The organism is Bradyrhizobium sp. USDA 4461 (assembly GCF_054055655.1).
In genome coordinates this window covers 4,388,751-4,446,421 of the sequence record NZ_JBSRXM010000001.1, presented here as the reverse complement: position 1 = coordinate 4,446,421, position 57,671 = coordinate 4,388,751, and the positions used below count along the sequence as shown (strand labels likewise).

Sequence of the window (57,671 nt, the reverse complement as noted above, 5' to 3'; positions counted from 1 at the left end):
AGATCCTCGATCGAGATGCCGGCCTTGAGGCGCCGTACATTGTTCTGACTCAAGACGAGTTTGCTGAAGGGAATGTCGCGCGACGGCGACAGCTTGATCTTCTGAACGGCCTTTGCCATGTCAGTTTCTCCGGAACGGGCGGCCGGGAGCCTCTCTCTCGGCCTCCAACCCGTTCGCGAACAGGCCTGCCCTCCTCTCGCTCTCGCTTTTCCAACGAACGATGGCGATGATTGGCGGCCGCCGCGCTGTCGGAAAACCGGGTCGCGCCCTCGGATCTTCGTGGGTCTCGATCCCGGATGCCATCGCCGACCGGCGGGACCATCACCCAGTTTGGGCTGAGACGTGCTCGACCGCGCTACCGCCCAAGCTCCGCCGCGGATCGTCGCCCGCGACGGACATGACCGTTTCCGCGAGAGGGCAGCGCGCGAACTCGCGAACCGACAAAGCGCAGACGGGCCGAGCCGGAAAGCGCAATCTCCGGCTCGGCCGAAGTTACGCCACGCGGTCAAGCAACTTCTTGGCCTTGGCCTCCATGTCCAGGCGGACATCCTGATGCGGCTTGTCGCGCGCGAGCGCGGTGATGCCCTGCACGAAATCGAAGATGCTTTCAGGTGGGCGGCCTTCCTCGACCAGCACCGCGTCGATCACCTTGCCTGCCTCGGCCTTGGAGAAGCCGCGGCGGCGCAGAAACTCGGTGCGATCCTCGTCGTTGCGTGCCACGATCCGCTCGCGGGCGGCCTTGATGCCGTTGACGAACGGCATGGGTGAGGAGTTGACGAAGCTTAGCAGTGCGGGGGCTGCCTCGTGAGCAAAACGGGAGGCTGCGTATTTGGAATGACGAATGGTCATCTCCTCGAAATCTTCCACGCCCCACAGATTGCGATTTTGACAAACCGCACGAAGATAGAAGCTCGCCATGCCGAGCGTCTTCGCGCCGACTTCCGAGTTCCAGCAATAGAAGCCCCGGAAATAGAGGTCGGGCGAGCCGTCCTTGAGACGACCGGCTTCGATCGGGTTCAGATCATCGACCAGAAACAGGAAAACGTCCCTGTCGGATGCATAGAGGGTCGTCGTGTCCTTGGAAATGTCGACGCGGGGATTGTAGATGCCACTTGACCAGTCGAGCACACCAGGGACCTTCCACCGCGTATCGCCTGTGCCATTGCCAGCGATGCGCTGTACGGCCTCAACCAGCTCGTGGTCGTAGATCCGGCCATAGTCGGGACCGGTGACGGCACGAAGCTCAATCCGGTTATCCTCGGTCTCGAGCGTTTTGATCTGCTCGACCCGATTGGCGGTCAGGCCATATTGCAGGTTGATGGCTGCGAGGGCCGCGGGGAGCTGGCGCAGGTAGGCGGCCGGAGCGCCAACCTGGCTTGCAAGCTGGCCGAAGCTCCAGTGGGTCGGCGCGACTGGCCTGTCCGAGCCGGGCAGCATCAGGGCCAGGCGCTCGGGATCGGCCGGACTTGCCTCGACATGGATGAGCGCGCTATCGACCACGCGCGTGCGGCTGCGGTCCGCGCGATCGCGCACCGTACGGGCCAGGTCGTCGAGCGACAGATAACGTTCATCGGCCGGACGACAGAACCACTCCGAGGACACCCGGCCAACCCGCTCGCCGCGGCTAACATCCACTCTGTAACCGCAGCTGGCGTTGCGGCTGGCATCAACTATCTGCGTATTCATGGGAGCAATCTCCATGACGGGCGCCGGAAGACTCTCCTCCGACCCTCAACCCGTCATGGCCAAGGCCGCTCCACTCTGCCTCTCCTGTATCGTCAGTCGCCAACGCCCGCGGCCAAGACCTCCAACCAAGACCCACGGCATCCAGCCCCGCCGCAGCTTCCCGTCAGGGATGGAAGCCCGAAGGGTGAAAACCCGGCGCACGGCGGGGTTTCAGCGCCAGCCGACAGCCCGGTCCCGCAGGGAGACGGCAATAAACTCAGCAAACGCTTGCAAAGACATCTAACCGGAATCGAAGGCAGCTTGATAAAGCTGCTCGATCTTCGTGACTTCGTCTGGTGTCAACTCGGAGAATTCGTTGTCACGGGCGCGCTTTGACAGTCGCCCGTCATTCTGTTGCAAGAATCCAAGGAGGCTGTTGAGGGTCCGCTCCGGCATGTCGATCATGTTTTCGATGCCCGAGCGGAATCTATCGAAGCTCCGCAAGAAGCGGGTTTCGTTGGGAAGATCCTGTTCGATGGTCCTCTGGACGCATGCGTAGAGAAATTCCGCGTGCAGCGTTGCGTCGAAGAAGCGATAGAAGTCGGCCGTATCGTTCAAGACCTTGACGTTGCCCTGTGGGGTCTGCTCCCATTCGATGCATGGAAGCAATCTACTCGAATAGCTTTCCAGCACCTCCTTGTATTCGCCGATCTTGTCGAGAATGGCTGCTGAAACAGGAAAGTGGATCCCGGCAGGATTGAATCCGCGCCGTGCCAGAACATGGTGCATCAGGTATCGGTGCATGCGGCCATTGCCGTCCTCGAACGGGTGGATATACACGAACCCGAAAGCCAGCACGGCGGCAGCGACGACGGGATCAAGCTCGTTTTCCGCCGCCTGATCGAACGCGATCAATCCGCGCGTGAGGGAGGCGATATCCTCGTGACGCGCGCTGATATGGTCCGGAATAGGTCTTTGGGTGTCGCGGTCATACTCGCCGACGAAGCCGCCTTCGCTACGGAAACCGAGCCTTACGAAGCGCTCGTCACCGATGACGATCCGCTGCAGGCGCAGCAACTCCGCCTCATCGAGCGGTGCCCGTCCTGCTTCGCCGATGACCTTGCCCCAGCGCTGGATGCGATCCTGCGGCGGTCTCTCGCCTTCGATGACGTAGCTCGACTTCGAATCCTTGAAGAGAAGCAAGGCGGCGGCTCGCGCGAGCAGATCTTTCGGGACCTGGCTCACCACGACGCGGGCGCGCTCCTTGAGGTCCTGTGCAACAAATTCCGTCAGCGCTCTCGTCTTGAACACGAGCGGACAGAAGTCGGGTGTGCCCGGCAGATTGTTGCGGACGCGATGCCGTATCGAATTCTGCCCGGAGTTCGCAAACTGCAGTTCGGTATCGACGGCATCGACATAGGAGACCTTGTGCGCCGCGGGCAGATTGAGCTCGCGTCCCAACAGCCATTCATAGAGAAACCAGATGCGGCGCGTGTAGAGGCCGGTCGGCGTCTGCTTCACAAGCTCCGCAATCTCGTCGTCGGTCACGGCGAGAAAAAGCCGCTTCAAGATGGCGAGGTCGAGCCCTTCGTACTTGAGCGCGAAAGTCAGATGTCCCTCAAACGTCGCGGCAGGCGCATGACGCGGCGTGTAGATGCGCCATCCCCCCTGCTCAAGGATGCGGTGCTTTGTTCCGATGGCGGAGAGCACGCGCGGGACTGGGACGGACAGCTGGTAGGCGTCAATCAGCGCTGCGTAGCCGGCGGGGATTGCGGCCTCTGGCAGCCTCCGATCATGAAAAATGCTCACGGGACCTGAAAAACTTGGTTGCATTGGCTCGATCCGTGAAAAACGTTCTCGATCGTGAATTTCGTTCATAACCTTTGGGCCGAATCAAGATCCCACCCCGCGAAAAATCTTCTCATAAGGTATATCTCGTGAAAAATCTTCACAATCCACATTCACTGCGCCGGGAGCAGGGACAGGGAGCTGGGAGGCGCCATGTAGGGGCGCGAGCAAAATGTAATCTTCGTGCTAACCCCTCACAGTCCCCCCGCCGCCGTTCGACGGGCCATGTGCAAGCTCGGCGCCGACATCCATGACGCCCGCCGGCGTCGGCGGCTGCCGATGGCAGTCGTGGCCGAGCGCGCCTTCACATCCCGCTCGACCCTGCAAAGAGTCGAAGCCGGCGTTACCAGCGTCAGCATTGGCATCTATGCCGGCGTCCTTCAGGCGCTCGGTCTGCTCGACGGTCTGAGCCAGATCGCAGACATCAGCAATGATCGCGTCGGACAGGCACTGGCCAGCGCCGAACTGCCCAAGCATGTCCATCTCAAACGCAAGCCCGGAGCTTCACGTGATGGCTGATTTCGAGGTGCATATCGATCTGAGCGGCCGCACGCGTCCTATCGGACTGGCGAGGAGCAATCGCGTTCGCGGCGCGAAGATCATTCTCTTCGAATATGGCGTCATCATACGCGCCCTGTTCCTTCATCGCCGGCCTCCGCCGCCGACGAGCCTTATCGGATGCACGGCACTCATACGCGCCCGAAACCTGCGCTCGCCCGGACGCGAATGCGTCGCGCCAGATCGCGCCGTGCATGCGAGTGGCCCATTCAGGGCCGAACGGATTCGTGCTGGCTCGTGCATAAAAAAGAACCCCGCCCGAGACCGGGCGGGGCTCTGAAGGGATCCGCTTCTCACTCGCCGTTCTTGCGCGGCCGCGACCAGAGCAGGGTGTAGCCTTCACCGCCTTCGTCGTCGAACAGGTTCGCGTAGATCGGTGCGTTGAAGGAGGGATCGTCGAGCTTGAGCGAGAGGTAATCGCGGCCCTCTTCGGAGCGCTTCGACCAGGCGGCCCCGATCTCGGCCCGGCCCACGTAGATGCGGTGGCTCGGGGCGTTGTCGTTGGAGCGGTTGGTCTCGGCGACGATCCGGACGCCCTTGGCTTGCAGGCTCAGGGTGACGATCTCGCCCTGGAAATCGTTGCCGACCTTCTTGAAGGAACCGATGTTAGCCATGTCACTTCTCCTGTTGTGTTTCGAGCCCGCGACCACCGCGGCCTCGATGGCGATCTGAAGGCCGAGGACGATCGGCGACGCACCCGCTCGGGCCGGAGCGCAGCGGAGGACGCCGTTGTGGCGACTTTCTTGTCTCGCGAGGAATGGGCTTTAGCCCAGGGGAAGAAAGTCGCATCAACGGCGTTGCGGCTCAGACGATCGAGGCGAAGCCGGTCTTCGGCCAGATCAAGCCATCAAGGAGGCCACGTGCGTCCGCGTGCCGAACCGCAATCGCAAGGAGAAGACTGGCGAATCTCGGTTGAGCTGCACAAGATGTCGCAACGATACAGCGAAGAGAAAGAAACAATCCGCCGCAAAGGGCGGAATCGTCCATCAAAGAACGATCGAGAGCGCGCCACACGCTATCGCTACTGGTGGGCCGGGCCGAGATCGACGCCGCCTGGTCGAAACACACCGAGGAGGGCCGCGATTACCTCTCGCTCCAGTCGCCTTGACCCGCGTTCAATATCGCGATCTACGCGAACCTGTTCGACGAGGAAGCTGACGAAGGATCGTCTCTCGTGCGCCGCGGCCGCAAGAACGGTTGAGGCGGTTGTTTCACCAGCCTAGCCTACTCTAATAGGCGGGCCTCCGCGAGCAAGAACAGTCGAGCGCACTTTCATTGACGTCCCTTACTCGATGGTGGGGATCGTAAAAGGAACGCAGGGATGCGCGTGCGGATACGCGAACGCCGGCGACCTCGACTTCGAACCTGGCGTTCTCGCGAAAGGAGGCGTCAACCGTACCGTCTGGATTATTTATATACCCAAGCCCCGAGCAGGTTCCGATTGTGTGTCCGAACATGCCGGACGTGACGCGGCCGAATAGCTGACCATCACACCAAATCGGCTCGTTGTGATACATCAACATGGCAGGGTGCTCAGCGCGACATGGACCATTCTCCGCTTTGGTCCCGCCTTCTTCTGACGCTCCAACGCATCTCGCCCAATGAATTCGTCTGGTTTTGACCACGCCACGGCAAAGCCGAGTCCGCACTCCAATGGAGTATCATCGTCCGTGATGTCATTGCCCCAATGACGATAACCCTTCTCCATTCGTAGAGAGTTCAACGCATGGTACCCGGCCGCGCGCATGTCGAAAGCCGCGCCCTCCTTCACCAGCAAATCGTACGCGCCTTGAACGAATTCGGTCGGAATATAGAGCTCCCAGCCCAACTCGCCGACATAGCTAATACGACTTGCTCTGACCTTTGCATAGCCGAGGTCAACGACCCGGGATGTTGCGACTGGAAATGCTGAATTGGAAAGATCCGCATCTGGCAGTTCGGCTGGCTGAGCTCTCGTATCGTCGGGGACGTCACGTCCCTACGAGCAAATGAATAATTCAAGGCGCGGCTGCGGACGGAATCCTCTGCCGGGACGAGACGGCGGAATGACCTTGGAAAGCGCCGCCGACCGCGGATTCGGTCCGATAGCTCATACTGCAAAAACCGCTTGAACCTCACGCCACGTCAGGGTGTAGCCTGGAATCTGCTGGCGGGCCTTTCGGTAAGCTTGAGAGACGCGACGCATGGGGACCGGATGCGGCAGCAGCCAAATGACAAAGCCGGCGTCATCGAACACTGGCGGAGCATGAATGTTTCTCAATGGATGCACGAAAGAGCATGAAACGCGGTTTCAGCCGCCGCCCTTTCCTGGATCTGCATCAAGCCAGCGCGAAGAACAAGCCCAAGACTTCCCTCGAATCTCGGAGGTAAAGCGATTGCGGGATCACACGTCTTGCTGCTGTCTCATGCGAAACACTTAGTGTCGAGATGGCAGCGTGGACTTCTACGGATGATTGGGCTGGTCGCAATTTATCAGCCGTGCAACGCTTCCGCTACAATCCTTCAATAGCGCAAGATCGACGTCGGCAGGATGTGTGCCGCCACACTTCACTTCCCGAATTCACCCCAAATCTCCTAAACGATGACCACATAGGAGAGGGATTACGTGAAGTCGCACCGTTCGTACTTGAACGCGACCCGAACGGCGCCGGCGGGTGACGGCATTAAGCCAAGACCGTTCTGTCGCAAGCGAGTCGAACAAGGAGACATGGATGAAACTGGTGAAGACCATCGTAATCGCGGGCGGCATCTCGGCTTTCCTTGCGTACCCTATCATTGCGCAAAGCCTCGCCGCCGACGCCAAGGCTCGCAAAGGCGTGCAAGGTACGAGCCTACAGAGCGACATGAGCGATGATGAGGACCCGTCTCCAAAGCTCAGGGCCTCGGGCCTAAGGATGGGCAGGAAGTCGACCAAGGGCGCAAAGAGCGCAGCCGGCGGCAATCCGCAGGACGAGGACACGCCCAATGACTCCTCGACCAGCAACACGCCAACAAGCGGCAAGCGACACTGACGCGAGGGCCTCTCCGGATAAACCTTCGGTCGCGCTCTGCGGCCGGCGGTTCAGCTCGCATAGCGTCATTTTCCGACTGCAAACGACGAGCACGCTCGTCGATCGCAACTCCCTGATCTTGTCACGGGCTTGTCGGGTAACGAGATGCGTCTTACGCTTGGATCTCGTACGACCGCGTCGGGTTACTGACATACATGTCTGGAAGCTGTCCAAGCGGTCGCTGACCTCGCTGAAAGAGGGCACGTTTTTCTCATCGACCTATCCTTGTCTGGCACGCTGATTGCCCGCCGCACATGGCTTGCCTGCTCAATGACGCCCCAAGCCGCTTCGTCGCGCACCTCCGGCGGGCGGCATCTTCCCGCTGCCTGCACGCTTTGTTGGTCCCGTTCCTGGACCCGCGCTTCACGAGCTCATGCTTTACCCCTGAAAACGCTACGCACGTGACTGCGTGGCACGCATGTTGCTGGGAGGAGTCTGGACTTGGCTACTCATACGTTCGAGCCCCCGGAGACGGCCAAGCCTCCTCCCAGACTAGCGCGGGTGGTCCCCCAAGCCGCCCGCGCGCATTTTCCTTAGCCGCCGCCAAGGACGGACTTGCCGAGGGTGCAGCTCGGATGTGACGGAGTGAGATGAGCCTCATAGGCCACCAATACGATCCAGGTATCAGCTGATCCGTATCCCGCATGCGGTTACCACTTGCCGTAGATCATTCCATCCTGGCAATCACAGCTCACGCAGGTACGGCGCGATGCTCGACAGGCCTGCATCGCGACAAGTGGCGGCGGCAATCTTTATACTGTCACAGGGCTACTACACGATCTCGAAGTACCGTCGACGTTCGAATTCGGTAACCCGATGTTGAACCGCTTCCCATTCCCACCTGCGAGAGCAGGAGAACGCTTCAACGAACCTTTCTCCGAAGACATCATTGGCTGCCGGGGACTGCGCAAACCGATAGGTTGCCTCTGACAGGCTTTGAGGCAGTCTATCAGACGGGCAGACCTCCGCGCTCGCGTCACCGACGATCGAAGCCTGGAGCGCCGCATTCGTCTCGATACCCAATATGCCGGAACCGACGGCAGATGCGAGGGCAAGATATGGGTTCAGGTCCGCGCCGGGCAGCCTGTATTCGAGGCGATGCGCAGACGGCTCTCCCGGAATAACGCGTACCGCGCAGGAGCGGTTGTCAATTCCCCAACTCGAACAGATTGGCGCCCAGCTGCCAGGTACCAATCTCTTGTAGCTATTGAAGTTCGGCGCAGCCAGCACGCAGAAGTCATTCATGTATTTCAGTTGTCCCGCGATGAATTGCGCCATGAGCTTCGAGACGTTGTGAAGCGCCTCACGGTCGTAAAACGCATTCTGACCATCTGCGGACATCGAGATGTGAATATGGCCGGACTGGCCTGGCCAGTTCTCGGAGACTTTTGCCATGAATGTAGCTATCATGCCTCGGGTTTGCGCCCAGGCCTTTATCATCGACTTGAACATGATTGCTCGATCGGCAGCTTCCAGGGCATCACAATGATGAAGTGATGCTTCGATCACGCCAGGTCCCGTCTCGAAGTGCAGCCCGCTGAGAGGTATTCTTGATTTCTCGCAAAGTGCCAAGATCTCGCCGAACAGATCCTGGTGCGCGAGGGAACGCGCAATCGAGTAGCCGAACGGGCCCCGCGTGAACGGAGCCCATTCGCCAAACGGCTTGTCTTCGATCGTGTCGGCGTTCTCCTTGAACAGCATGAACTCAAACTCGAATCCGGCAGTGCAGTCGTACCCGTGGTCAGCAGCCCTTCGCAGGACCCTACGCAGAACACCGCGCGGACAGACGGTCTCATGCGTGCCCATAAACTCGGCGAGGTAGAGGTAGTGATCGCCGACATAGGATACTGAACGGCCGGTACTTGAGAGAATACGCAGATCGGCGTCTCCGAATGCCGACAGCGGCTTTTGCGTGAAATGCGCCGGAATGACCCGGTCGGAACAATCCCAGGCAAGCACCGCTTCGGAGAACTTGATGACCTTGTCCCCACCCGAGAGATTTTCTCGGAGAACGTGTTTGCCTCGAAGAATGCCATCGAAGTCACTCACGCCGACCATCGCCGCGGCGGCTGAATTCGCGCAACCTACCCGGCTGTCGGTCATTGGTTTGTTTCCTGCGCCACCAAATCGAACACCTGGTTCATCCGCATCGCGCGCAATTGCCGATAGTCATCCTCGAGTTGCATCAGGTCGTTATTCACGAGGTACACAATGCCTGGTGTCGATACCAGGTCGATCGTCGGAACCAATTCTTGACCGATCGGAACGAATGCGATGGCATCCGCGAAGCTCGGGAGCTTGCGGATTTCATCGAGTCCGGAATAACCGGTCACGACTCCGCCCATGTCGGAAATCAGCGAGACACACAGTGCATGAGCCTGCCGCTTGTAGACCCCGCGCCGCCTCATATACTCGGCGAAGCCTTTGGGATCCGCGTAGCGCCAAGCCGTGAGCGTCAAATGATTATGGCCCAAAGCCATCGTCCGGGCTTTCGCCGACATGGTTCCTTGCAGCCTCGCTCCGAAATCGACCAGAACCGGTCCCCGACCATCGACGATGATCTCGGCATGAGCGGGCCCGTCGGCGATCCGAAGCGCCCGCAATGCACGTACAAGGTAGTCGGATAACTCCTGAACGATTGGCTCCTTGCCACCCAACAACCGCTCGAGTGAGCAGATCGATGACGCGCCCTCGACGGGGACGGTGTCATAGGTCCAGGCCTCCGTGACGAAGGCATCTCCGTCGATCGAGACGGCATTTACGGTATATTGCTGGCCGTTTATCTTTTCCTGTGCGAGCGCCAGTTTATTGAACGCTCCGACCCGGTTCGTCTTCCCGACGATCGCAGTCACGGCGCGCTGAACATCCGCGTCCGTCGAGCAAAAGAACACGTCTTCCGTGCCTGTGCTGTTCAGCGGTTTGATCACGATCTCTTCGAAACTCTCCTCACGCTTCCAGCTTGTGATCTCTCCAGCATTGTCGGACACGATCTGCCTGATCGATCGCACGCCAGCTGAGGCCAACGCTTCGGACAAACGCGACTTGTCGCGCCGGGCGGCCGAAAGGGCGGTCCCATTTGAGGGTAGGCCCAGCCGCTCCGAGATCGCATCGGCGAGCTCAACTCCGGTCTCGCATCCCGCTATGACGAACTCCAGCTCCCTGCCATGGAGAGCCTTAAGGTGATATTCGACGATCTCCTCGAACCCCATGTGCTCGGGCGGACGAATGAACTCATCATACAGATCCGCATCGAAATGCGATTGGAAGATGGCTGGAATCCGTGCAGCCGACATCACATGCACTGTTCCAATCCCGTACCGCTTGAACTCTTCCGGCAGAAATCGGCCAGTCGAATATGCGTCGACGATTACACACTTCCGTTCGTTCATGCGGACCTCCGGTATTGCAAGCAGACGTTGCCGACGGCGACAGTCGTAATGAGAACATTTCCAACGAACGTATGTGGCGAGGGCACGATGCGAGAATCGAAATATTGAAACAGGAACGTGACGACAGGGGCGGTGGAGAGGACCATGTTGACCGTGAAGGGCTCCACGCGGCGAATGCCCTCCTGGATCAAGAGCAAAGGAACGATGATCGTGGATAGCCCAATCGTTGCGATCGCAAGCCAATGCCGTGAGATCTCGAGCGCGATGGAGGAATGGTCGACCAGTCCCAGCAGCACAAGGATCGTTCCGTAAAACCGATGCGCCAGCACTTGTCGACCGGAAAATCCGCGGTCAAACAGCAATTTGACGAGTATATTCGTCAGGGCGAGCGACAGGCCGGCCACCACTGCCAGGACGAGACCGAAGGACGACCGAGCTCCCCACGCCACCCCGGCGTTGCCGGTTACCGAGATCCAGATCATGTAACCACCGATCGCCGCGATCGTGACGCTCACGACGATATCGGATGCTGGAGGGACGCCCTGCCGCCTGATCAGCGCGTTTAACCACACCGTCGCGGCGGGCCCTAACGCCACCATGAACGCGACGACGATCGCTGGCTCGGCGTATTTCAGCCCGATAAACAACCCGATCCAGCTGATCGCGGTCACGATATTGAGCGATACAAAAACCAGGAGCGCCGACTTGGCGCCCCGTGCCGTTGCCCCCTCGTGACATGCCAGGAGATTGAATGTCAGGCACACCGCGGCAAAGGACACAAGGAGAGCGACGAACACATCTGCCTGCTGAAAATACGATGCCGCATAAACCTCGCCTGCCGCGCTCAGGACGACATAAAGCGCCACGAAGAGAACTCCCAGCGCGAAGCGCCCCGTCAATCGCCCGCCCTTCCCCTGCCGGCGGCGCGGCGCAGCGCGCCCCCCGAACCATGCTTGTGCATCGGTTCCCAGAGAGTCGTCCTTCGACCTGGGCGGACCGCGCTTGGTTTGAAACGTCACAATCAGCCTCTAGTGTTTCTTGGCGTGGCAATACGCAACGCACGCTTCTCCAAATGCCGCGAACAGCCGCCCGCTCAGGGGATCGGTTGAGACGTGCCATTCGGGGTGCCATTGCACGCCGATTTGCAGCGTCGGCGCGCCAACGACGGAAGCGGCTTCGACCAGGCCGTCAGGCGCCCACGCCTCCGGCCTCAGCGCGCTGGCAAGCGCCTCTATGCCTTGATTGTGCAGGGAGTTCACTTGCACTTCGGAGGCGCGCGCGATCGGAAAAAGCGCACCGTCGGAGCATACCCTCACGCTGTGCGCGGCATCGTACTGGCGGTCTCTTGGACGATCCGGCTTCTCGGCATGCATCAGAGCACTTCCCAGCCTCCATTCCGCCAGCGATGGATGGAGTGTGCCGCCGAAATAGACGTTAAGCTCCTGCAGCCCGCGGCAGATGCCCAAGATCGGCATTCCGAGCGCGATGGCCCTATCGATGGCTATCGCAGACAGCCTGTCCCGTGGGCGGTCGCGGATACCATCCTCAACATCCTGCTGATCGGCTGCTGGATGGGATGCAGGCGCTTTCAAGACGGCCGGATCAAGATTCGATTCATCTCCTGTCAAGACCAGGCCGTCGAGCGCGTTCATGATCGCCCGGGCAGCATCGCCCCGCGCATCTTCAGCGTCGATCGTCGGCAGTATGACGCACGCCACACCCGCGTGTTGAAGGAGAGCCTTGACGTATTTGCGCCGCAACCAGTCGCGATGCACGCCATCGACCAAAAGACGGTTCGAGGTGACGCCGACCACGGCGCGGGCCTTGTCTGACCGCTGCGATGTCACGCCATCTGCCCCTTTGCACGGCCATCGGCCACCGACTGCTCGTACAAGCGTCGATTTCGCTCCTTCAACTGGGTCATGACACTGGGTTGACCTTGCGGCCCCTTGACGAAGAGCCCTCCCCAGCTCGCGGCAACCTTTGCGTAACCCGGATCCTGCATCCGGATCTTCTGGGCTTTGTGCAAAAGCCAGAACGGGATGCCCGGCGACAAGTGGTGCTCGAGATGGTACTCGTCCAGGTTCTGTCCAAGGATGGCGCGCTCGAGGAAATTCCCTTTCCTGTTCCGGGTCAGATAGACGTTCTTCGTTTCGGTCTCGCACATCGGTGAGTGCTCGGCGAGTTCGACAAACCACCCGAGAACCTGAAACGTGGTGAGATAGGGCACGACCCAAAACAGGATCACGATATGGAGCAGCCCAAGAGTATATGATCCGGCCAGGATGCTGATCCAGAAGAGGTAGAAACCATACCTGTCGACAAGTATGCTCGAGCGGCTCTGGTCTTCGGGATCCGCGATCGAAAACCGATTGGTCCAGAGATACTTCAGATAGGCCAGCGTCGCGCCACCAAATATCGGCTTCCAGATGATGTTGAAGGCGTACCGCTCAGGGGGCTGGACGTCGTAGACACCATTGGCCATGAAGAACTTCAGGTCGGGATCCTTCTCCGGGTCGCCGAGATAGGGATGATGCAGATAGACGTGCGAGATTCGGTAGGCCCAGTGGCGCTGGAACAAGGGATAGGCAGCGAAAAGAATGCCGAGGACGTAGTTCCAGGTCGTGTTCTTCGCCAGCGTACGGTGAGCCGCATCATGAGCGATCGTCGTCAGACCTCGCTGGTAGGCGCCGATCAGAAGAACGGCGACCGGGTAGAGCCACCAGGAGACGCAGACCGTCGCGAGCGTGCAAGCGGCAATTACAGCGTAATCCTTGGCGATATAGGCGAGCCCGGTTATATTGTCGGGCCTCAGGTCGGAGAGTTGCTTATTGATCTCGCGGCTGAACTGAACAGCCTCATAACGGGACGACCTCAGTTTCCAAGCGTCTGCCTGATTCATGAGAACCTCTTCGTGATGGCCTTACAAGTTGTCAGATTGCGGAAAGCGCCCTGTCCAGATCGCGCACGATGTCGTCGACATCTTCAATGCCGACGCAAAGTCGGATTGAGCCGCCAAATATCCCGGCGGCCTCGCGCTTCTCCCGTGGAACGGTGGTGTGGGTCGTCGACACAGGATGCGTCACGAGCGTCCGGGCATCGCCGACATTCGAAACGTGATACATCAGGTCGACGTTCTGGATGAACTTGCGCCCGGCCTGCTCGTCCTCGACCTCGAACATGACCATCGCACCGTGCCCGTATGCGGGATTGAGCGTCTGGTCGACGGTTTCCTGATCGGCGCCTTCGAACAGCCCCGGGTAGACGACACGGCGTACTTTCGGATGCGCCTTAAGAACATCGGCCACGATCCTGGCATTCGCGCAGTGCTGCTTCATGCGAAGGGGCAGCGTTTCAAGACCCTGGATCAGCTGAAAGCTCGCAAAGGGGGCAATCGCCGCACCGGTATCGCGCAACCAGGTCATGCGAGCTTTCAGGAGAACCTCGCTTTTTCCGAGATCCTCGACATCTTGCAGCGCGTTGCGCCAGATGATTCCGCCATGCGCCTCGTCAGGACTGTTGAACAAGGGAAAGCGAGACGCTCCCCGGTAGCTGAACTTGCCGTTGTCAACGATCAGGCCGCCCAGCGTCGTGCCATGGCCGCATATGTATTTCGTTGCGGAGTACGTCGTAATCGCAGCACCGAGATCTGACGGCCGGCATACCAACGGCGTCGTAGTATTATCCACGACCAAAGGAACGCCGTGCTTTCGACCGATCTCGGCCAGCTGTTTGACCGGGAGCGGTATCAGACAGGGGTTTGAAATCACCTCTCCGAACAGGCAGATCGTACGATCATCGATGGCACGCTCGAAAGTCTCGGGCCGTCGAGGGTCTGCTGTCCTGACGCTGATACCAAGACGCTTCAGGGTGTTGTGGAGCAGGTTCCACGTATTGCCATAGAGATACGGCGAGGCGACGACATTGTCCCCCACTTCGCCGCTCGACAGATTGACGATGGCAAGGAAAGTCGCTGCTTGACCAGATGCGACGGCGAGCGAGTCGCGTCCCATATCGACCGCCGCATACCTTCTTTCCAGCGCGCGGGTCGTCGGATTGATGATCCTCGTATAGGTGAACCCATCAGCCTTGACGTTGTAGACGTCGGCAATGTGATTTAGATCGCCATCGAGTTCATAAGCCGTGTTTTGATAGATCGGCACCGCGACAGCTTTCGTCACCGGATCACGTCGGTAGCCCGCGTGCAGCACGGCGGTCTCGGTGGAATATGGAAGCTGCGCGGTCCTTGCGAACTGCGGTGATATCTCGACGCGGCGGCCGCACTCCTTCGCTTGTGCCGACCCGGCCGATGGAGCTGGGCCGGAGCGAAAGTATGTACGAAAGGCACAGCCCAATTGTTCGATCCAACTGGGGTGGATTTCGCCAATGCAACCGACCCGAAAACTCCGCGTCGCAACGTGCAGCTTCGAGTAGACGTAAAGGTTGTGGGCCGCAAGATGACGATATAGCCCATCAAATCCTGCCTGATCCACGATTCCGGATGGCGCACTGAAGGCGACGCAGACCGGAGACTGCAAGTCGGCGGACAGCAGCGGAGACACTATGCCTTCGAGTTCCTGGACGAGATCGTCTCTGACCTTCTCGTACCTGCGGCGCCTGGCATCAATGCCCTCGTCCTGCAGAATCTCCAAGGCCTTCGTTGTTGCCTGAACAATGTGGGTGGGCGGCGTCGATCGCCATTCACCTGTACGCTCGAGCGAGAGCCATTGATCTCTCACGTCGAGCACAAATGACCTTGGTTTTTGAACCGCATTTTCCAGCAGCCCGCGAGTCGCGATGACAAACGCCACTCCTGGCGGACCTTCGATGCACTTGTTGCTCGACGTCACCAGGACGTCCGGCCCACCCCTGCTCAGGTCAACGTCAATCGCGCCAACCGAACTCATGCCGTCGACGATCGTCCTGACACCACGCCGCCTCGCCTCCTCTATGATGGCGTCAAGCGGGTTGACTATACCGGTCGTCGTCTCGCAATGAACAAGACACAGGTGGGTAACACCGGGATTTCGGCTCAGATGCTCGGCAACCACCTGGGGGTCCAGGGGCTCGGTCGCTCGGTTGACAAGCTTGAGCGCCTCGACGCCCCACAGCTGCAGAATCTTGAAAATGCGCTCGCCATAGATGCCGTTTATGCAAACGAGCGGCTTGTCGTCCCTGGACACGAATGACGACAAAGCGGCTTCCATGGCAAAGGAGCCACCTCCCTGAATAGGGACCACCGAATAGCCCTCGGCATTTCCCAGCAGATTGAGCATCAGCCGCCTCATCCGGGCGGTCACCTCCTTGAACTCGCAATCGCGCGATGCGAGATCGAACTGCATCTGGCTCCTGACCGCTGGCGACAGCGACAGTGGACCAGGCGTCAGCAGTGAGCGCTGTCTTATCACACCATTCCCCCTAAACCGTGTTTCGTCGAAGATTCTGATAGCCCGATGACGCGACCTGACTCCGTTAGGCGCGAGATCCGTCGGCTCATCTGCCACAGCCGTCATGCACGCAACAATTCGAGCGCCCTCGCCAGCTTTCGCTGCAAACCAGGCATGTTGATCGATCGGCTTGCGCACGACCCATGTCCTTCAGACGAATGTTGACGCTCGAACAAAGGTGCACGTCGGAACCATCGCGCACGGACATAGATCCACGCATGACGCACCCTGTGTGTTCGTTTGCTGACGCGCCTGATCCTGCGTGAGCCTGATACTTTGGACAATCGCATACTGTCACCCGCTGTCGAATTCCGGACGCTGACGACCTTGGCCATCATTTTCAGATCGTACAACTTGACGTTAGGTGCGTTTCAACCCTCTTCCAAACTCTTCTCGTGTGAATTTTTCCTGACGTGCTCGCAAGCGTCCATTGGGAACGGCGACCGAAGGCTGGCCCCCGGTTGCAGAAATCAGCAGCAAGCCAGTTGAGAGGATCGTTTCCGATGTTGGGTCGCGTTGGACCGGCGCGGCACGAGAAGAGGAGCCCTCAGACTGAACTCTTGATCGTGATGGCAAGATCGATAGTTGGCCCGTTTCACCGGCAAGACTTCGTCCGGACCAACATCACCAACCCAATGACGCTGGAGCCGCGCCAGCACTCGAAACCGGAAGTAAGCCCTGCTGGCTGGAAGCTGACGCGCCATCGAAAGCATGTGTAAAAGGACTATGATCGGAAGCCGGCAGGCTGTGCGGCGCGATGCCAGACGAGCCGCCTGACCGGACAAACGCCGCTCAACGAACGCAATCCGCCTGCTGAACCTCCATGATCTCACCGGTGTCATCGAGGTTCTGGCCGCGGCCAACGTGGTTCGCACTCATCAGCGTGCGCTATTTGGCGGCCTATCCTGGTCACGACCAATTCGTCATCCAGCGACAAGAAGACGGCTTTCCGGAACCCACATGACGCTCGCCATCATCGATCGTCTCATCGGGCACGTCACCATTGTCGAGATGAACGTCGAGCGCTGTTGGTGACGGACCGCCCTCCAATGATCGCGCTCCCGGACGGCCGACAATGGGCGCGACATCGAAATTGTCGCTGATTGCCCAACATGGAGCGCGACAAGCATTGCGGGAATCACCGCCGCGCCGAGAGGCGGCCGGCTTCTCCGCTTGATGTAGCGGCGGATCGCGCAGACCCGCAAGGCCGCCTCCGCAATGCCGTCAATATGGTCCATAGCTGCGGCCTTCTACGGCTTCCGCCGCCTCATCTGGTTGCTGGCGCTCTTGTTGTGCCAGCTGCCCGCCCTATTCACCGCGCGAACCAGTTCATGCCAGGCTGAACCCACGTTTTTTTCAGGGACGATCGATTGGTGTACCAGTTGCGAGAGGTAGCCCTGTCGTCATAGTCCCTGTGCGACCAGCTCAAGCTGAAGCGCGGCCAGAACGCTGATGTCATTGCGGTGTTCGACGGCGTCCCCCGCCGCTCGCGCGGCCTGTACGAGGGCGACTTCTTTGCGTTCGGTTATTAATTTGTCGGATTCGATTTGGGCCAGCTGCTTTTCACGCTCATTCGCCGGGAGCGCGGCGGCATCGTCGCTGTTCGCATCGATCAGTTCGCTCACCTTTTCGACCAAAGTGTCACGAAGGAGCCAACAGAGCAGCCCAATCACGTCGGGAACTTGGCCAGACGCCCTGCCTACAACCCGTGTGCCCGCGCCGAGGACGACAGCCATCAGATCGTGCTCCTGCAGGGTGAACGGCCATTTGATATCACTCGCGTTGTCGTCAATCATAGCCGAGACAGATGGCGCCCCACGTTCCGCCAGTCGCGCGATGAACGCAGCAGCATCTCGCTTCTTCGCCTCACTGGGAAACGGCGCATTGCGAATCCGCTCGGCATCGGCTTCGAGCTCGCCAATTCGCAGTCGCAGGCGCCCGAGAGCCTGACTGATCGATTCGCCTCGCTCTAGAATATCCGCCAGCGCGATTGGTGAGACTGAGGCAAGACGCATGCCGGACGGCAGGCCGCTGCGCACCAGAAAGGCCCGGCAGCGGGATGCCAGGCTTTCGCAGTTCCGCATGCGTGCGGCGGCGGCCGCCTCCTGGGTGATAAGGCGACGTAATTTTTCAGCGAGGCTGGCGGCCCGCATGTCGAGGTCACGGATTTGCGCCGCCTCCTTGTCCGCACCGAGGCCTCCCGCAGTACGGGCCAATATCAGCTGTTGGCGGCGGGTCTCGACGCGATGAAGATCGGCACGAGCTGCACGCATCTCCTCCTCAAGCGGCAACCACGATGAGCGCGCATCCGCTGCGCGATGAATAATTGCCTCGAACCGTTGCCGTGCGCCCTCGTCGGGAAGCAGGTCGGCAAGGTTGATTTGAAAGTCACTCTTGAAGCCTATGTGGTCATTCACGTGTCGTCTCGCAGCGGTTGTGTCTCAGACACCCGGATTTTGCCGGCAATTCAACCGAACCGGTCCATGACCCGGATTGAGAACAAAGCAGAATGGAGCATGGGGGCCGTCGTTTTGACGCAAGGAGCTGCCCATCGAACGCCCTACTCGCTCCCGGGAGGCGATGCCGCGTGCCGGCTTAAATTCACCCACCTACCTTAACCTCAATTCTCGCTACATCAGTATTTCCCAAAAGGTGATATACCGCTGTGGCAACGAACCTCACTGTTTCACCAAGAGCGGAGTTATCAAGTGGAAATGCGCCGGCGGAGCAATTCCCGAGTCGTTACCGTGAGTGAACACGGTCGCAGCCCCGATGACCGCATCCGCTCGCTTTTGACCTCGATCAATGTGTTTAGATTGGCTTCGGACACTGAGGCCGTCGAAACCATAACAGGCTAGGTGAGCTAGCTGACGAGAAGCTGACACGCGGGGCATCGGTGCCGCCGCTCAGGAGAGCCATGCTATCGCGCTCGCGCCCGTCCGACTTTTTCGCGTGACAACAGGATCGCGGCCGCGACACCGAGAGTTCGATTGGCGCGTTGCGTGACATCTGATATCCAACCGTCCGCCTCGTCTTTGGCTCAAACGCACGAAGGATCCAAACCTCGTGGCGGAGGAGCGCGATCTTCTCACTTTATGTCTCGGCAATGGAGCACGTCATGGACGAGAGGTTGCAAATCGAAACGTTGGACTGCAGCCTGGCGGCGCTTCCGTATCTTGTTCGAAGGGTTCGCGTCCCGCGGCTTCAGCCGGACGACATCGTCATCCAGGAGAATCTCTGTGCTGTCCGAGGTCTGCCGTCCTGCGCACCTAATCAAATCGGCCGGCGCGAGCTCGCTAGTACCTGCCACCATACTCTCCGGACCTCACATCCGATCGAACTGCATCGGCAAATGCTACAAGCGGCACAGGACAGTCGAATTCTTGAAGTTTCTAAAAGAGATCGATGTCCAGGTCCCTGAAGGGCTCGATGTCCATATCGTGATGGACAACTACGCCACTCGCAAGACACCCAGGATCAAAGCGTGGCTCGCTCGCCGGCCGCACTATCATGTGCACTTCACACCAACTTCCGCGTCATGGATCAATCAGCTCGAGCGTTGGTTCGCTGAACTCAGCAGAAAGCAGATCCAGCGAGGTGTTCACACCTCCGTCAGGCAGCTCGAGGCCGACATCGGCACCTTCATCGACCTGCACAACAGAAACCCGAAGCTCTTCAAAAAAACCAAGTTAGCCGATCAGATTTTGGCTTCCGTCAAACGCTTCTGCCACAAAGACTCAACGGACTTTATGTGGCGAACTTTAGATTAACGTGACTAGGTCCTGATGGCTTCATGGTGGCGACCGCCGCACACCAACGAACGGCAGCTGGTACTATTGCCGATAATGGCGGGGTGTCACTTTCCGCTGCTCGCCAAATGCCGCGCGTGGGTTGAGCCCGCGTCACGCATCGCCCGGATGCGGACGCGAGGCACTGCGTGCGAGTCTGGTACATGCAATCGCCGGGATATCCGCTTCCCTGCACGCACCATGGAAAATCCGGAGCGCTCGCCGGAATAACAGTTACGTACCCGCGAGCCCAAATGCCAGAGCGGCAAACAACCCGCATCGACACGATTTTTGTATTTAAATCAAGCGCTTATGAAGCTTACGGCAAACGCTCGCGTCGGCTAGCACTCACCCCTTGACAGTGCCACTGGTCGTCCCAAATCAAAGCTTCGAGGGGCGACCATGATGCCTTCTCGCCCCCGTCCACAAGCACATGGGGTTGCAAACATGATCATGGAATTTGCTGATCCGTTCGACACACTTCTCGACCTACAACGCTCTCTCGAAGCGACCTTGGCCAGCGACTGGCTGCAAAACCTCACGACAAGTCGCGGACCATTCCCGCCGATTAACGTTTTCCAGCAAGGCGACGACATTCTGGCCATCATAGAGCTGCCGGGCGTCAGCAAGAGCGATCTTCAGATCGAGGCCAAGGAAAACACCATCCGCATCTTCGGAAAGAAGAAAGTCGACTATCCCGAGGAGGCAAGCCTGCATCGACGCGAGCGTGTCTCGGGCGAGTTCGATCGGACGCTCTCCGTCCCCGTGCAGATCGAGCCAGATGGCATCAAGGCCGAATATCGGGACGGCATTTTGGCGCTCTTCCTGCCGCGTGCGGAAAGCGACAAGCCACGCACCATCAAAATATCCTGACCGCAATCTGTCGCCACTGAGGCGCCGCGAAGCAGCTTTGAGGAGACGCAATCATGGCTTCTAAGAAGGAACTGCAGGTCACCCAAAAACGGGAGTTGGAGAAGAAGGAGGAGACCACCATCCCGGCGCGGATATTCGTGCCGAACGCGGACATCTATGAGACCAAGGATGGGCTCAACGTGGTCCTCGAAATGCCGGGGGTCGATAAGAGCAGCGTCGACGTTCGAGTGGAGGACGACGTACTCAAGATCGACGGAAAGCTCGACTTCTCCAAGTACCGGGGCCTACAGCCGCTGTACACGGAGTACAATGTCGGCCACTTTTCGCGAAGCTTCCGGCTTTTCGGCAAGATCGATCAGAGCAAGATCGCAGCCGAGCTCAAGGACGGCGTGCTGTCGCTCATGCTGCCGTTGGCAGAGAAAGCTAAGCCGCGAGCCATTCAGGTCAACTGAAGGAGCTTTGCCCGCCGGGTCGAGTGAAACGTTCACGACGCAGGCGCGCGCGCTGCGCGCTGGTAAACGCTTTTCGGAGAGATGATCATGAGCGCAAAGGAGGTACGATTCTCGACTGGCGCCCGAGACAAGATGCTGCGTGGCGTCGACATTATAGCCAATGCCGTCAAAGTAACGCTGGGACCAAAGGGTCGCAACGTTGTCCTTCAGAAGAGTTTTGGGGCGCCTCGTATCACCAAGGACGGCGTAACCGTTGCGAAGGAAATCGAGCTCGAGGACAAGTTCGAGAACATGGGAGCGCAGATGGTCCGCGAGGTCGCCTCGAAGACCTCCAATCAGGCTGGCGATGGCACGACTACTGCTACCGTTCTTGCACATGCAATTGTCCGCGAAGGCGCAAAGGCGGTCGCAGCGGGCATGAATCCCATGGATCTTAAGCGTGGCATTGATCTCGCGGTCGATGCCGTCGTCGATGAACTCAAGAAGAATACGAAGAAGCTTACGTCCAATGAGGAAATTGCGCAGATCGCGACGATCTCGGCCAATGGTGACAAGGAAATCGGACGCTTCCTGGCCGATGCAATGAAAAAGGTTGGCAACGAAGGCGTCATCACGGTCGAGGAGGCCAAGAGCCTCAATAGCGAGCTCGAAGTCGTCGAGGGCATGCAGTTCGACCGCGGCTACATCTCGCCCTATTTTGTCACCAACGCAGAAAAGATGCGGGTTGAGCTGGACGATCCATACATCTTCATCCATGAAAAGAAACTCTCGGCATTGCAGCCGATGCTGCCGCTGTTGGAAGCGGTCGTGCAGAGCGGCAAGCCCCTGCTTATGATCGCCGAAGACATAGAGGGTGAGGCGCTCGCCACGCTTGTCGTGAACAGGCTGCGAGCAGGATTAAAGGTTGCCGCTGTCAGGGCACCCGGGTTCGGTGATCGGCGCAAAGCAATGTTGCAGGACGTCGCGATCTTGACTGGCGGCAATTTCATTTCCGAGGAACTCGGCACGAAGCTTGAAAGCGTCACACTCGCCATGCTCGGACGCGCCAAGAAAGTCACGATCGACAAGGATAACACCACCATCGTCAGCGGCGCCGGCAAGAAGTCGGAGATCGAGGCGCGCATTAAACAGATCAGAACCGAAATCGAAGAGACCACTTCGGACTATGATCGGGAAAAGCTGCAGGAGCGGCTGGCGAAGCTTGCCGGCGGAGTTGCCGTCATTCGCGTCGGGGGTGCGACCGAGGTCGAGGTTAAGGAACGGAAGGACCGGGTCGACGACGCCATGCATGCGACGCGCGCAGCCGTCGAAGAAGGTATTCTTCCAGGCGGCGGAGTGGCGCTGCTGCGGGCTACGGCGGCGCTGGCGAAACTTAGGCCCGCAAACGACGATCAGCGACACGGCCTGGAAAGCGTCAAGCGGGCGCTCACCTGGCCGGCGCGGCAGATCGCGGAAAATGCGGGAGAAGACGGATCGATCGTGGTCGGAAAGGTGCTCGAGAGTAAGGACTATGCCTGGGGCTTCGACGCGCAGACAGCAGAATACGGTGACTTGTTCGCGAAAGGTATCATCGAGCCGACCAAGGTCGTAAGGTCTGCGCTGCAAGACGCAGCTTCGATCGCCGGACTGTTGATCACGACGGAGGCCATGGTCGCCGAAGCGTCCAAGAAGAAGGATGGACCCGACCAAACGGTCCCCCCCGGCGCAGGCGCGATGAACTTCTGAGGGCACATACGACGTGCCGGTGAAGGGCCGTCCACGCGGCCTACTTGCGCCGCGTGCCACGGGCGGCCCTTGCTACAGAAGGGTCATGGGAATCGTCTTCTGCCAATATCCTAACCGCTGGAACCGTGTTGGAATTGGTTCCAGGTTTGATGTCGCTAGGTTTCACACGCGGCGGCCACAAAACTTTCAGCGCTGGACTTTGCCTGCGCAGACACCGCGTTTCGGCAGATTAGTGCCGGCTCCGGTTTCGGAGGAACCCGAGTTCGCGAAAGAATACAGGGTGTCGACCATGTTGGAAAACCAAAGCACACACCTGCAATGACGAATGGACAGCGGCACGCTGCTGCGCATGACCCATAGCGGCCTGCCGAACGCCGAGCAGTGCGATTGCGACACTCTTGACGCGAAAGCAGGAACTGCTCAGCCGCCTGGAAGAAGTTCCGGGCTGGCCAGGCTTCTGTTCCACTTAGGATGCGGATGTTTACCACCATCGGAATTACGAAGGGGCTCCCCCGTCATTCAAGCGGCGGGTGTCGACCATCGCTTGTCTTGATCGAGCAGAGCGAAGATGTCGTCGGCCGCGACCGGCCGACCGATGAGGTATCCTTGCACTTCGTCGCAATTGACTTGTCGCAAATAGTCGAGCTGCTCGGCGGTTTCGACGCCTTCGGCGACCACCCCGATCCGAAGGTCCTGCGTCAGTGTGATGATTGATTTTACGATCGCCGCGCTTTCCGGTCGGCTCAACATGTCTCGTACGAAGGACTGATCGATCTTGATGCGAGTGTACGGCAGTTTCAGCAAATAGGTCAGTGACGAATATCCCGTCCCGAAATCGTCAAGTGCCACCGTCACTCCCAATTGTAGGAGTGAGTTCAGGATCGATGATGCCGGCGCGTACTTCGAGATCAGCATCGACTCGGTTATTTCGATTTCTAGACGGTGAGGAGCAACTCTGGCTTGTGAAAGGGCCTGCACGATTGTCTCAAGAATGCTGACGTTATGGAATTGAGCCGCCGAAAAATTCACGGCGATCCTGAGGTCCGACGGCCAGTTCGACAGCATTGCGCAGGCGCGTCGTACCACCCACTCACCGATTCCGTGGATCAGTCCGGTTTCTTCGGCGATTGGGATGAACTCGGTCGGGGAAATTACTCCACGGACGGGGTGGCGCCAGCGCAGCAAGGCCTCAAAGCCAGTGATTCGGTTCGCGTGAATATCAAAGAACGGTTGGTAGAGGAGGAACAGTTCATCTCTTTCGATCGCGAGCTCCAGATCCCGCTGCAACGCCCTGCGCTCGTGCGCTGATTTGTCGTCATTGATCTCAAAGAAGCAGATCGTTCCCGGCCCCGTTTGCTTGGCACGATAGAGCGCAATGTCGGCATTCCTCAGGAGCTCATGAGGCACGCCGCCGTCGCGCGGGGCCACTGCGATTCCGACGCTGGTCGCGCCCGCGATCTCGCATTTTTCGATGGCGAAAGGTTGGGCGAAGGCGCCGACGAACCGCTCGGCGACTTCGAAGGCATCCTCAACCTTGGTCAGATTGGTCATAACAAGCGCAAATTCATCGCCGCCGATGCGCGCAACAGTATCAGTCTGCCGTACGCATCGCTGGAGTCTCGCCGCAGTCTGCACGAGAAACTCATCGCCAGCGGGGTGGCCGAATTTGTCGTTCACTTCCTTGAAGCCATCGAGGTCGAGAAGAAGAACCGCGAACTCCTCGCCGGTGCGGGCGAGCCTGTTGAGGGCACCTTCGAGACACTCATTGAAGGCGAAACGGTTCGGCAGTTGGGTCAACGGATCCCGTCGCCCCCTCCTTTCAGCCTCCAGTTGAGCAATGCTGCGTCTGGTAAACTCGAATGAATTGGCGAAAACGCCGCGCAGGAGCACGAAGCCATAGGCCACGACCAGGATAGCGACGAGCAGATAGGTGAAATCGTCGTTTCTGCCGAGGCAAATTGCCGTACCCACAAAGATCGGAGCCGTGAACGCAACTGCCGCCACCGGAATCGTGGCGAAGGCGAATGCGCCACCTGCAAGCATTCCGGAGCAGAGACATGTTATGACGAGCTGCCCGCCATTGGAGGCGTTCGCGAAGAAAGCCACCGGCACAATTGCCCAGGCGGTTCCGAGAGCCAGCGCATTCCGTACCAACCGGTGCATGGCCTGGCGCGACACGAACTGGGGCTTCGTCATCAGTCGTGATGAACGCGCTTTCAGGCCTATCGATAGCGCGCCGCAGACGACAGTCGCCGCCCAGATCAGGGCAACGTTTCTGTCTGGCGAATGCCAAAGTGCAATTGCGAGCACGGTCGCATTGCAGGCGTTGGCCAGCATGATGCCCAGCGAATAGCCAAGCACGAGGGAGATCTGCTCGGCACGAATGTATCCTGCAACCGCTTCATCGGTGGCCGGCCCGCCAAATGCCGCCAAATCTCCGGCTAGGAGCTTCGAAAGCCAGGAGTTCAGATATGCCCTCATTCCGGGACCCGCAGGACTGGTTATAGTCGTTGGCACCAGCTCTGGAAGGTCGCGGCAAATCTTTGACAAAGAATAAACTCTTGATTGTACGAGCCGCCTGGCGACACCTCATGGCGCGCCGGAATCATTGTTGAGGCTTTGAACTGCTACAAATTGGCAGACAAACTCTGTTCGTTTCGTACAGACCTATTGCGCGCAAATTTGAGTTAACTCGCGCGCGGACAGCCTCAGCGCCAACGAGATAAAACGGCGGGGTGTGAGATCGAACGGGCTCGACGAAGGTGTGGCGACGGCGCATTCCGCAGTTGAGTCGCTTGCTCCGAGGACTTTCTCTCCTTACGTGGGCCTCACGGTTTCGCTTTCTTGCTGCACGGCACGCCAGCCAATAAAACGGCCGGTCCTTAGGTAGAGGCACAGTTTATCCTTTTTGTTCGATCGAGCCAGCCTTCCGTAGCGCCCTTTGTATCGCTAAGGCGGTCCGCGCAAACGATGGCCTGTTTTCGAGCCACCGCGCGGGCGGGACGCAGTGTCCTTGACGATCGCGAGCATGATGGCAGACCCTGGCGGAGTTGGGATGCGATCACGGTGGACTTCTCAGGTTGTACCGGAGCTGACAGTCCACTCGGTTTTCATTTTGGAGGCTATCCGTGAGCTAGAGTCGGTAAATCATGGACGAGGAAAATATGGCGGATCGAAGTGCTATGAGCGCCCTGTCATTAGAACGTTTCCTTTCGAGGAAGCGGGTTCTTCAGTCCGATTGCATCACCTATGCCGGCTCGGTCATGTGATCCCTCACCGACCGCATCGCTCGGTGGAAAGATGCTGTCATATATCGCGCGAGCTTCGCGAATGAGGCGAAGCCGCTCGAGCTCGGATTTCGGAACGAATCCTGCGATCTCGCCCACTTTCACTCCCCTTCAGGCGCAGCAAGCCTCAAAGCCTTGTCTGAGCAGGTCCTTTGGCAGGTCGCGCCCGATGAAAACGAGCCGTGTCTGGCGCGCCTCCTGGTCTTTCCAGGAACGCCGACTTCCGCCTTCAATGAGCATGTGCACACTCTGAACGACAAATTGCCGATCGTCATCCTCGATCGATGCGATGCCCTTCATGCGCAGGATGTCCGGACCAAAGCGCTGGGTGACATCTTGAATCCAGGACACGAACCTGCCGGGCTTCATCGGACGGTCGGCGACCAGGGACAGGCTGCTGATCCCGTCGTCGTGTTCGTGCTCGTGTTCTTCGGCGAGGAACCCGGGCTCGACTTCGAGGATGCGCTCGAGATTGAAAGCGTCTTGCCCCAGTATCTGGGCGAGATCGATACCACAGCGCTCCGTTCTGTGAATCTTCGCATATGGGTTGATGTTTCGGATACGACGTTCGACTATCGCGATCCCGTCCACATCGATAAGATCAACCTTGTTGATGAGAACGACGTCGGCGAACGCGAGTTGCTCCTGCGCCTCCGGCGCGCGGTCGATCTGTTCGAGGAGATGCCTGGCATCCGCGACGGTGATGATGGCGTCGAGCTTCGTCTTGCGGCGGACGTCCTCGTCGACATAGAACGTCTGCGCCACCGGCGCCGGATCTGCGAGCCCTGTCGTCTCGACGACAATGCCATCGAAGGCTCGGCTGCGCCGCATCAGCCCTGCGATGATCCGGATGAGGTCGCCGCGGACCGTGCAGCAAATACAACCGTTGTTCATTTCGAAAATCTCTTCGTCGGCGTCGACGATGAGATCGTTGTCGATACCGACCTCTCCGAACTCGTTGACGATCACGGCATACCGCTTGCCGTGCGCCTCGGAGAGAATGCGGTTGAGCAGCGTCGTTTTCCCGGAGCCGAGATAACCGGTCAGAACGGTGACGGGAAGCCGGGGTGCAGCATCGGGCATGAGGCCATTTTTCCTTTCACGCTTCGCGGCAGAACGCTCAGCAACGAGATGCGAAACGTCGCCACGAAATCGTATTGCAATGTTATAACATTACATGTACTGGAAGGAGACGCAAAGGGAAAGACCTTAGCTCAGCAGATGCGGGATAACCGTTCTGGAGGCCGACAGTAGACACGGGGATCGAACAGAACTTCGGCAGGATCAAGCGATGGATGCGCTCCGCCCAGAAGCGCACGATCGACGACATTTGCCGCCATATCGGCGGCCTCATCACTACCATCCAGTCCAACGAATGCAGCAACTACTTCGAAAACGCGGGACATACTTCTATCAAGACGTGAAACGCTCCAGGCGGCCGTCGAGACGATCATCAGCGCCCCGTTGAATAACTCAGGTATTCGCCGGACAGCTGGTCGATTTCGAATGCGAGGCCGATTTTCGTCCCTTTGATGTTACGACAAGCTTGGATAAGATTAGCTCGAGCGAGCGAAGGGCAATTGCTTTTCCAGATGCGCTGGTTTCGGAAACACATCAGGCGTAGTTCATGGCTTGCGCTGACAGCGCTTGTCATCAACCTTGTGCTGGCTTTTGGACACGTTCACGGTCTCAGCGCGAAGGCACCCGACCAGACCAGTGTTCTGGTTGCCGCGATAGCCGGCGCCGATGGTGGTCAGAATCGCCACCAACCGTCAGACAGCCGTCCGGACTATCTCTGTCCGATCTGCATGGCCACAGCGGTCATGGGCAACGGCGTAGCGCCAACTCCGCCAGCGCTGCACGTGAAATTTGCCGAGGCAATGATCGATCATCCGGTGGATCATTTCCGCTTCGTGCTGCAGCCGCCGCGGGCTGCGTTTGAATCACGCGGACCTCCGATTTCCTGACATCGCTGCTTCGATCCGCCGCTGGCGCCGCGCCATAGGCGCGCCGCGAGCTGGGGAGCCGAAGCTCCTTCGGGGCCACCGCGCTTTTACGTCGTGGGCAAGCGTTCAATCAGGAAACATTTTTCATGGGCACTCCGTTTCTCCTTCGCACTTTCCGCGGCATTTTGCTGTCGGCATCGTCGCTCACGCTCGTGGTGGCATCGGGTGCAGCCGCGCTCGCCCAAGCCCCCGCAGGCCCGGCCCCGCAGGGGACGACCTCGACGCCGCAGCCGAGTGCCTCCCCGTCCGCCCAGCCTTCGCCGCAGCCGGAAAGCGCGGCCACACCGGCGCCCTCAGAGTCACCGGCCAATTCGCCGACCCCGCAATCAACGCCGGCCGTGCAGGCCGCGCCGCCGGGCGCCAACGTCCTGCCCGAGACCCGGGTTGCGGCGCCGGCCGAGCGGCGGCGGCCGCAAACGCGCCCGCCACGGCAGGCTGTGCGCAATCCGCCGTCGACAGCGGCGCCCGTGCCAAGCGCGGAGCAGGCCCAGGCTGGGGCGAATCGCCAGGTCGTCCAGCAGACCCAGAATTTCGACCAGCGGCGCGACAACGTCATCATGCCCAAGGTTGGCACGACAAACTATCAACTTAGCCAGAGGGATATCGAGAGCCTGCCGCAGGGCAATGCCGCCCAGCTCAGCGATATCGTGCTGCAATTTCCGGGCGTCTACCAGGACTCGACGAGCTCGGGGGATTTTCACGTCCGCAACGAGCACGCCAACGTTCAGTACCGGATCAACGGGATTCTGCTGCCGGATGGCGTGTCCGGCTTCTCGCAGCTTCTGGAGACGTCTTTCATCGGCAGCATCGGCCTGATCACGGGTGCACTGCCGGCGCAATATGGCCTGCGTACCGCCGGCATCCTCGACATCACGACCAAGACCGGAGCGGCCCTGTCCGGCGGCAGCGTCAGCGTCTACGGCGGCAGCCGTCAGACCATCACGCCAAGCTTCGAATATGGCGGGGTCGAGGGGAAGACCGAGTATTACGTCGCTGGCCGCTATCTCAGCACCGGCCTCGGCCTTGAGAATCCCTTAGCGACGCTCAACGCCATTCACGATCATTCCGAACAAGGCAGGTTCTTCGCCTATACCTCCACGGTGCTCGATCCAACTGCGCGAGTGGTCACCATTTCGGGGTTCGGAGAGACCCGTTACCAGATCCCCAACAATCCCGGACAGCCTGGCAACGTGGGAGGCTTTTGCGGCGGTCCATTCGACCCCGCAAATCCCTGCCTCAACCCGGATGGCACCCCAAACCCGAATGCTCCCGCCTATACAGCGTTTGGCAAGAGTAGTTTCGATTCGGCCACCCTTAATCAAAACCAATACGAGAAGAACGCCTACAACGTCATTGCTTGGCAGAAATCCGAAGGCAATTTCGATGCGCAGCTCGCCTATTATTCGCGTTACAGCGATCTTCATTTTGTTCCCGACCCGGTGGGCGATCTCTTCATCAACAACGTCGCATCCGATGTGTACCGCAGCTCGTTCCTGAACGGGGTTTCCGGCGATTTCTCTTACCGCCTGAACGAAGCGCACACGCTTCGGGCCGGCTTCTACACCAACGGCGAGCACACCAGCATCGCCACCGGAAGCACGGTCCAGCCGCTCGACCCGAATGATCCTAGCGGGCTGACTGCGATCGACAGACCCTTCAACATTCTCGACAGCAGCAAATTATTCGGCTGGCAGCTTGGGGCCTATGCCCAGGATGAATGGCGGCTCACCCAGCAACTCACGCTCAACTACGGCCTGCGGTTCGACCAGATCTACCAATATGTCGACGCCAACCAATTCAGTCCGCGCGCAAGCCTGACCTATAAACCATGGTGGTCGACTGTCCTGCACATCGGCTACATGCGAACGTTCGAACCTCCACAACAGGTGCTTGGCCGAACGATTGCGACCCAGATCTTCAACGGAACCACCGCCGGCACCCCGATCGTCACCCCCGATCAGGCCACCTTGCTTCCCGGCCAGGTGGCCGGCCAGCCGCTCCAGAATGCCGGCGCGATCCAACCCGAACGGGCGAACGTGTACGACGCCGGCTTCACGCAACAACTGCTGCCGCAATGTCCAACGGCACCAGGCGCAATGCCCAGCAAAGCGCCAGTCCCGGCAGCAAATTGTCCGACCCTGGAGCTCGGCGGCAGCATCTACTACAAGACCGCCCGGGACCTGCTTGATGATGGGCAGTTCGGCCAAGCCTATGTGCTCACCGCGTTTAACTATGACAGAGCCGAGAATTACGGCGCCGAGCTGAAACTCAGATATCGATACGGCGGCTTCTCCGCTGACACCAGTTGGGCCTGGGGCGTCCAGCACGCACACACCGTCGTATCAAACCAGACCCTGTTTAGTCCGGACGACCTGATCTACATCCGGAATAATTGGATCCACACCGACCATGATCAAACCTATACTGGTTCGGGACGGGTCGCATACCGGTGGAGCGACACCAGCACCTGGTTGGACGGCACCACCGCGAGTGCAACCTTCATCTACGGCACTGGCTTGCGCACGACGCCGGCGGGGGTGCTTTGCCCGAACTGCGACCACCTGCCATCCTATTGGCAGGTCAATACCGGCCTGTCGCATGAATTTGCCAATGGCTGGAACGGACTGCCGGTAACGGTGCGGTTCGACGTGGTCAACGTGACCGACTACATCTACCAGATCCGCAACGGCAGCGGCATCGGCGTGTTCGCGCCTCAATACGGACCGCGGCGCGGGTACTACTTCGGCATATCGCAGAAGCTCGGCGCTCCGGAGAAGACTGCCGGCGTCTTGCCCGCCTTCCACACCAAGGCTCCCACACCCATGGCAACCGTTTACGATTGGGCTGGCCCCTATGTCGGCGCCAACTTCGGCGGCGCGTTCAGCTCAGGCGAGCACGTGCTCGCGCCGATTGGGTGGGGCACGACCAATCCGAGCGGAGTGCTCGGCGGTTTGCAGGCCGGTTACAATTATCTGCTCATGCCCAACGTGTTGGTCGGCATCGAAGGCGAACTCGCCTGGACGTCGGCTCAAGGCAAAGCCAATTTCGTCGATCCAGCCGGCACGGCCTCGCTCTCGGTGACAAGCGACCACAACTGGTATGACACCTTCACCGGCAGAATCGGCTACGTCACCGGGCCGCTGATGCTCTACGCAAAGGGCGGCGCCGCGTGGATGAACGCCGATTATCGCATGGAGGTGAACAGCGGGCTCGACGGTGTCACTGTTGCTAACACCACCCGTCCCGGATGGATCGCGGGCGGCGGCCTGGAATACATGCTGGGATCACACTGGTCGGCGAAGCTCGAGTATGACCATCTCGCCTTCGGCGGCAAAGACCTGGATTTCGTCAATCCGTTCGGCACCAGCGTGACCGTCAAGACCGAGGTCAACCAAGTCAAAGCCGGCGTGAATTATCACCTTGAGGGATTGCTTTAGCGACTGGTAAGCGCGCGAGCAGGCCCACAAGTATGGGGAACAAGTGGGGGCCGATTGAGACGAGAAAGAACGAGATGAAAGCTAGCGAAAAAAAGGCTCGGCGCAGAATTTGGCTCCGGCTGCTGCCGAGTGGCCTCATTCTTGCGGCCCTCGCGATCCACTCGCAGCCCGCGTTCGCCCAAGTTCCGGATTCCCTGTTGCCGCGCAATCTGTCGCCGTGGGGAATGTTCCTCAACGCCGATATCGTCGTGAAGGCCGTCATGATCGGGCTCGCCTTCGCCTCGCTCGTGACCTGGACGGTCTGGCTTGCCAAGACCATCGAGCTGCGCGTCGGCAGGGGTCGCGCGCTGCGGCGGGTGAGAATGCTGGAGCAAGGTGGCAGCCTCACGGAGGCGGCCCATGAATGCAATGGCGACCGCGATGCTGTCGCGCAGCTGATCCTCTCGACGGCGCGCGAGGCGGAACTGTCCGACGGTATCGTCGACGACGGCTTCAAGGAGCGTGTCGCGCTTCGGCTGGAACGTGTGGAAGCAGCGATGACGCGAGAGATTTCGCGCGGCATTGGCATTCTTGCCACCATCGGCGCGACTGCCCCCTTTGTCGGCCTGTTCGGCACGGTTTGGGGCATCATGAACTCTTTCATCGGCATTTCGGAATCCCATACCACGAACCTCGCGGTGGTTGCTCCCGGCATTGCCGAGGCGCTGCTCGCCACCGCGCTCGGGCTTGTGGCCGCGATCCCGGCGGTCGTGATCTACAATCACCTCGCCCGCGTGGTCGCCGGCTATCGCGCGCTCCTGAGTGACGCCTCGGCGCAGCTCCTGCTTCTGATCAGCCGCGGGCAGCGCAGTCAGGACGTGGTCCTGCCACGCGCTGCGGAGTGACCGCCATGGCTGTCCGTCTTGGTTCTCGTTCGAACGGCGATGATCTCGAAATTCAGCATGAGATCAACGTCACGCCCTTCATCGACGTGATCCTGGTGCTGCTCATCATCTTCATGGTCGCCGCGCCGCTTGCGACCGTCGACATCGGCGTGAACCTTCCCGCGAGCACGGCACCCGAGCAGCCTCGCCCGGACAAGCCGGTTTTCGTCACGATCAAACCGGACCAGACCATTGCCGTCGGCGAAACCGTTGTGGCGCGCGAAACCCTCGCGAGTGCGCTGGATAGCGCCACCAACAACCACAAGGACGAAACCATCTTCGTCCGCGCCGACAAGTCGCTGAGCTATGGCGAGCTGATGGAGGTGATGAACACCTTGCGCGACGGCGGCTATCTCAAGCTCGCCCTGGTCGGGCTGGAAGCGCCGGCGGCGAAGCCATGAACGCCCGCGCCCTGCATCTGCCTGACAATCGCGGCGTATCACGTTGGACGCTGGCGGCGCTGGCAATCCTGCTGGCGCATGCCTCGATCGTGGCCGCCATTGCATTGTGGTATTCCCGCAGCCCCTTCGAGCCCAACATCATTCCTGCGATCAGCGTCACGCTCGCCCCAGTCGACGCCAGCTCACCTGAAATTCAGAACCACGATATCGCGGTCGGCCCGACCATGCAGCAGGCGGAGGAGACGCCCAAGGAGCAGCCCAAGCAGGAGCAGCCAGTCGAGAAGGTTGAACAGCCGCCACCTCCGCAAGCACAGGCCGAGGTCACCCTGCCGCAAGAGACGCCCAAGCAAGTCGAGGAGCCAAAGCCGCAGGTGCAGCCGCCCGCGCCCGAGACACGCGCGCCGCCGAAGACCGAACATGTCGGCCAGTTCTCACAGGCGAGCGCGAGGGCCTATAACGCCCTCGTGTTCGGTCATCTGCAGCGCTTCAAACGTTACCCGGCGGCAGCGCATGGTGCCTCGGGAACAACGGTGCTGCGGTTCGACCTGAATCGTGCGGGCGAAGTGATCGCAAGCGAAATATCCAAGTCGTCAGGCAATACAGTGCTCGACCGGGAGGCGCTCGAACTGCTTCATCGCGCAAGTCCCTTCCCGCCCTTCCCGGTCGAGAAGCCCGGGGCGCGCGATAGCTATCTCGCGCCGGTCGCTTTCGCGCGCTGACGCCTGCGGCGAGATCCGTAGTTTCGTCGGGATGAGGATAGTCCATGCCGATAACGGGTGATCTCAGGGAGCAATAGACCGCACGGTCAGAGTAGTAGAGCAGCCCGTTTGCCTCGGTCGGATTGTTGGCCACTCACAGAGGAGTGCCGAATGACAATGCGAACCTCGTTGTTGGTCCTTTTCTTTCTGCTTTGCAGTGTGGTGACGGCTGCTTTCATGGGTAGCGCCGTCACTAAGAACGATCCTTGGAATCCTCATCATATCGACGATCTGCCTGCCGAAGTCCGACAATATATCGCAGCAATCTGCAAGGGGCCCTCCAGCGCCCAGAATGATTTCGCAACCTACTCTCCGCACGAGAAGCGCTGGCGGATCAATCTCGAATACCTTCGATGCGAGGGTTTGGGCTAGTATCGCCCGGGAAATCAATGTTTGGATGTTGACTTCATTGCTGTGGGCTCGCGTTTCCGGCTTGCAGACGGGACTACAGAGACTGTGGGTTCTAAATCAGCAACATTCGAAGGCTCGCACGCCGCTCGCAAAGGTCTCCAAGGAATTAAAGCGCATTGTCGGCGCCGCGCGCGTCAAGGCCTCACAACTCGGCATTGGACGCGCCCTGGCAAGAACTTCCTGACGTTTTGCAGCATTGATTGGGTCCACATCACATAGTGGCTCTCGCGATCGTAGCAGCGGCCTTCGGTAGAAAGTCGCCGACGAACTCGTTGACCCCAGGTTTGTACGAAACGGACCTCTGCTTTTTGTTGCGAATGTTTCACTTTCTCGAAGCCATGTTTGGACGCTGCTTTACCCAATACTAAACATCGTCGAACGGAAACAGCCCGCGATCGAACCAAGCGACCGTCTCGTCAGCTTCGTGTAAGAGTGCGCCCGTACCGTCGGTTCCCAGATTTCAGTCGCAACGCGCGTCGAACTTGTTGAGCTCGCATCATGTGTTCGAGGCTACTAGGTAGTTTGTGCATGGCGGCAGCCGCCCTTCCGGTGGCCCTGCATTTGGGATTCGCCGTTTGGGAGGTCTGGGCTTTCGCACTCCTCGTCGGGATCGGCGTCTATTTGCTGAACATGACGCCGCGGGAACGCAAGACTGCAGAAAAAGAATAAGCAATCACTCGCAGGCGTCCGCATCGGCCGCGTAAACCAGCAGCGCTGAAGCGCCGCAAAGAGCCTGCAGAGGCGCAGCTGGCTGCGAACAGATCAAACCGGCTTCGGCTGCGGTCGTCCCCCGACGAGCTTTGAGGAGTCTTCGAAAGGAGGAAGGTCGCACACCGACTGAGGCGTTTGATTGCATCATGACAGCCGCCGCTGAAGCATCGGAAAAGGAAAGATTTTCGTGAGCATCGCCGTTTCGACCGGCGGCGCGCCGTTAAACGTCACTCCTATCGTGCGCCAGAGCTCGAGGGCAGATCGTCGAGCAACTGCGCGGCTCTGCCGGATGAGAACGCGAGCCACGCAACAAACAGCGTGACGCGAAAACTCAAGCAACTGGAAGCCGGACTTCTTCTCTGGCCTTTGTCCTGGCGTCGTAGATTCTGACCTGGAGCATGGGACGGCGCTTCTTGAGCTCCTGCGCCCCTGCCCAGGCCCCATCTCTGGTCGCGAATTCGGTTTTCAATTGACCGTCGACTTCGAGCACATAACCAGAAGCTGGCAGGCGAGGAGTGGCTGCGATCATGTTATTCCTTTAACGTGATGGGTCCGCTCGATGCCCTTGCTTATCTGAGTCGCCCTGGCCTGCCATCAGCCTCGTGAGGGACGCATTCCTGCAATCGATGGCACGAAGCCGGTTTGAGGGCGGCGATGACTACTGACCACCGAGAATCGCACGCGCGATCAAGACATCGACGATGGCTTGCGCCATTTGCTCCGGCCCCTGCTCCATCGTCTTGAGATGAATTTCAGGTCTTGTCGGTGCTTCGTAGGATGCATCGATGCCGGTGAAGTTATTGATCTTGCCGGACTTGGCCTTCGAATATAGGCCCTTGGGATCGCGCCGCACGCATTCTTCAATCGGCGTGTCGACAAAGACTTCGATGAATTCCTCCTGGCCGACCAGGTCGCGCACCATGGCCCGTTCGGCTTTGTAGGGTGAAATAAAAGAACAGATCACGATCAAGCCGCTGTCCGCCATCAACTTGGCAACCTCCCCAACGCGCCTGATGTTCTCCACGCGATCGGCCTCGGAGAAGCCGAGGTCCGCGTTTAGTCCGTGCCGGAGGTTGTCCCCGTCCAGCAACATGACATGCTGCGACATCGCGAACAGCTTTTGATCGACGATGTCGGCAATCGTCGACTTTCCTGCGCCGGACAGGCCGGTGAACCAAATGATGCAAGGCTTTTGGTTCTTGAGGGCGGCTCGCTGCTTTCTTCCGACCGCATGGGGTTGCCAGGCGATGTTGGCCGCCCGCCGCAGCGGACATGCGATCATCCCGGCTGCGACTGTGCGGTTGGTATAACGGTCGATGACGATAAATGATCCGGTCTTGCGATTAATCGCGTAAGGATCGAACGCCGCAGGCAGCGCGGTTGAGACATTGCAGAATCCGATCTCGTTAAGACCAAGCGTCCGAGCTGCCAGGTGCTCCCGTGTATTAACGTCGATCCGATGGTTGATCGCACTGATGCTGCCGGCTGTGGTCTGCGCTCCAATGCGCAGAATGTAATTGCGACCTACCACGAGCTGGGCCTCATCCATCCAGATCAAATGAGCGGCGAATTGGTCGGCGAGCTCCGGCCGTTCGGTCGGACGCGCCAGGAGATCGCCGCGCCCAATATCGATTTCGTCTTCAAGAGTAATCGTGATTGCATCCCCGGTCTCGGCCCTGGACAGGTCACCGCTATGCGTCACAATCCGCCGGACGCGCGCGGTCCGCCCAGACGCTGCGACAACGATGTCGTCTCCCACCGCGATGCTTCCCGAGGCGACGGACCCGGCATAACCGCGAAAATCCAGGTCGGGCCGGTTTACCCACTGCACCGGAAAGCGGAAGGCCTGCAGGGAGCTGTTGGACTGGATATCGATGCTCTCAAGGTGGCCGAGCAGGCAGGGACCATCGTGCCAGTGAGTGTTGTCGGAGCGATTGACGACATTGTCGCCGTACCTGGCAGAGATCGGGATCGGAACGATCGATTCGAAGCCAAGATCGCCGGCAAAGGCCACATAGTCGGCGACGATCCGATCAAAGGCCTGTTTGCTGTAGTGGACGAGGTCGATCTTGTTCACTGCCACGACGAGATGGCGGATGCCAAGGAGCGAACAGATGAAGGAGTGGCGCCTGGTTTGGACCAGCACGCCCTTGCGGGCATCGATGAGGATGATAGCGAGCTGAGCATTTGAGGCACCCGTCGCCATGTTGCGAGTATACTGCTCGTGGCCAGGCGTATCTGCCACCATAAACGAGCGCCGCTCCGTCGCAAAGAAGCGGTAGGCCACGTCGATCGTGATACCTTGCTCTCGTTCGGCTTCAAGCCCATCGACGAGCAGCGCGAAATCGATCTCACGGCCGGTCGCGCCGTGCTTGGCGCTGTCCCGTTCCAGCGCCGTCATCTGATCCGTGTAGATCATCTTGCTGTCGTGCAGCAGCCGGCCGATCAAAGTCGATTTGCCGTCATCCACCGAACCGCACGTGATGAATCGCAGCTGATCCTTTGGCTCGGCCTGGACAGATTCCGCTATCGACTTGACAAGCATCAAAAGTAGCCTTCCCGCTTCTTTCTCTCCATCGAAGCGGCTTCATCGGCATCGATCAGGCGGCCCTGGCGCTCCGACACCGTCGCAGTCCGCATCTCTGCGACAATGCCTTGGATCGTCGTCGCATCAGATTCGATAGCCCCGCTCAAAGGATAGCATCCCAGCGTGCGAAAGCGGATCATCCGCATTTGTGGCGTCTCGCCAGGCAGAAGCGGCAATCGCTTGTCGTCGATCATGATCGCCGCGCCATTTCGACGCACGACCGGTCTTTGCTTTGCGAAGTAGAGCGGGACGACCGCGATCTTCTCGCGCATGATGTATTCCCACACGTCGAGCTCAGTCCAGTTTGACATAGCGAAAACGCGCATCGTTTCGCCCTGGCGAATCCGGGTGTTGAACAGGTTCCAGAGCTCCGGCCGCTGATTACGAGGGTCCCATACGTGCCCGGCCGAACGGAAGGAGAGAATCCGCTCTTTTGCGCGGCTCTTTTCCTCATCACGGCGGGCACCGCCGAAAGCCGCGTCGAATTCGTGGAGGTCGAGCGCCTGCTTCAGGGCGTCTGTCTTCATCACCCGGGTATGAAGCGCGGAGCCGGAGTCGATCGGATTGATCCCGCGCTCGATGCCCTCTTGGTTTACATGGACGATCAGATCAAGGCCGAGCCGCCTGGCTGTCGCATCCCGGAAGCTGATCATCTCGCGGAACTTCCAGGTCGTGTCGACGTGGAGCAGGGGAAAAGGCAACTTTGCGGGATAGAAGGCCTTGATCGCAACGTGCAGCATCACGCTCGAGTCTTTTCCGATCGAGTAAAGCATGACCGGCTTTTTGAACTCGGCGACCACGTCTCGCATGATTTCGATCGATTCAGCTTCGAGACGACGCAGATGTTTGGGCAGCATATGGTGCAGGATCTCTGTTGCTCGCCGGTCTACGGCTGCGGTCATGAGAAATGCCGGGGAGGAAGACCGCTCGCCATGACGCATGGCTCGCCGGAGGGTCAAGTGCAACCTGTGATCCGCCGATCACAGCGCATTCCACCGCTGGTGCGAACGCAACCCGGCGCCTGTCATCCGGCGCGCAGATCGGCTCACTACGGGCTGCCTGTTGGCTAAACAATCCAGCGTGTTTTGATCGCAAGCATCCAGATCACCCTAGGGCATATTGAGGGTCTGCTCAAGCCGCGCGACCTCGCCGCGCAAGATCTCAATGGCCACATCACGATCTCGAATGGCATTCAGCACCGCAACGCGCTCAGCTTCCGAGGCCACCAGCACTTGTTGCAACTGAGCTGCCATTGAATTGTCCAGCTGCAGATTCTCCTCGAGGTTGGTGCCCGACAGACCTTGCATCTGCACCATTGATCCGTCGGAACCTGCGCTAACGTCCTTTGAAACTTTCGGAACAGTGCGGACAGATTCACCCGTTTGAGGCGGGCCGGACAATGCTTCTACCTTGCTGCTGCGCAAATCCCACCAGGCCCGGAATATCCGACGATACAGTTCGGTTACCTCTCGACCCCGATCCACCACTCCGGCTTGCCGTGCATGCAGCAGGTCCTGCTCATATCCGAGTTCTGTCAAAAGCTCGGCGCCGACCAGATCGGTAACCGTTTGCATCTCTTCAGGGCTCAATTGGGACTGCCACGCCTTGACAGAGCTTTCGTCGACGGCGCTTCGCTCCAGGATCTTTCGGTCTCCAAAGCTGCTCGATCGAAGATAATCTGCCTGCTCCATCCCCGGCGATGCGACGGCCGCGGGGTCGCAGCCGAGCGCCGTCAATAAGCGGGGGACTTCCTGATCCGGATGCGCCACGAGAAGTTCGTATTTCACCAACTGAGTCTGCGGGCGACGGCGGTGTGCGGCGAGCCTCGGAAGGCCCAGAACCAGATCGGCGAGTGACGATATGATGACATCGGGCAGCCGGAGCATGAGATCAGAGAGAGCAGATACGCTGACAGGATGGGAGATCTCTGCCCGGAGCGGGATGCCCCACGTCGATTTCAGTGAAGCTGCGATGGCATAGGGGTTGCGCATCAGGAGGACGTGTGGCGCTTCCGGATAGACCGATTCAAGAAATTCGAGCGCGGTCCAATAGCGCGGTGTCTTGTCTATGATGATGCGCTTGCCCGCTGTTGTCAGATATTGACCGTACGCAGTATCGGCAAAAGCTCTGCACACCAAGGCGCGATCTATCCGTCCCAAAAATTCGGACGTGGCGGCCTCGATCAGTGAGGGCCCGGCTGGATGTCGCTGATCGACCCTGCCAAATGCCTTAAGTGCCAGCATCAACCAGGGTTCGGGCGGAGCCGCAATGTCAGGATGGTGCTGAAGCAAGTGCGCCAGGAGTGTCGTCCCGGATCGTGGAAGGCCGAGAAGAAAGCAGACTGCCGGCGAACGGTCAAAGCCATCGGTCATATTCAGACCCTAATGCTTGAAAGCGAGCCCAGGCGCCATCGTTTGATTGAGCGGATCGAGCGAACCGTGGGATCACTTGAGGCGACGGCTTGCGCAGCACGCACCGCACGAGACACCTTTCGCTTGCAACTTACCTTTGAGATCTGTTGGACTTCACCGATTTGGCGGATTACAGAAGCATTTCACACCGGCAATCGCCGTCCGCGTTGTTCACACAGTTGAGGCCAAGTCAACGCCAGCTCAAGCCTACGGAGATAGGCCGCAGGCATGGAATGGTTGGCAAGAACCATACGGACGTTTATCGGATAGACGCCGATGCTCGCATGGGACGTTTCGACGCGATGCCGCGTGGGCGCCTGAAAACGCAAACGCGACATGCGCCTCGCTGGTGCTCGGCACAGACCAGAAACTCGGTAAGATTGCCGACAAGTCGACGAGTGCGGGAACAGGCAGACCACAATCACGGATATCTCACTTGGCAGGCGCACGATCCGAGCGGCCTGCGGTATCGCCCCGACGCAAGTTGCCTGCGAATGCTGGCGCTGGCCCACAAGCCGATGAGCGCCGAACCCTGCGCAGCCACCGCTGTCCTATTATTCGCGCCGCGTCCGGACCTGTCCGGATCGTACCAAGCAATTGATTTACCTGCTCTTACGGCGTTGAACCAACTTCCAATTCGCGCTAAGGGAAACTGGTGAAGGACGGAACCTGACCACGATGCCGCCGGATTTGCCCGGTCCAGCTATCGCGCCTGGCAGTATCTCTACTGACGGACTGGGGATGATCCGGCCGTTCATGTGGGAGATCAGATCGATCAGTGCGTGTCTCGATGAGCTTGCCAGATTCCGAGCCAATGTCCTTGGCATCACTGGGCCACAGTGGATGATCCTGATGGCAGTGGCCTACTTGGGCAAGGAAAATGGTGTCCCCGTCAACGCGGTGTCAAAGTTGATGCACGTCGACCCATCCTTCGTCACGACCCACTCAAAGCTGCTGGAGAAGCATGGATTCCTAAGGCGCAAGCACTGCGCAAGCGATGCTCGGATCGTGCAGATGACGCTCACGTCCAAAACTCGCAAACGTCTAGCAACTTTGGCGCCACAACAGCAAGCGCTGGATGAGCTCGCCTCTGATGACGGATCAAGTGAGTTTATTACCAAGCTGGCCGCGGTCAGGCTTCATCTGGAGAAGGTTCGCCGTGAGAGCGGTCCTGGCCTTCCGAAAACTAAACGCACGACCGTCAGAGATGACGCTTCGTGATCATGCCGACGCTTCCAGTCTTCGAGTTTTTCTTGAAGCAGCGCGGACGAAGATGGTTGTGGTCCGTCTATACCGCCGAAGGCGCCCGGGTGATGACGGGTTCAGGACACAGCCGCTCCGCCGCCAGGTATCAAGCCAACCGCGCGCTGTTTCTATTGCTGCTGAGCGCACCGTATCGTTCCGAAGCTCAAGCTAACCACCAGGCTCGGCGGGGCACGCTTAAGCCCAAATCTTAACCTCCGATGATCGTCGAGGAACGCGCCACTCGCAAGGTTGCGCCCATCGGCTACGATATGAACCAATGACCCATCGGGGCGCCGTCCGGCTTTCACAGAATATAACGCAACGTTCTCCACTGTAATCAGCCGAGGAGCCGATTCAAGGAGTTAGTTGAATCTGGCGCCTAGGCAAATCGCGCAGGAAGTGGTGGCCTGGCCGCGACGACCAGGCGCCTTTCAAACACCTCGTCAAAGATGCCGTGGGCTGGAGGCCGCTCCACAATCGCGAAGCTCCAGCCAGCACCTGAGTGAAAAACTCATCTATCCATCTGCAAATCGATCATCGGTCCTGCGAAGCCACAAAGATCTTGAACGCGGCGCCGATCACGGACACACGTTCTGTCCTCTGTCAGCCAAGCTCTTGTCGGGGCAGCCGCCCATGACGTCGTAAGCGGCAATCTCTCCTCGATCAGCCAGCTGAGAGCGCTGTCATGTTCATTGCTCTTTCAGCTTGTTGCGTCGTTCAACGAGACGTCCGATTGCTGTCATCGTGTCCATACGCTCTTTGTGGTTATCCAGTTTTTGCACTTTGCGTTTTAGTTGATCGATCTCCTTGTTGATCCGCTCGATCTCGTTGACAGTGTGATTGGATTGTTTCATGGGCGGCTTCCGGGTTAGCGCTATTCCGAACACGCGCGCTTCGGGTCCTTAGCTGGCTCTATGTTTTTCGCTTATGGAGAGCTGCCAGCCGTTCCGCCTCAGCGAGTGCTGCAGCCTTGGTTCTAAATGGACCAACGTCGTGTTCTTGCGTGTCGGGTAGCCAGGCAGGCAAGAACCACCAACCGCCCGGGCGGTAACTAGTGCGGCTCCTAATCGACCCGATGTGTTCGGCTGTAAACCATCCGGGATCGACCCCGTCCTGTTGCCACAAGATGTTCTTGTCGCTCACTGGGTGCCTCAAGAATGTCAACTCGTCGATTTTCTTCGCTCCGGCCGCATTTTAGCCGTTTCCATAGGACCATGGCAACAAACTGTCGAGCTGGCGGTTCGGGGACTGTTGATGATCCTGGTGCGCACATCGGTGATGTACGCCAGCGGACCTATCTGATTTCGCTTGATGAGGTGGATAGCTCCCGCTTCCGGCGTCATAGCCTAGAAGCGGTCGCGGCGATCGCCTTGAGATGCCTCGGGTTCATGGGGCGGATGCAAAAGACCGTCCTGTTCTCCAGAAGCTTCGCCGTGAGGAAGTTCTGAGCTTTTTCGCCAAGTTGCTGCCTTGTGTTGTCGTCATGGAAGCATGCCATCGTCGCATTACTGTGCGCGCGAGATTCGAGCGCTTGGCCATGATACCAAGATGGTTCCGGCTTCGTACGTGAAGCCCTATGTCGCGCGCAAAAGAACGACTCTTCGGGTAGCGTGTTTCGCTGATCAACGCAATTCGGAGCCATATGGCGCAGTTCGGTGTAATCGCCGCTGCCGGCCCTCAGCAAGTAGGCTCTCTCATAAAGAGGATATCCGATCCGGCGATACTGATCCCCGATGCGGTGCGAGCACCGTTGAATATCCTGGCTGACCAGCTCGTCGCCCTAACTGCTCAGAGCAATGCTCTCGAACCTGTACGGCTCATTGAGCCGAAAATCACTGCGCTTAAAGAGCAGCCGGTGCAACCCAAGCAGAATTCGAACCCTTAGACCGTTCGCGGAAATCCACCAGGCGTATCGCGACACGAATCCAACAGACAATAAATCCAACAAACAATAAGGGCGGCCCGCGAGCCGCCCTACTGTACCAATCACCAGCGCAGCCAATAAGCTAACGCTGATGTCCCAGTCCAATTCCAAGATGCAAAGCCTTCTGGCGTAGCGCACCCACTGAGCGTTTGGTCATTTTTGATATTTTTATGACCGGGGTCCGAGCCTTTGAATGGACCTTGAGCTCTTTGATATCTGCCTTGGTCCACTCGCGCCGCTTAACGCGTTTCTTACTTGCTTTTTTCACAATGAATGCTCCTTCTTAGAGAAGCGGCTTGTAACATAGATTTATCACAGGGACGACCTAAAAAAGATGCAACGTAGAACTCGCGCAAAGATGCAAGCTCGGTCATATGTTCAGAAGAGTATGAATGACGGCGGCCCGGTTGTAAATTTCGTGTAAGTTTCATGTGAAGAGACTTCCCATAAATAGGCGAATGCAGCCCTCCTAATCGACGCACCGCAAGCAGGTCATAACAAGCCTCTGAAAAACTGTTGGCAGGCGAATTGCGAGAAGTCTAAGAATTTCCCAGATTGGTGCTTTATACAAGCTTAGAGGTATCAACTATCGGATCTCTATGAGACGCGGTCGCGATTTCTTCCGAATGGCTCCTGCCACAGTTGACGAGCTGCGTCGTCCAGCTGCAGAGCCTCGTTAGGACGGATCGCGTCAACCAGATCGACGCTCGTCTTCCATTGCGCGGTCTCGGGTCAACCTATCGGGGGGGTACAATCTTGTCGGATGGAACAGCTTTCATTTCTCTAGGCAAAGGAGTGAACGCGGCAAAATCATTGTTGCGTTCGTGATGGTCTCTTAGAAAGAGAGCTGCAACCGACGCCGGGATCAACGGCCAACGCTTTTAGTTTAAATCGCCGCGTTCGTCTAGATTTGGCGGCCCGATCCTCGCGGGAGAATGGGACATCGCCAGCCCGATCGATCATGCGATCGAAGTAACGATAATCGATTAGCTGCAGTACGCCATGCTCGAAGGCGACCGCTTCTGAAGAGACGCAACTATGCTATTCTCGGTCCGGACAAACTGCTCGCCCAGCGGCCGGAAGGGCCACCGAGCAGCCGTTGCTGATCGCGAACAGCTGCTCACCGTCCGATCGTTGCTACCGCATGTCCAAGCAGTTGCTGCGGTGGACCCGCTGGATGCGCGAGCGAGCACTCTCCTGCAACGCGCACGGCCGCCTCCGCAAATGCGCCGGTCCATTTGCACTATTTGGCCCGGCGCCCAGGACCGGCTGGCTCGTCGTCGGTGATTGCACGCCAGGCTGCCCCGTCGAGATCGTCATACTGGCCGCTCTTCAGCGACCACAGAAAGCCCAGCAGGCCGACGAAGCCGAGCGAAAGAGCGAGCGGAACCAGATAGACCAGGACTTCCATCAGGGTACCTCGCTCCTTCGTGCCCGTAGCGCATTGAGCATGACCAGTGCCGACGAACCTGACATTGCTGCAGCGGCAATCAGCGGCGTCACCAGGCCGGCGATCGCAATAGGCACGGCCAAGACATTGTAGACGACAGCAAGCCAGAGATTTTGCCGCATCAGCTGCAGCGCCCTGCGCGAGCCCCTGACCGCCGTCATCACGGGCTGGAGACGCTCACCGAGGAAGATCGCATCCGCGACGGCCTGGCTCATATGGGTAGCGGTAACAGGCGATATCGAAGCATGCGCCGCGGCGAGCGCGGGCGCGTCGTTCAAGCCGTCGCCGACCATCAATACCTTGTATCCCTGGCTGGTCAGACCTTCGATCCGAGCGACCTTGTCCGTCGGTGAGACGTTGGCGCGCCACTCGAGAATGCCGAGCATCTCGGCCACGCGCCGAACAGCTGGCTCTCGATCCCCCGAAACGATTTCCACCATGATACCAAGGCGTGCGAGACTTGCGACGACCTCGGCCGCGTCTGGTCTTATCCGTTGCCGGATGGCGAAGACATGCCTGGCGTCGCCATGGCTGAACGCGACGACAGAAGCCTCGGGTTCGCGGCACAGGATCTCGTTCGCGAGGCTGTCAGCACCGCAGAACGAAGGATGGCCGAGCCTGATCGGCGAGCCTTCATGGTAACCGTGGAGCCCCCGCCCGGGCTCCTCTTCGATATCGGCCAGCGGCTCGCTTACGCCTGCAGCTCGCACGACGGCAGCGGCGATCGGATGGCGGCTCGAGAGCGCCAGCCGGCCCGCCAATTTGACGACCTCGTCGGGAATGGTGGCGAGGTTGGCGACGTCGAGCTCGGGCTGCGTCAGCGTACCGGTTTTGTCGAAGAGCACGCGATCCACCTCGGCAATGCGCTCGATCGCATCCCCGGCATTGAGCAGCACGCCGGAACGGAATAACGCGCCGGAGGCCACGGTCTGCACCGCAGGAATAGCCAGGCCCAGCGCGCAGGGGCAGGTGATAATCAAGACCGCGATCGCATTGACGACCGAATCATGGAATGTTGCGCCGAAGGTCAGCCAACCCAGCATCGTCAGGAACGCCGCTGTGTGAACGATCGGTGCATAGAGCCGCGACGCGCGCTCGGCGAGACGCAGATAGCGCGAGCGCGATTGCAAGGCATGATCAAGTAGCCTGGAAATCTCCGCAAGCAGTGTGCCGTCCGAGGCCGTCGCCGCGCGGACGCGCAGGGTGCCTGATCGGACCAATGTGCCGGCGAATACCGCGCTGCCAGGACCAGCAACCGCCGGCAAGGTCTCGCCGGTAATGAGGCTTTGATCGACCTCGGAGTGTCCCTCGATCACATTGCCGTCGACGGTACAGCACTCGCCGGGTCGCACCAGCACGATATCTCCCGGTTTGATCGCCGCCACCGGAACGGTCCTGATCTCGGTCGGGCTTACGAACTTCGCCGCAGTCTCCGCCTTCAGTGCAGCAAGGTTGCTGGCGAAGGCCCGGGTACGCCGCCTCATGTTCTGGTCCAGGTAGCGGCCTGCGAGCAGGAAGGCGATCAACATGATCGCCGCATCGAAATAGGCGTGCTCGGCATGGCCGATGGTCTCGATCACCGACATTGCCAACGCGAGCAGGATCCCGATGCTGATCGGCACGTCCATATTGGCTGCGCGCGCCCGCAGCGCAGCAAAAGCGGAAGAGAAGAACGGTTGCCCGCAATAGGCCGCGGCCGGCAGCACGATCAGCGCGGAAAGCCAATGAAAGAAGTCGCGCTGCTCCGGCAGCATGTCCGAGATATTTCCGGACCATACCGGGATCGACAGCATCATCACGTTCATCGCGGCAAAGGCGGCGACGGCCAGTCGCCGCAGCAGGCTCTGCGCCCTCGCCGCCTCCAGCGTCTCCGCATTGTCCCGCTGAAAGGGATACGCCCTATAGCCTAATTCGGCGAGCCGTTTGACAAATAGCGCCGGGTCGAGCGCTCCTGCCTTCCATTCGAGCGCCAGCCGGTTTTCGGTGAGGTTCACGCGTGCCGAGATCACATCCGGAATACTCGACAGATTGCGCTCGATCTTGCCCATGCAGCCTGCGCAATTGATGCCCTCCACCGCGAGGTCGAGCTGAATGAGGCCGGCGCCAGTCCTCTTCATAAAGTGAGAAAAATCGATCTCTGCCGGCATGGCATCTGCTCTCAGTTCAGGACAACGCGGTTTTTCGATAGGAACAGGCGGCGGCCATCGGCGTCGGCCTCGATGACGAGATCCCACTGCCCCGCGGCGACGCTCGCGGCGCTACCGCGGTAAGTGCCGACATTGGCCTGCGAGACTTCAATCGCCCGATCGGCCCGGCGGTCTACCGGGCGCTCGAGCCGTGCCACGAAACTTATTCCGGCGACAGGCATGCCCGCGCGGTCGCGCGCCTCGATTGCAAGCACGGCTTCGCCGTCCGACTGCCGATCAATATGTACCTGAACCTGCCAACGTCGCTCGTTCTGCTGTCGTGCCGCAATGATCTCGCGGTCATAGGTGAGGCTCGCGCTATAGGCGCTGTCGACCTCTGTCCCCGGCAAGGTCGTGATGGCAAAGCGCATCATCACCAGGTTGGCGCCAATCACGACCGAAAAGAAGGTGAGAATAGCGATCAGGACGAAGCGTCCGGTGATGGGCCGCGCGACGCGAATTGATGCGGTCATGGTCAGGTCCGGTACAGCGAATCGTTAGGGGAGAACGAAATGGTCCATTGCAGAGGCGACCTCGCCAAGGCCAATGTCGGTGACCCGAAACCTCACCGGCATCGAGTGCTCCGACTTGTCGTCGACCGGCGCTGTCAGCAGCACACGCAGCTCCGTCGTACTATCGCGAGCCAAGACGATCACCGGTCGATCCACGGGCCCCGAATCGGCGCCGATGACGTGGACTGACGTTTCGGTCGGCCCATCGACGTCGATCGCGATCACGCGATCGAAGCCGCGTTTGTTGAGCAAGCGCACGGTATAGCCGTTGCGAACCGAACCGTCGCTGAGCTTGACCGCCACGGGATTACGGTCGTGGAGGATGCTGAGATCGAGCAGAGTTCTCGACGATAGCCCATAGAGCATCACGGCGCAGACGACCACGATCAAAGAAGCATAGACAATCGTGCGCGGGCGTACCGGCTTGAATAGCTCCGGCTTGCCGTCCATCCGACGCCGAATATTGATGTCGTTGTCATAGCCGATCAGACCGGTGTTGCGCCCGATCTTCCTCATGACGGCATCGCAAGCGTCAACGCACAGCCCGCACTGGATGCAGCCCATCTGGGCGCCATTGCGGATGTCGATCCCGGTCGGGCAGACCGCCGCGCATTGATTGCAATCGATGCAGTCTCCGACCCGTTCGCCGCGCGCGCGCAGATCGAATGATTTCTTCAATGAGCAGCGCTGCTCGCCGCGGTCGTATTTATAGGTGACATTGAGGGCCCATTCATCGGTGAGCGCGGCCTGGATGCGCGGCCAAGGACACATATAAACGCAAACCTGCTCGCGCATGTAGCCGGCCAGCAGATACGTCGAAGCGGTCAGGATCAAAATCCAGATATAGGCGATCGCGGGCGCCTGGAACGTTGACAGATCGCGCACCAAGGTCGGCGCGTCGGCGAAGTAGAGCACCCATGCGCCGCCGGTCCACCAAGCGATCATCAACCAGATCGCGTGCTTCAGTACGCGCTTCGCCGCTACCCTCGCTGTCATTGGGCGTGCGGCGGCCTTCAGCCGATCGCGACGGTCGCCCTCGACCCAACGCTCGACCGCATAGAACAGGTCGGCCCAGACCGTCTGCGGACAGAGATAACCACACCAAATCCGCCCGCCCAGCGCGTTCATCAGGAACAGTGCAATGGCGGCAAGCACGAGCAAGCCGGTGAAGTAATAGAGCTCTTGCGGCCAGAGCTCGATGAAGAAGAAGTAGAACCGCCGGTTCGGAAAATCGAGCAACACCGCCTGCTCGGGAGCACCGGGGCCACGTTCCCAACGCACGAAGGGCAGCAGATAGTAGACGCACAGGCACACCGTCATCAGCCGCCATTTGATGGTGCGGAAAGTGCCGCGGATGCTCTGCGGATAGACCTTCCTGTGGGCTACATAGAGGGGTCCATCCTCGTCGATCACCGGATCATCGCGCGAAACGGTCTTGTTCACGGCGGTTTTCATGCTGACCTTGCATCGGGCGCGGATGGCTCGGGTTGATCCGAATTAACGGCGCAGCAGATTTTGCGGCGCATCTCGCCTATTGTCCGCCGCCGAGCGAATGCACATAGACGGCAAGTGCCTTGACGGTGACAGGATCGAGCCGCCGGCTCCAAGCCGGCATGATGCCGGCGCGGCCATAGCTGATGGTCTCGATCAGCGTGTCCTCGTCCGAGCCGTACAGCCAAATCCGGTCCGTCAGATTCGGCGCGCCGAGCGCCTGATTGCCCTTGGCGTTCTCGCCATGGCAGACCGCGCAATTCTCGGCAAAGATCCTTGTGCCGGCCGCAGCATCGAAATTAGCCGCCGTGGTCAGTCCTGACAGCGATCGCACGTAATTGGCTACGGTGCCAATCTCGGTTTTCGTGAGGATGCCGTCACGGCCGAAGGCCAGCATTTGCCCCTCATGCGCCTTCGCATCTCCGGAACGTGCGCCGAACTGGATGGTCTGCAGGATCTGGTCGAGCGATCCGCCCCACAACCAGTCATCGTCATTGAGGTTGGGGTACCCTTTGCCACCTGCGCCGCCACTGCCATGACATGGCGCGCAATTGTCGGCGAACACCGTCTTGCCGCGCGCGCGGGCCAATGCCAGCAGGGCCGGATCCCTCTCGATCTCGCCAAGAGACGCTTCGCCGAGCACGGCCATCTTCTCGCCGCGCAACTTCTCAAGACTTGCAAGGTCGCTGACGACGCTGGCGCGGGTCGAATAGTCAAACGCGCCAGTCGTGTAGCTCGAGAGGAGCGGCCAGGCCGGATAAACGACCCAGTAGCCCATCGCCCAAAGGATCGTGGCGTAGAAGCTCAGAATCCACCAGCGCGGCAGTGGCGTATTGAGTTCCCTTATGGCCGTCCCATTCGTGCCCGGTCGTGGGGCGGCCGGAGACGTGATCGATGTCGTTGTGCTCGGTCATGATCGGTCAGTCCCGGCGCAGCGGCATGCGCGCCGCAGACTCAAAATGCTTCCTGTTGCGGGGCCACAGCGCGTAAACCACGATGGCTACGAAGATGCCGACGAACAGCGGCGTCCAGAGCGTCACGACGAAGCTTGATGCCAGGTTCTCGATGGAAATGATGGCTTTCATCCGAGGGTCCTTCAGCGCAGATTGGCTTTTTCGTCGTAGAGCTTGAAATCGATCAGCGTGCCCAGCATCTGCAGGTAGGCGACGAGCGCATCGAGTTCGCTCGGATTGCCGGCCCTGCCGTCGAAATTGCGCACAGCCGCCTTCGGATAGCGTTTCTGGAAGGACGCGACGTTCGCTCCGTCAGGATCCAGCTGCGCCTTCAGGTCGGCGACAGCGTTCTTGATCTGGTCCTCGGTATAGGGGACGCCGATCGCCCGATTGGTGCGCAGATGCGCGACCATGTCGGTCAGGTCGACCTCCGTGTTCACCAGTGACGGATAGCCTGGCATCACCGATTGCGGCACGATGGCGCGCGGATTGATCAAATGCGTGACATGCCATTCATCGGAATATTTGCCGCCGACACGTGCGAGGTCGGGACCGGTCCGCTTCGAGCCCCATTGAAACGGGTGGTCATACATGCTCTCAGCGGCCAGCGAGTAGTGCCCGTAACGCTCGACCTCGTCGCGCAACGGCCGGATCATCTGCGAGTGACAGAGATAGCACCCCTCACGTACGTAGATGTTGCGGCCGGCAAGCTCGAGCGGCGTATACGGCCGCACACCGTCCACCGCCTCGATCGTGCTCTTGAGGTAGAACAGCGGCGTGATCTCGACCAGGCCACCGACGGCTATCACGGCAAGGATGCCAGCGATCAGGATGATCGAGTTTTTCTCAAAGATCTTGTGTCGGTTCCATAGCGACATGCGATGGCCTATTCCGCGCCCTGGAGGGCTCTAGCGTCCTGGATTTGATCGGTTTCCCGCGCATTCACCGTCATCCAGAGATTAGCGGCCATGATCAGCGCGCCGATCAGGAACAGTGCGCCACCAGCGGCACGGATGATGTAGAAGGGATGCATGGCCTCGACCGACTCGATGAACGAGTACTCGAGGAAGCCAAGCGAGGTGTAGGCGCGCCACATCAGCCCCTGCAGGATGCCGGACACCCACATCGCGGAGATGTAGAGCACGATCCCGATCGTGGCGATCCAGAAGTGCCAGTTGACGAGCTTGAGGCTGTACAGCTCGCGATTCCAAAGCCAGGGAATCAGACAATACAGCGCACCGAATGATACGAAGCCGACCCAGCCCAGCGCGCCCGAATGCACATGGCCGACGGTCCAATCCGTGTAATGACTGAGCGAGTTGACGACCTTGATCGCCATGGTGGGACCTTCGAATGTCGCCATGCCGTAAAAGGCTACGGAAACCACCAGCATACGGAGCACAGGATCGGTGCGCAGCTTGTCCCAGGCGCCAGAGAGCGTCATCAGACCGTTGATCATGCCGCCCCATGAGGGCATCCACAGCATGATCGAAAACGTCATGCCCAGCGTCTGTGTCCAGTCCGGCAGCGCCGTGTAGTGTAGATGGTGCGGGCCGGCCCAGATGTAGAGGAAGATCAGCGCCCAGAAGTGGATGATCGACAGACGATAAGAATAGACAGGACGTTCGGCTCTCTTCGGAATGAAGTAATACATGATCGCCAGGAAACCGGCGGTCAGGAAGAAGCCGACCGCGTTATGGCCGTACCACCACTGGAACATGGCATCCTGCACGCCGCCCCAGGCGATGTAGGATTTCGAGCCTAACACCGACACCGGCAATGCGGGGTTGTTGCCAAGGTGGAGTGCTGCAATGGTGACGATAAAGGCGAGATAGAACCAGTTGGCGACGAAGATATGCGGCTCCTTGCGTTTCAACAGCGTCGCCAGGAACACAACGAGATAAGTGACCCAGACGATGGTGAGCCAGAGATCGGCGTACCACTCCGGCTCGGCATATTCCTTCGATTGGGTGACACCGAACAGATAGCCAGTACCCGCGATCAGAATGAAGAAATTATAGCCAACGACGACAAACCATGGCGCAAGATCGCCGGCCAGGCGGGTACGGCAGGTCTTCTGCACGACGTAGAATGAGGTCGCGATGAGCACGTTTCCGCCGAATGCAAAGATCACAGCCGATGTGTGCAGCGGGCGGAGCCGGCCGAAGCTGGTCCAGGGCAAATCAAAATTCAGTGCAGGCCAGGCAAGTTGCGAGGCGATCAATAGACCGACGGAAAAACCCGCAATGCCCCAAAACATCGCCAGCACCGAGGCAAATTTGATCGGACCGAGATTGTAGTTCGGTCGGCCATTGATCTGCGCAGGCGGTAGTTGCGCCGGCCGTTCGTAGTAGCGATTGAGAATGACGGCTGCGGCGGCAAGACTGGCGGCGGAAGCCAGCAAAGCGTGGAAGGTAAACGCAGAATCGTGCCCCATCGCTCCAGCGAAAAAGCAAACGTAGGCCGACACCGCGAATACCGACATCAGGCCTGCTTCACCCATCGTCGTGGATTTCGAGGCTGGGGACGGGCTTGTCATGGCTAGGCCTTCCTTCAAAGCGGCATGCTTGGGGAATTATTTCGGCGAGCTGCGATTTGGGCTCATCGATGACGAACGCGCTGTGGGAGACCGTCATTGACCTCACGGCCGAGCGCGCGCAGCGTGTGTTCGTTGGGGCAGTCTCTCAGCGGATTTCGATACTTCTCTGTCTTGAGGTCGGCGGCGCAACGGGCTTTAGCCGGACATAGGCCGCATACCCTCTGCAGATCGCGCAAAACGTCACCATGGCATGCGGCAAGCGCATGTTCGGAAAAGCCGGCACGTGCGAGGCGCTTGCTCAACAGTTCGGAACAGCTCGGACTCTGCGCCAGGGTTCGAAAAGCGGATGTGGACAGATTGAGCTCTCGCGCGATCGCATCGATGTCCTGCGGGCTCAAGTAAGCGAGCTCGGACGTCCGAGACAGGCTTGCTCGTAACCGGCTAAGCAAACTCCTAAACCGCCCACGACGACCGATATGTGCAGGTTGGCTAACCATGTGTCTTATCCCTCGACACAGCCATAGCTGCTGGAGTCAGATTTGTTTTTGACCTGCATCAAATAAGATTAACGTCGAAGCGGATCGTTCGATCCGGATCGTCCTACCGCGGATGGTGCTGGGTCGAGTGGCGCAGCGAGCCCGGCTAACCGAGCACCCGGCAAGAGTACGGGCAAGGCCCATTTCGTGTCGCGGCCTGTGTGGGGCGACGGTATTCGCGAGCGCCTTCAAATCGACGCTCAGAGCGACGTTTTACGAGACAGCGATTAAACTCGCGGATTGACCATCGCGATGAACATTCGAAGGACCCCTGCTGGCCGAACTCGAACTAGCCACCCCATGACGGCGGCAATGCAGGCGGGGTTCGAAGCTCCATCGCATCGGCGAAGATGGTCCAGTCGCGGACACCTTTTTGCCTGCAGAAGTCGGTCTCCGCCTGCTGTGCAGCAGCACTCAACGACGCCGCATCGACCTTGAACGCCGCCTGACAGGCGCGATGCTCGTGGCCGGTATCGTCACAAACGGTCTTAATGAAGCGAACGTTAAATGAAGGCATGACTACCCTCTTTTCGGTGGGTCTCGTATCCTTGCCTATTCTGGCACTCCCGCCGGGACGGTATTTGATTTGTCTCAATCGGCAGCCCGAATTATGGCCAATCACCTTGGTTTCTACCGAGTGACGGCGCCCAGTGTGATTGTCAGCCAGACCTACGCTCCCGTGATCGTGAGCAAGAAAGCCGAACGGCTCCTGTCTCGCTCCTGACGGCCCACCCTGCTGCAGCAACGGCAAAGCCGATGATCAGGCTCGCGGTAGTCAGGGTTTCGATCAGGCCCAGGTTCAGGGCTTCCGCGCCAATGCCTATGGCTGCGATCAGTGCCGGCAAGGCCAGCGACAATGCGAGGCGAACAATCAATTTACCGTCTCCTTTGCGCCTCTCACATCATTGGTGACAAGCGTTGTCACTGTCCGGTGAGCCTGAGGTGTGCTTCAATATTCTCATGATTGCGCGTCATGCATTTTGATTTCCATCAACTCAGCTGCTTTCAGGCTTGTCGGACTGAAGCGCGGCCGGGCGAATCACCCGCGATCGAACATGCTTGCCCATCCTGAGCACTCGCGGCGGCGCGTCGCCATCGGTCGTTCCAGACGCGCGTCGTGCTTTTTTGACCTGGATCAATACTTCATCGGCCAGCTGGCGATAAAAAACACTATTCCCGTCAAGGTCGGACACATGACTCACAGAACGATTTGGCGCCCCATCCTCTTTTCGTGCCCAAATACAGGCGAGCGCGTTCAAGGACTGCTGCCGAACGGCCCGGCCGAGCCCGCCAACCAACTGCACCAAATCATCTGCGTCGCTTGCGATGGTGTCCACTTTATCGACCCGAGGACCGGCTCGATGCCCGGAGTCCAGTGCAGCTAGTGACCCGCTCCCAATCAATGCCGTGGCAAGGAGACGAGACGTTCCGCCAACAATGGATGTTCGATATGACAGTCTACGGCAAACTTTGTTCCGGGGGGGCATAATTTCGCAGCCGTCAATCCCGATATTTGGATTGGCAAGTTTTCATGGCCCAACGCAATGGGTTCGACGATGCCTTCGCCGACAGTACAGAGGCGGCGACGGCCGCAATCGAGACCGAACGGCGCGTGTGCAATATTGGGCTGAAGCTGTTCGCGCGGCGGACAAGCGATGTGGTTCGGACTGCCTGGAAGGTGATTGAATTTGTCAGTCGGCGGCGATGAACACCATCCAGGGTCTAACGGCAACGTGACCTGGGAGCGAATCGAGACGGCGCCCTTTGATCGGGACCTGGAGATTGGCGTGATCGAGGGTAATACCATTCATCGGCTGGTCTTCCCCTGCCGCCGAATCTTCGGCGGCTGGATCAGAGCGACGAGCGGGGAGCACGTCGCTGTGCAGCCCACGCACTGGCGCATTTGGTTCAAATAAAGATCCCGCCTTCCTGCACAATATATCGGCGTAAATCGACACGCGTCTGCCTTCGGTGGCCTGCTGCGGCCAAACGATGTAGGGTCGATCGAATGAGAGGTCTGCCGGCAAATATGTCCGACTACATCTGGTATCGTTATGGCACTGCGGCTGCAGCCGCCGCGCTCGCCCTCGTGCTCCGCGCGGCGCTAACTCCGTATCTCGAGGATCGCTCATTTACGATCATCTACCTTCCGGCAATCGTTTTTGCTGCTTTCGCCGGCGGGCGCGGACCGGCGAGCTTCGCTACCCTGCTCTGTCTTGTCATCAGCGGGGCAGTTCTTGGGAAAGGCCTCATCACCCTTTCCGCGAACATGATCGATATGGCCGCATTCGTGGTACTTGGTCCCATGCTTGGCTTCATGGGCGACCGGCTGCGGCAGGAATCCGAGCAGGCGCGGTATCGGCAAGCCCATCTGCAGTCGATCCTGGACACCGTACCGGAAGCGATGATCGTGATCGACGAGAAGGGTATCATTCGCTCGTTCAGCGCCGCGGCTGTGCGTTTATTCGGCTGGATCCCGGACGAAGTGGTTGGAAAGAACGTGTCCAGGTTGATGCCGCAGCCGTACCGAGCCGAGCACGATCGCTACATCGAACGTTATCTGACCACCGGCGAGCGGCGCATCATTGGCATCGGGCGCATCGTGGTCGGCGAGCGGAGCGACGGCTCGACCTTTCCGATGGAGCTTGCCGTCGGCGAGGCCAAAGTGCGCGGCGAACGCTTCTTCACCGGCTTCATCCGGGACCTGACCGAACGGCGGGCGCAGGAACGCAGGCTACAGGAGCTGCAGTCTGAACTCGTCCATGTGTCGCGGCTGACCGCCATGGGTGAGATGGCATCGTCCATCGCCCATGAAATCAACCAGCCACTCTCCGCCATCACGAATTACATGCGCGGCGCAAAAGTTTTGCTAGCGGCAGAAAAGCCAGACACCAGCCGCATCGGTGATGCACTCGAACACGCCGTTCAACAGGCACTGCGGGCGGGCGATATCATCAAGCGCCTGCGGGAATTTGTTGCCAAAGGCGAAACACAGCATTCTGTGGAAAATCCGCTCACGCTTCTTGAAGAGGCCGTGGCCCTGGCCCTGCTCGGCGCCAAGGAGCAAGGCGTGCGGGTGACGATGCACAGCGATCGCGATCTGCCGTCCATGATCGTAGACAAGATCCAGATCCAGCAAGTCGCGCTGAACCTGATACGCAACGCGATCGAGGCGATGGCCTCCTGTCCGCGCCGCGAATTGACCGTCGGAGTTGACAAGGTCGACGGTGTCGCCAGGTTCACCGTCGCCGATACGGGTTCCGGCATCAGCCCTGATGTCGCCGACCGCATGTTTCAGCCCTTTGTCACAACAAAGGAGCATGGCATGGGTGTTGGACTGTCAATCTGCCGGACAATCGTCGAATCCCATGGCGGTCACATCGTCGCGCAAGCGAATCCGGGCGGGGGCACGATTTTTCAGTTCACGCTGCCATTTGCGGAGGTCTGTGAAGAAGCATGACCGCGCGGCGCATTCTTGTGATCGACGATGACGCCGCGATGCGGGATTCTCTGGCGTTTCTCCTTGATATTAGCGGTTTCTGGGTGACAACCTACGAGACGGCGCTCGAGTTTCTCAATGACATCGCGAGCGGTCCGGTCGACTGCGTCGTATCGGACATCCGCATGCCGGGCATGAGCGGCCTTGAACTGGTACGCAAGCTGAAGGCCGATCGCATCGACTGTCCGGTCGTGCTGATAACCGGTCATGGCGACGTATCGCTGGCGGTTGAGGCCATGAAGGCGGGTGCGATCGATTTCATCGAGAAGCCGTTTGAGGACGAGGTGCTGTTGCGCGCCATCAACGCGGCCTTGGAAGCGCGACCTGTGAAGCCAGCCGGTGACGCAGCGAAACTGCAGGCGGAAGCCCGCCTTGCGGAGCTCTCTTCGCGCGAGCGTGATGTCCTGCGAGGACTATTAGCCGGGAAGATCAACAAGGTAATCGCGCAAGACCTTGGCATCAGCCCACGAACGGTCGAGGTTTACCGCGCCAACCTCATGGCCAAGACCAATGTACGCAGCATGTCCGAGTTGATGCGGATCGCCATTGCCGCCGGACTCTAGCAGGTTCGCGAGCGCGCGCTATAAGCGACGAACGTTGGTTTCGCGGATCTTGGATGAATTTGTCCATGAATGATCCTCGATCGCGTGGGCGCGGAGCGGATTGCCCAGCGAGGACTTGCGCACAGGCCAGGGCCACGGACCTGCGATGTCGGAAATCAAGGCGAGGCCCGGCAAAAGATGCACGCGCACGTCGCGCCGGAGTCCCCCATCTTCGACGATGGATCTGCACAAGCTGTCCGTCGCCGCTTTGATCCGCCTGGACAAACCAACGATCGTACATGTAGCAGATCAAATGCCCGGCCCAGATTTTTACTCCGATGAACAGCAATCCTTTCACGCGCGGAGAACGCAATGTTCGGGAATATATTGGTCCATCTTCCCACGGAGCTCCCGGTTCGGGCTGCGGTGAACGGTTCGATTTCCTTCGCACTGAGCACGGGCGCGCACCTTGACGCTGTGGCAATCGGTTACGAGAGGATCATTGTTCCGCTCGCTGCACTCGGCGGGGCGGCCGTTACTTCGGTCTTTGAAATCGAGCAGGCGCGTGCGCTGGAGCGAGCCGAAGTGGCGCTTCGTATCTTTAATCTGCGGGCAAGGAGCGCCGGCATTTCCTATGCGAGCCGCGCCCTCAGTGCGGTTCCAGCGGAGGCGCGTCGAAGCATCTGCGCCAGCGCACGCGTGCACGACATGACTATCGTCACACAGCCTCAGAGCGGCTACGACAGCTATGACAATGTTATTCCCAACGAGATTCTGTTCCAGGCCGGCAAGCCAGTTCTGTATCTGCCAAGCGTCGTCCATCGCGCTCTTTCGGCCAGACGGATCGGGATTTGCTGGGACGGCAGCCGCCTTGCGGCCCGCGCATTACACGACGCGATGCCGCTGCTGCGCGATGCGGATGCGTTGACCATCATCGCGATCAATTCTGCGCACAAGATTGCGGCGGAATGTTCCACCGATCGCCTGGAACAGTATCTGGCCCGGTCAGGGCTTTCTGCAAAGATCGTGTCGCTTCCGGCATCCAAGGCGGCGCACCGTGCGCTCTT

Annotated in this window: 50 protein-coding genes and 3 pseudogenes (2 of these 53 cut by a window edge); 20 read left to right on the top strand and 33 right to left on the bottom strand. The window is 59.4% G+C overall.

Annotated elements, in window-relative coordinates:
- The 3 genes from ACVINW_RS20500 to ACVINW_RS20490 form a co-directional block, all read right to left on the bottom strand.
- Positions 1-119, bottom strand: the beginning of a protein-coding gene (locus ACVINW_RS20500; RefSeq protein WP_456752953.1) for a ParB/RepB/Spo0J family partition protein. Its footprint begins 2,008 nt before the window's first position; the window shows 119 of its 2,127 coding nt (coding positions 1-119); its start codon is at positions 117-119; its stop codon lies off the left edge, out of view.
- A 373-nt stretch (positions 120-492) separates the two neighbouring features.
- Complete coding sequence (locus ACVINW_RS20495; protein WP_456752952.1) at positions 493-1,686, bottom strand: DUF932 domain-containing protein; 1,194 nt, start codon at positions 1,684-1,686, stop codon at positions 493-495.
- Positions 1,687-1,965: 279 nt separating this feature from the next.
- The gene (locus ACVINW_RS20490) at positions 1,966-3,498 is read right to left on the bottom strand and encodes a Fic family protein (protein ID WP_456756456.1); all 1,533 of its coding nucleotides are present in this window, start codon (positions 3,496-3,498) and stop codon (positions 1,966-1,968) included.
- A gap of 198 nt (positions 3,499-3,696) precedes the next feature.
- On the opposite strand from ACVINW_RS20490, the gene ACVINW_RS20485 reads away from it, so the two are divergent.
- Complete coding sequence (locus ACVINW_RS20485) at positions 3,697-4,032, top strand: helix-turn-helix domain-containing protein (RefSeq protein WP_456752951.1); 336 nt, start codon at positions 3,697-3,699, stop codon at positions 4,030-4,032.
- Between the two features lie 332 nt (positions 4,033-4,364).
- On the opposite strand, the gene ACVINW_RS20480 is transcribed toward ACVINW_RS20485, so the two are convergent.
- Positions 4,365-4,685: a DUF736 domain-containing protein gene (locus ACVINW_RS20480; RefSeq protein WP_018454792.1), complete on the bottom strand. Its 321-nt coding sequence runs from the start codon at positions 4,683-4,685 to the stop codon at positions 4,365-4,367.
- A gap of 323 nt (positions 4,686-5,008) precedes the next feature.
- Here ACVINW_RS20480 and ACVINW_RS20475 point away from each other — a divergent pair.
- Positions 5,009-5,272, top strand: a pseudogene (locus tag ACVINW_RS20475) (DUF736 family protein).
- Positions 5,273-5,300: 28 nt separating this feature from the next.
- On the opposite strand, the gene ACVINW_RS20470 reads toward ACVINW_RS20475, so the two are convergent.
- Together ACVINW_RS20470 and ACVINW_RS20465 are read right to left on the bottom strand one after the other, a co-directional pair.
- Positions 5,301-5,588: a glycine cleavage T C-terminal barrel domain-containing protein gene (locus ACVINW_RS20470; protein WP_456756455.1), complete on the bottom strand. Its 288-nt coding sequence runs from the start codon at positions 5,586-5,588 to the stop codon at positions 5,301-5,303.
- Positions 5,588-6,007 carry a hypothetical protein gene (locus tag ACVINW_RS20465; protein ID WP_456756454.1) on the bottom strand — a complete coding sequence of 140 codons (420 nt, stop codon included), beginning with the start codon at positions 6,005-6,007 and terminating at the stop codon, positions 5,588-5,590. The genes ACVINW_RS20470 and ACVINW_RS20465 overlap by 1 nt, the downstream gene beginning before the upstream one ends.
- A gap of 775 nt (positions 6,008-6,782) precedes the next feature.
- Here ACVINW_RS20465 and ACVINW_RS20460 point away from each other — a divergent pair.
- Complete coding sequence (locus ACVINW_RS20460; RefSeq protein WP_456752950.1) at positions 6,783-7,082, top strand: hypothetical protein; 300 nt, start codon at positions 6,783-6,785, stop codon at positions 7,080-7,082.
- An 810-nt stretch (positions 7,083-7,892) separates the two neighbouring features.
- On the opposite strand, the gene ACVINW_RS20455 is transcribed toward ACVINW_RS20460, so the two are convergent.
- From ACVINW_RS20455 to ACVINW_RS20425, 7 genes are all read right to left on the bottom strand, one after another.
- Complete coding sequence (locus ACVINW_RS20455; RefSeq protein ID WP_456752949.1) at positions 7,893-9,224, bottom strand: glutamine synthetase family protein; 1,332 nt, start codon at positions 9,222-9,224, stop codon at positions 7,893-7,895.
- Positions 9,221-10,510, bottom strand: coding sequence for an ATP-grasp domain-containing protein (locus ACVINW_RS20450; protein ID WP_456752948.1), 1,290 nt, complete (start codon positions 10,508-10,510; stop codon positions 9,221-9,223). Before ACVINW_RS20450 ends, ACVINW_RS20455 begins: the two co-directional genes overlap by 4 nt.
- Entirely contained in the window at positions 10,507-11,376 is an 870-nt protein-coding gene (locus ACVINW_RS20445; protein ID WP_456752947.1) for an EamA family transporter, read from the bottom strand. The genes ACVINW_RS20450 and ACVINW_RS20445 overlap by 4 nt, the downstream gene beginning before the upstream one ends.
- Before the next feature lie 162 nt (positions 11,377-11,538).
- Positions 11,539-12,357, bottom strand: coding sequence for a gamma-glutamyl-gamma-aminobutyrate hydrolase family protein (locus ACVINW_RS20440; RefSeq protein WP_456752946.1), 819 nt, complete (start codon positions 12,355-12,357; stop codon positions 11,539-11,541).
- Entirely contained in the window at positions 12,354-13,412 is a 1,059-nt protein-coding gene (gene rtxC / locus ACVINW_RS20435; RefSeq protein ID WP_456752945.1) for a dhydrorhizobitoxine desaturase, read from the bottom strand. Before rtxC ends, ACVINW_RS20440 begins: the two co-directional genes overlap by 4 nt.
- A 31-nt stretch (positions 13,413-13,443) precedes the next feature.
- Positions 13,444-16,023: a 2-aminoethylphosphonate--pyruvate transaminase gene (locus ACVINW_RS20430; protein ID WP_456756453.1), complete on the bottom strand. Its 2,580-nt coding sequence runs from the start codon at positions 16,021-16,023 to the stop codon at positions 13,444-13,446.
- A 1,337-nt stretch (positions 16,024-17,360) separates the two neighbouring features.
- Entirely contained in the window at positions 17,361-18,374 is a 1,014-nt protein-coding gene (locus ACVINW_RS20425) for a hypothetical protein (RefSeq protein ID WP_456752944.1), read from the bottom strand.
- A gap of 927 nt (positions 18,375-19,301) precedes the next feature.
- Between ACVINW_RS20425 and ACVINW_RS20420 the strand changes: the two are divergent.
- Positions 19,302-19,722: pseudogene (locus ACVINW_RS20420) on the top strand (transposase); the annotation flags it as partial.
- Here the strand turns inward: ACVINW_RS20420 and ACVINW_RS20415 are convergent.
- The gene (locus ACVINW_RS20415; protein ID WP_456756452.1) at positions 19,705-20,025 is read right to left on the bottom strand and encodes a DUF3551 domain-containing protein; all 321 of its coding nucleotides are present in this window, start codon (positions 20,023-20,025) and stop codon (positions 19,705-19,707) included. The pseudogene ACVINW_RS20420 and the gene ACVINW_RS20415 sit on opposite strands and share 18 nt — an antisense overlap.
- A gap of 167 nt (positions 20,026-20,192) precedes the next feature.
- Between ACVINW_RS20415 and ACVINW_RS20410 the strand changes: the two genes are divergently transcribed.
- From ACVINW_RS20410 to groL, 3 genes are all read left to right on the top strand, one after another.
- Complete coding sequence (locus ACVINW_RS20410) at positions 20,193-20,618, top strand: Hsp20/alpha crystallin family protein (protein ID WP_456752943.1); 426 nt, start codon at positions 20,193-20,195, stop codon at positions 20,616-20,618.
- A gap of 53 nt (positions 20,619-20,671) precedes the next feature.
- Positions 20,672-21,070 carry an Hsp20/alpha crystallin family protein gene (locus ACVINW_RS20405; RefSeq protein WP_456752942.1) on the top strand — a complete coding sequence of 133 codons (399 nt, stop codon included), beginning with the start codon at positions 20,672-20,674 and terminating at the stop codon, positions 21,068-21,070.
- A gap of 87 nt (positions 21,071-21,157) precedes the next feature.
- On the top strand, positions 21,158-22,795 hold the full coding sequence (groL, locus tag ACVINW_RS20400; protein ID WP_456752941.1) for a chaperonin GroEL: 1,638 nt from the start codon (positions 21,158-21,160) through the stop codon (positions 22,793-22,795).
- A 519-nt stretch (positions 22,796-23,314) separates the two neighbouring features.
- Here groL and ACVINW_RS20395 read toward each other — a convergent pair.
- The 4 genes from ACVINW_RS20395 to ACVINW_RS20380 form a co-directional block, all read right to left on the bottom strand.
- Positions 23,315-25,276 (bottom strand): putative bifunctional diguanylate cyclase/phosphodiesterase, encoded by a 1,962-nt coding sequence (locus tag ACVINW_RS20395; RefSeq protein WP_456752940.1) that lies wholly within the window; start codon positions 25,274-25,276, stop codon positions 23,315-23,317.
- Between the two features lie 716 nt (positions 25,277-25,992).
- Complete coding sequence (locus tag ACVINW_RS20390; protein WP_456752939.1) at positions 25,993-26,181, bottom strand: hypothetical protein; 189 nt, start codon at positions 26,179-26,181, stop codon at positions 25,993-25,995.
- A 12-nt stretch (positions 26,182-26,193) separates the two neighbouring features.
- Positions 26,194-27,165, bottom strand: a complete 972-nt coding sequence (locus ACVINW_RS20385) for a CobW family GTP-binding protein (protein ID WP_456752938.1) — start codon at positions 27,163-27,165, stop codon at positions 26,194-26,196.
- Positions 27,166-27,296: 131 nt separating this feature from the next.
- Complete coding sequence (locus ACVINW_RS20380) at positions 27,297-27,536, bottom strand: hypothetical protein (protein ID WP_456752937.1); 240 nt, start codon at positions 27,534-27,536, stop codon at positions 27,297-27,299.
- 126 nt (positions 27,537-27,662) lie between these two features.
- On the opposite strand from ACVINW_RS20380, the gene ACVINW_RS20375 reads away from it, so the two are divergent.
- From ACVINW_RS20375 to ACVINW_RS20345, 7 genes are all read left to right on the top strand, one after another.
- Positions 27,663-28,049 (top strand): hypothetical protein, encoded by a 387-nt coding sequence (locus ACVINW_RS20375; RefSeq protein ID WP_456752936.1) that lies wholly within the window; start codon positions 27,663-27,665, stop codon positions 28,047-28,049.
- Positions 28,050-28,174: 125 nt separating this feature from the next.
- A complete protein-coding gene (locus ACVINW_RS20370; RefSeq protein ID WP_456752935.1) occupies positions 28,175-31,525 on the top strand; it encodes a TonB-dependent receptor domain-containing protein in 3,351 nt (1,116 codons plus the stop codon).
- A 74-nt stretch (positions 31,526-31,599) separates the two neighbouring features.
- Positions 31,600-32,409: a tonB-system energizer ExbB gene (exbB, locus tag ACVINW_RS20365; protein ID WP_456752934.1), complete on the top strand. Its 810-nt coding sequence runs from the start codon at positions 31,600-31,602 to the stop codon at positions 32,407-32,409.
- A 5-nt stretch (positions 32,410-32,414) separates the two neighbouring features.
- Entirely contained in the window at positions 32,415-32,849 is a 435-nt protein-coding gene (exbD, locus tag ACVINW_RS20360; protein WP_456752933.1) for a TonB system transport protein ExbD, read from the top strand.
- On the top strand, positions 32,846-33,568 hold the full coding sequence (locus ACVINW_RS20355; RefSeq protein ID WP_456752932.1) for a TonB family protein: 723 nt from the start codon (positions 32,846-32,848) through the stop codon (positions 33,566-33,568). Before exbD ends, ACVINW_RS20355 begins: the two co-directional genes overlap by 4 nt.
- Positions 33,569-33,718: 150 nt before the next feature.
- Positions 33,719-33,979: a hypothetical protein gene (locus ACVINW_RS20350; RefSeq protein WP_456752931.1), complete on the top strand. Its 261-nt coding sequence runs from the start codon at positions 33,719-33,721 to the stop codon at positions 33,977-33,979.
- A gap of 567 nt (positions 33,980-34,546) precedes the next feature.
- On the top strand, positions 34,547-34,687 hold the full coding sequence (locus tag ACVINW_RS20345; protein ID WP_456752930.1) for a hypothetical protein: 141 nt from the start codon (positions 34,547-34,549) through the stop codon (positions 34,685-34,687).
- Between the two features lie 373 nt (positions 34,688-35,060).
- Here the strand turns inward: ACVINW_RS20345 and ACVINW_RS20340 are convergent, their stop codons facing one another.
- From ACVINW_RS20340 to noeE, 4 genes are all read right to left on the bottom strand, one after another.
- Positions 35,061-35,258, bottom strand: a complete 198-nt coding sequence (locus tag ACVINW_RS20340; protein WP_456752929.1) for a hypothetical protein — start codon at positions 35,256-35,258, stop codon at positions 35,061-35,063.
- A gap of 129 nt (positions 35,259-35,387) precedes the next feature.
- Positions 35,388-37,274: a sulfate adenylyltransferase subunit CysN gene (gene cysN, locus ACVINW_RS20335; protein ID WP_456752928.1), complete on the bottom strand. Its 1,887-nt coding sequence runs from the start codon at positions 37,272-37,274 to the stop codon at positions 35,388-35,390.
- Positions 37,274-38,173 (bottom strand): sulfate adenylyltransferase subunit CysD, encoded by a 900-nt coding sequence (gene cysD, locus ACVINW_RS20330; protein WP_456756451.1) that lies wholly within the window; start codon positions 38,171-38,173, stop codon positions 37,274-37,276. The genes cysN and cysD overlap by 1 nt, the downstream gene beginning before the upstream one ends.
- A gap of 252 nt (positions 38,174-38,425) precedes the next feature.
- On the bottom strand, positions 38,426-39,688 hold the full coding sequence (gene noeE / locus ACVINW_RS20325) for a nodulation protein NoeE (RefSeq protein ID WP_456752927.1): 1,263 nt from the start codon (positions 39,686-39,688) through the stop codon (positions 38,426-38,428).
- A 717-nt stretch (positions 39,689-40,405) separates the two neighbouring features.
- Between noeE and ACVINW_RS20320 the strand changes: the two genes are divergently transcribed.
- A complete protein-coding gene (locus ACVINW_RS20320; RefSeq protein WP_456752926.1) occupies positions 40,406-40,948 on the top strand; it encodes a MarR family transcriptional regulator in 543 nt (180 codons plus the stop codon).
- A 713-nt stretch (positions 40,949-41,661) separates the two neighbouring features.
- Here ACVINW_RS20320 and ACVINW_RS20315 read toward each other — a convergent pair.
- Positions 41,662-41,826, bottom strand: coding sequence for a hypothetical protein (locus tag ACVINW_RS20315; protein ID WP_456752925.1), 165 nt, complete (start codon positions 41,824-41,826; stop codon positions 41,662-41,664).
- A gap of 788 nt (positions 41,827-42,614) precedes the next feature.
- Between ACVINW_RS20315 and ACVINW_RS20310 the strand changes: the two genes are divergently transcribed.
- Complete coding sequence (locus ACVINW_RS20310; protein ID WP_456752924.1) at positions 42,615-42,857, top strand: hypothetical protein; 243 nt, start codon at positions 42,615-42,617, stop codon at positions 42,855-42,857.
- Positions 42,858-44,139: 1,282 nt separating this feature from the next.
- Here ACVINW_RS20310 and ccoS read toward each other — a convergent pair.
- The 10 genes and pseudogenes from ccoS to ACVINW_RS20260 all read right to left on the bottom strand — a co-directional run bounded on the left by ccoS (position 44,140) and on the right by ACVINW_RS20260 (position 53,900).
- Positions 44,140-44,307 carry a cbb3-type cytochrome oxidase assembly protein CcoS gene (ccoS, locus tag ACVINW_RS20305; protein ID WP_456752923.1) on the bottom strand — a complete coding sequence of 56 codons (168 nt, stop codon included), beginning with the start codon at positions 44,305-44,307 and terminating at the stop codon, positions 44,140-44,142.
- On the bottom strand, positions 44,307-46,493 hold the full coding sequence (locus ACVINW_RS20300; protein ID WP_456752922.1) for a heavy metal translocating P-type ATPase: 2,187 nt from the start codon (positions 46,491-46,493) through the stop codon (positions 44,307-44,309). Before ACVINW_RS20300 ends, ccoS begins: the two co-directional genes overlap by 1 nt.
- 11 nt (positions 46,494-46,504) lie before the next feature.
- A complete protein-coding gene (locus ACVINW_RS20295) occupies positions 46,505-47,005 on the bottom strand; it encodes a FixH family protein (RefSeq protein WP_456752921.1) in 501 nt (166 codons plus the stop codon).
- A 24-nt stretch (positions 47,006-47,029) separates the two neighbouring features.
- Positions 47,030-48,499, bottom strand: coding sequence for a cytochrome c oxidase accessory protein CcoG (ccoG, locus tag ACVINW_RS20290; RefSeq protein ID WP_456752920.1), 1,470 nt, complete (start codon positions 48,497-48,499; stop codon positions 47,030-47,032).
- Positions 48,500-48,575: 76 nt separating this feature from the next.
- Positions 48,576-49,449 (bottom strand): annotated as a pseudogene (gene ccoP, locus ACVINW_RS20285) (cytochrome-c oxidase, cbb3-type subunit III).
- 6 nt (positions 49,450-49,455) lie between these two features.
- The gene (locus ACVINW_RS20280) at positions 49,456-49,620 is read right to left on the bottom strand and encodes a cbb3-type cytochrome c oxidase subunit 3 (protein WP_456752919.1); all 165 of its coding nucleotides are present in this window, start codon (positions 49,618-49,620) and stop codon (positions 49,456-49,458) included.
- Positions 49,621-49,631: 11 nt separating this feature from the next.
- Entirely contained in the window at positions 49,632-50,366 is a 735-nt protein-coding gene (gene ccoO / locus ACVINW_RS20275; protein WP_456752918.1) for a cytochrome-c oxidase, cbb3-type subunit II, read from the bottom strand.
- A gap of 8 nt (positions 50,367-50,374) precedes the next feature.
- Positions 50,375-52,027, bottom strand: coding sequence for a cytochrome-c oxidase, cbb3-type subunit I (gene ccoN, locus ACVINW_RS20270; RefSeq protein WP_456752917.1), 1,653 nt, complete (start codon positions 52,025-52,027; stop codon positions 50,375-50,377).
- An 825-nt stretch (positions 52,028-52,852) separates the two neighbouring features.
- Entirely contained in the window at positions 52,853-53,080 is a 228-nt protein-coding gene (locus ACVINW_RS20265) for a hypothetical protein (RefSeq protein ID WP_456752916.1), read from the bottom strand.
- Positions 53,081-53,558: 478 nt separating this feature from the next.
- Positions 53,559-53,900, bottom strand: coding sequence for a hypothetical protein (locus ACVINW_RS20260; protein ID WP_456752915.1), 342 nt, complete (start codon positions 53,898-53,900; stop codon positions 53,559-53,561).
- A 194-nt stretch (positions 53,901-54,094) separates the two neighbouring features.
- On the opposite strand from ACVINW_RS20260, the gene ACVINW_RS20255 reads away from it, so the two are divergent.
- The 4 genes from ACVINW_RS20255 to ACVINW_RS20240 all read left to right on the top strand — a co-directional run.
- Complete coding sequence (locus ACVINW_RS20255) at positions 54,095-54,271, top strand: hypothetical protein (protein ID WP_456752914.1); 177 nt, start codon at positions 54,095-54,097, stop codon at positions 54,269-54,271.
- Between the two features lie 321 nt (positions 54,272-54,592).
- Positions 54,593-56,023 carry a PAS domain S-box protein gene (locus tag ACVINW_RS20250; RefSeq protein WP_456752913.1) on the top strand — a complete coding sequence of 477 codons (1,431 nt, stop codon included), beginning with the start codon at positions 54,593-54,595 and terminating at the stop codon, positions 56,021-56,023.
- Complete coding sequence (fixJ, locus tag ACVINW_RS20245; protein ID WP_456752912.1) at positions 56,020-56,625, top strand: response regulator FixJ; 606 nt, start codon at positions 56,020-56,022, stop codon at positions 56,623-56,625. The genes ACVINW_RS20250 and fixJ overlap by 4 nt, the downstream gene beginning before the upstream one ends.
- A gap of 351 nt (positions 56,626-56,976) precedes the next feature.
- On the top strand, positions 56,977-57,671 hold the 5' portion of the coding sequence (locus tag ACVINW_RS20240) for a universal stress protein (protein WP_456752911.1). The gene runs 139 nt beyond the window's last position; 695 of the gene's 834 nt are visible here — the first part of the coding sequence; it begins with the start codon at positions 56,977-56,979; its stop codon lies beyond the right edge, outside the window.

Bases quoted from the DNA above. Each gene is read 5' to 3' on its own strand.
- ACVINW_RS20495 (WP_456752952.1), bottom strand. From the start codon at position 1,686: ATGAATACGCAGATAGTTGATGCCAGCCGCAACGCCAGCTGCGGTTAC.
- ACVINW_RS20490 (WP_456756456.1), bottom strand. From the start codon at position 3,498: ATGCAACCAAGTTTTTCAGGTCCCGTGAGCATTTTTCATGATCGGAGG.
- ACVINW_RS20480 (WP_018454792.1), bottom strand. From the start codon at position 4,685: ATGGCTAACATCGGTTCCTTCAAGAAGGTCGGCAACGATTTCCAGGGC.
- ACVINW_RS20470 (WP_456756455.1), bottom strand. From the start codon at position 5,588: ATGTATCACAACGAGCCGATTTGGTGTGATGGTCAGCTATTCGGCCGC.
- ACVINW_RS20460 (WP_456752950.1), top strand. From the start codon at position 6,783: ATGAAACTGGTGAAGACCATCGTAATCGCGGGCGGCATCTCGGCTTTC.
- ACVINW_RS20455 (WP_456752949.1), bottom strand. From the start codon at position 9,224: ATGACCGACAGCCGGGTAGGTTGCGCGAATTCAGCCGCCGCGGCGATG.
- ACVINW_RS20450 (WP_456752948.1), bottom strand. From the start codon at position 10,510: ATGAACGAACGGAAGTGTGTAATCGTCGACGCATATTCGACTGGCCGA.
- rtxC (WP_456752945.1), bottom strand. From the start codon at position 13,412: ATGAATCAGGCAGACGCTTGGAAACTGAGGTCGTCCCGTTATGAGGCT.
- ACVINW_RS20430 (WP_456756453.1), bottom strand. From the start codon at position 16,023: ATGACGGCTGTGGCAGATGAGCCGACGGATCTCGCGCCTAACGGAGTC.
- ACVINW_RS20415 (WP_456756452.1), bottom strand. From the start codon at position 20,025: ATGCGGGTTGTTTGCCGCTCTGGCATTTGGGCTCGCGGGTACGTAACT.
- ACVINW_RS20410 (WP_456752943.1), top strand. From the start codon at position 20,193: ATGATCATGGAATTTGCTGATCCGTTCGACACACTTCTCGACCTACAA.
- ACVINW_RS20405 (WP_456752942.1), top strand. From the start codon at position 20,672: ATGGCTTCTAAGAAGGAACTGCAGGTCACCCAAAAACGGGAGTTGGAG.
- groL (WP_456752941.1), top strand. From the start codon at position 21,158: ATGAGCGCAAAGGAGGTACGATTCTCGACTGGCGCCCGAGACAAGATG.
- ACVINW_RS20395 (WP_456752940.1), bottom strand. From the start codon at position 25,276: ATGAGGGCATATCTGAACTCCTGGCTTTCGAAGCTCCTAGCCGGAGAT.
- ACVINW_RS20385 (WP_456752938.1), bottom strand. From the start codon at position 27,165: ATGCCCGATGCTGCACCCCGGCTTCCCGTCACCGTTCTGACCGGTTAT.
- ACVINW_RS20380 (WP_456752937.1), bottom strand. From the start codon at position 27,536: ATGATCGTCTCGACGGCCGCCTGGAGCGTTTCACGTCTTGATAGAAGT.
- ACVINW_RS20370 (WP_456752935.1), top strand. From the start codon at position 28,175: ATGGGCACTCCGTTTCTCCTTCGCACTTTCCGCGGCATTTTGCTGTCG.
- exbB (WP_456752934.1), top strand. From the start codon at position 31,600: ATGAAAGCTAGCGAAAAAAAGGCTCGGCGCAGAATTTGGCTCCGGCTG.
- exbD (WP_456752933.1), top strand. From the start codon at position 32,415: ATGGCTGTCCGTCTTGGTTCTCGTTCGAACGGCGATGATCTCGAAATT.
- ACVINW_RS20355 (WP_456752932.1), top strand. From the start codon at position 32,846: ATGAACGCCCGCGCCCTGCATCTGCCTGACAATCGCGGCGTATCACGT.
- ACVINW_RS20350 (WP_456752931.1), top strand. From the start codon at position 33,719: ATGACAATGCGAACCTCGTTGTTGGTCCTTTTCTTTCTGCTTTGCAGT.
- ACVINW_RS20345 (WP_456752930.1), top strand. From the start codon at position 34,547: ATGGCGGCAGCCGCCCTTCCGGTGGCCCTGCATTTGGGATTCGCCGTT.
- ACVINW_RS20340 (WP_456752929.1), bottom strand. From the start codon at position 35,258: ATGATCGCAGCCACTCCTCGCCTGCCAGCTTCTGGTTATGTGCTCGAA.
- cysN (WP_456752928.1), bottom strand. From the start codon at position 37,274: ATGCTTGTCAAGTCGATAGCGGAATCTGTCCAGGCCGAGCCAAAGGAT.
- cysD (WP_456756451.1), bottom strand. From the start codon at position 38,173: ATGCTGCCCAAACATCTGCGTCGTCTCGAAGCTGAATCGATCGAAATC.
- noeE (WP_456752927.1), bottom strand. From the start codon at position 39,688: ATGACCGATGGCTTTGACCGTTCGCCGGCAGTCTGCTTTCTTCTCGGC.
- ACVINW_RS20320 (WP_456752926.1), top strand. From the start codon at position 40,406: ATGCCGCCGGATTTGCCCGGTCCAGCTATCGCGCCTGGCAGTATCTCT.
- ACVINW_RS20315 (WP_456752925.1), bottom strand. From the start codon at position 41,826: ATGAAACAATCCAATCACACTGTCAACGAGATCGAGCGGATCAACAAG.
- ACVINW_RS20310 (WP_456752924.1), top strand. From the start codon at position 42,615: ATGGCGCAGTTCGGTGTAATCGCCGCTGCCGGCCCTCAGCAAGTAGGC.
- ccoS (WP_456752923.1), bottom strand. From the start codon at position 44,307: ATGGAAGTCCTGGTCTATCTGGTTCCGCTCGCTCTTTCGCTCGGCTTC.
- ACVINW_RS20300 (WP_456752922.1), bottom strand. From the start codon at position 46,493: ATGCCGGCAGAGATCGATTTTTCTCACTTTATGAAGAGGACTGGCGCC.
- ACVINW_RS20295 (WP_456752921.1), bottom strand. From the start codon at position 47,005: ATGACCGCATCAATTCGCGTCGCGCGGCCCATCACCGGACGCTTCGTC.
- ccoG (WP_456752920.1), bottom strand. From the start codon at position 48,499: ATGAAAACCGCCGTGAACAAGACCGTTTCGCGCGATGATCCGGTGATC.
- ACVINW_RS20280 (WP_456752919.1), bottom strand. From the start codon at position 49,620: ATGAAAGCCATCATTTCCATCGAGAACCTGGCATCAAGCTTCGTCGTG.
- ccoO (WP_456752918.1), bottom strand. From the start codon at position 50,366: ATGTCGCTATGGAACCGACACAAGATCTTTGAGAAAAACTCGATCATC.
- ccoN (WP_456752917.1), bottom strand. From the start codon at position 52,027: ATGACAAGCCCGTCCCCAGCCTCGAAATCCACGACGATGGGTGAAGCA.
- ACVINW_RS20265 (WP_456752916.1), bottom strand. From the start codon at position 53,080: ATGCCTTCATTTAACGTTCGCTTCATTAAGACCGTTTGTGACGATACC.
- ACVINW_RS20255 (WP_456752914.1), top strand. From the start codon at position 54,095: ATGGCCCAACGCAATGGGTTCGACGATGCCTTCGCCGACAGTACAGAG.
- ACVINW_RS20250 (WP_456752913.1), top strand. From the start codon at position 54,593: ATGTCCGACTACATCTGGTATCGTTATGGCACTGCGGCTGCAGCCGCC.
- fixJ (WP_456752912.1), top strand. From the start codon at position 56,020: ATGACCGCGCGGCGCATTCTTGTGATCGACGATGACGCCGCGATGCGG.